The following is a 57,671-nucleotide window of genomic DNA, read 5'->3' on the forward strand; positions in this document are numbered from 1 at the left end:
ACCTAGAACCTAGAACCTAGAACCTAGCATCACGGCAAAGCGGACAATGCGTAGATTTTCCAGCGGCAGACAGTTTGGGTTTACCTTAGTCGAACTCGTGACCACTATTATCCTGATTGGGATACTATCGGTGACGGTATTGCCGCGCTTATTTAGCCAGTCATCCTATAGCGCCTATAGTCTGCGCAATGAATTTATGGCCGAGCTGCGCCAGGTTCAGCAAAAAGCCCTGAATAATACCGATAGATGTTACCGCGTTGTCGTGTCGGCGACGGGTTATCAAGTGAGTCAGTTTGCTAGTCGGGATAACATTGGTTGTACCGGCTCGCCACTGCCTCCTAACCCTTTATCCAGCCAAGCTTTTCAAGGTGGTGCTCAATTAGTGCTAGTAAGCCCTAACAGTACTAACAGCAGCAACTTCAGCCTCGATTTCGATATCGATGGTAGCACTTCGTTGGCTTGTAATGGGCCATGCATTAATGTGATTGCTAATGACACTGTGATGATTAACGTCTCTAGCGAGGGTTATATTTATGCGAATTAATCCTTTGCTGTTTTCAATAAAAAAATCAATAAAAGCATCCAAAAAAGCTAAACCACAGCAAGGTTTTACCCTTATCGAATTAGTCATTGGTATGTTGGTGATGGCCATTGCGATAGTGATGCTAACCAGCATGTTATTTCCCCAAGCAGATCGTGCGGCCAGTACCTTACATAGAGTACGTAGTGCTGAGCTTGCCCATTCGGTGATGAATGAAATCTGGGGCAAGCGTTACGATCAAAACACTAATGCCAATGGCGGTACGCCAGCTTGTGGTAGTCCGCTAGGAAGCAATTGTTCCACTTCCTTGGGGCCTGAGGTGGGTGAGAGTCGTAACAGCTTTAATGATGTAGATGATTACAACGGCTTAAATGAAACAGCGACTATGCTCAATTCAACCCAAACCTATGCCGATGCTTATCCTAACTATCAATTAAGTGTCACTGTCGCCTATGGGCCAGTGCCCAATACTAAGCTAGTGACCATTAATGTGACGACGCCGGACAATGAAGTGATCACTTACAATCTGGTGAGGAGCAATTACTAATGGGCTCTTTAACTGCAAAGCGTATGCAAGCATCCACACGGGGGTTTACCTTAGTCGAGATGGTCACAGTTATCTTGATTCTGGGAATTCTTGTGGTCGGGGTGAGTAGTTTTATTATTTTTGGTACGCGGATTTTTGTGGAGTCGAGCTCGGTCGATCAGGTACTCAGTCAGAGCCGTTTTGCCGTTGAGCGAATGACACGTGAGCTGCGTAGTGCTTTGCCTAATAGTGTGCGAGTTAATAGCGATTCGCTGACCTATCAATGTATCGAGTTTGTGCCTATCGAAGCCAGCACGACTTATCTCACTATGCCAATAATCCCCGCAGCTGCCGCGAGTACTGGGATAGTTATTCTAGATAATACCGCGAGTGCGATTCGCGTGAATCAATTTGCTTGGATCTACCCCTTGATTGACGCCGATGTGTATAGCAGCGCGAGACAAAAACGAGCACAGATTAAAACGCCTCCTCTGACCTTGGCTAATCAAGTGACACTGACTTTTACTGCGCCAACACGTTTTGCCGAAGCATCACCACGACAAAGGATCTATTTTGGTTCGAGTCCTGTGAGCTATTGCTTTGAAAAGGGTGCAAGCGGTAATGATTTACAAATAGTGCGTTATGCTGGTTATAACTTTAATGGTGTTCAGCCAAATCCTGCCAATATGGGCACGGGCGTGCTAATGGCGCAAAGTGTGGCGAATCGCCTCGATAATAGTAATGACTTGCCACTGATCTTAACACCGTCAAGCTTAGTCAATAATGCCATGGTGCACTTGCAGCCAAGATTTAATGTCAATGGTGAGACGTTCCAATATCGACATCAAGTGCAGGTGATCAATGTTCCTTAATTCACAGCGTCGCTCGGTAGGGCGTAACTCAGCATCCAGATCATCACTATCAAGATCAAAATCTTACGCTCTGCCTGTGCGCCAGCGTGGCAGTGCGTTAATCATTGGCGTGTTTGTGATTACCGTGATGTTTCTGCTGGCATCGGCACTGCTCAATATTGTGGAAGACGGTGATGTTGGGCTCACCCAAGAAGTATGGGGAACCCGTGCCTTTGCTGCGGCGAACAGTGGCGCCGATGCGTTGCTGGCTAAGCTGTTTCCATTGAATGGCAATGTTGGAACGTGTTTAGCATCAGATGTTTGGACACCGCCCGATGTAACTGGTTTTCATGCCTGTAGTGTGACGTTGACTTGTACAGCATATGCGGTAGACACAGTCACTCAATATCGAATCAGCAGTAAAGCGGTATGCGAAAGCGGCGAAACGCGCGTCAGCCGACAAGTTGAGGTAGAAGCCCGTGGGAATTAATCTTTTTCATCGTGCCATATTGGCAGTACTTATCTTGAGTTTCCCTTCTGCTGTGATGGCATTCGACCCTATTGACCAGAGTGTTATTTTTGCCAAGGTTGCTCAAGGGCATCATGGCGATAACTCTAACGTATGCCATCAGATATCATCGCCACAGCTGATGATAAACGGTAATGGCATTATTAATGGTACTGGTGGTGCTGCATTAGATTATTGTTCGAGTAACGATGGCAGCGGGCTTGCTAATAACAGTTGTGATAACGGTTCTGGTGGAGTGCGTAAATGTACTATCGATGGCAGTGATATTCGAGGGTTAAAATTAACTGGGAGCAATGCTTTTTTATCGAGTAGCGGCGCTGGTGGCGGTTATGGTTCTTGTAATAGTGGCGAGCAATTAACACTTGGTGCTAATGGGCAAAATCAGTTTAGCAATGTTTCGCTTTATTCTGCTTGTACTCTGACTCTATCGGCAACTCAAAATGAGTATCGATTTAACACTATCGCTATTGGGGGCGGGGCGACGCTCGTTTTATCCGAGGGGGACTATTGGGTAGATAGTTTTACCTTGAACCAAAATGCTAAGGTGATTTTGCAAGGTAATGTCCGCATTTTTACCAAACAAAAATTTGAGTTAAATGGCGGTAAATTTAATGAAAATAATACGGCTTCTGCACTTATTATCGGTTATAGCGATATTCAGCTAAATAGTGATGCTTTACTCAATGGGCGAGTTTATAGCGATGCAACATTAAGTTTAAATAATAACTCGATTATTAATGGTCGTGTCACGAGTCGTTATTTAGTCATGAGTGGTGGCAGTATTAATGAAGATTTGCCTGTTGCACCGCTACAATTACAGTTTGGTAAAGCGACCACTACTTCAGTGACGTTTGCCAATGCTTTCCCTGTTGGCGTGAAACCACTTATTTTCCTTATGCCGACAATATCAACGGCGAATACTAGCAACGATGGACCTGCATCAACCTTTGTATCATCTGTGACTAATACCGGATTTACTTGGGTGCAAAGTGAACCAACGAGTCCCTCAAACCGCTATATCGCTTCGAATAGTATGCCGGAAGTGCATTGGATTGCTGTGACGGCAGGTTCACATGTTTTATCCGATGGCAGTCAACTTGAAGCAGGTAGAATCTCTACCGTTAACGCATTGAACATGAGTAACTCTGCCTGGACGAATGTGCCGCTGAATACGTCTCTGAATGTCGTATTGAATCAGTTGCAGACGCGCAATAATTCTTCCTGCTGGCTGACAAGCGTGGCACAGTTAAATTCGAGTGGTATTCAACTCAATTTAGATACCTCTGAGGTCCGTTCTGGAACTCAATGTAAACCTGGTAATCTGCGAAGTTTACAATCAGAAACGATTGGTTATTTAGCGGTAAAATCCAGTGTTGGCACAGTCATACTGAATGGTGAGGATGTTCACTATCAATTCGGTACTGCACTTACCCACACAGGCGGGGGAAATACTAAAACGCTGGCTGAGCAATGTGCTTACAACACGAGTTTGACTGGATTTGTTAATCCTCCGACTTTAGTCGCGGGGAAAGATTCTCGTCGAGGTGGCGATGGTGGCTGGCTAAGACGCTGTAATTTGAGTGCAACTCAAGTCAGTATGGTGAACGACGAAGATACCTATGGCGATAGTGAGCGTAGTCATCTTGCTGAAGACTATGGCTTTGTTGCGCTGGAGAAAGTCGCGCCAGTTGAAGAGTGTTTTACTGATGACTTTTCCCGCAGCAGCTTAGGTAACGATTGGGCAACGAAAGTGCTGGGTTCTTCTACTCCGCCGGCTATCAACGGGGGGCGATTAAGAATCACGCCAGCATTGGGTAATCAGGCCACTGCAAGTACTTACCAGCGGTTATTTCCTGCTGAAGGCAATCTCGTCACGATAGAGTTTGATTATTATGCTTGGTCACCTACATCTGGAACGGGAGGTGATGGGGTTGCGGTTATTTTATCGGACGCTTCTGTTACACCGCAACCTGGCAGCTTTGGCGGTTCACTCGGATATGCACAACGTGATGATGGTACGCCGGGCTTTGCGGGAGGTTGGATTGGTGTCGGTTTAGATGAGTATGGTAATTTTTCCAATCCGAATGAGGGGAAGATCGGTGGCCCTGGATTTAGATCTCAATCGGTAACATTACGCGGTTCTGTGGCGGCAAATTATCAGTATTTGGCTGGTACCGCGGCGAATTTGAATCCTAGAATTGATGTTCGTAGTACGTCAACCGCAGCACCCAATCATAAATATCGGATTAAAGTTGATTCAACTATCACAGGTCAAGCTTGGGTATCGCTAGACAGAGATGTGCGTGATGGTAATGGATATCAGGTACTTGTCCCTCGATTTAATGCGAGAGCGATATCAGGTCAAGATTCTGTTCCTGCCGATTTTTATCTGTCATTTACGGGTTCTACTGGTGGCGCCAATAACAACCACGAAATCGATAATTTTAAAGTTTGTGCAATAAAATCCAAACCGATTGGCTTACAAGTACATCATTTTGAATTTGATTACTCATCATCACCGCTCACCTGTAAGGCAGAGCCTATGCAGATCAGAGCGTGTGCTGATGGAAATATTCCTTGTACCCTGTTTACTGATCCAGTTAGTGCGCAATTGTCACTGAATCCTGCTAGTAATGGCGGTTGGTACCAAAATGGCAGTAGTGTTAGTAATGTCGGTTTCATCAACGGAATCGCCTCTGTTGACTTACGTCATAATGTCACCACCCCAGTCACAATCGGAGTATCGAGTTCAAATCCTGCCACCGTCCCTGGTAGTAATACCTTGTGCCGCAGTGGCGCTGGCGCGTTATCAACCGCGGCTTGTACGCTGTCATTTGCAGATAGCGGCTTTTTAATTGATATGCCAGATAAATTGGCCAATAAAGCCCAAAATGCGACTATTTCTGCGGTCAGGAAGTCAAACGACAACCTAGAGTGCGTGCCGACGTTTGCTGGTCAAACAAAAAGGGTCGATTTATGGAGTCAATATATTTCGCCTGTCGCTGCATCTATGTTTACCCCAACAGCCGTTAGCGTTAACTCAACGCCTATCAGCGGTTCGAGTTCGTCACCTTCTCCCCTGAATTTATCCTTTGATGCCAGCGGTAAAGCAACAATAGCGGTTAATTATAGCGACGCTGGTAAAGTTGGGCTAAACGCCAAATATACTGGTGTCGCAGGCACTCCCGATGAAGGGCTGGTGATGATAGGTAGCGATCCCTTCGTCAGTTTTCCAGTTGGTCTGTGTGTTACGCCCAAAGACAGCGGTGCTTTGTGCCCTGCGGGAGACGTTAGCTGCGCTGTGTATAAAAAAGCCGGTGAGAGTTTTAATTTGCAGATTGCTGCTAAAGCCTGGGTTGCAGATAACGACAGTAATTATTGCGATAACCCAAGTACGCCTAATTACGTTCAATCCAGTATTGTATTGTCGAGTCAATTGGTGGCGCCAAGCTCTGGTGTTCAGGGGGGAGTAGGTATTGCCAGTTACGATCAAGTGGCTGCGACAAATAATCTTAATACAATTGTCCAAAGCATCAGTGAAGTCGGGGTGTTTACATTTAGCGCCGCACCTCCAGCGAGTTACTTGGGATCGAGTTTTTACTCATTACCCCTGGCAAAGAGTGCCAATATCGGCCGTTTTGTGCCTGACAGATTTTTAGTCAGTGACATATCTGTCATACCTGCCTGTGGCGGCTTTAACTATATGGATCAGCTGTTTCCTATGTCGATGAAGCTCAGTGCTTTAAATGTCGCGGGGGATATAACGAAAAACTATTTCCCGCCATTCTCCCTGGCTACTGCCAAATTAGTGGGAGAAAACAACAATAATGGTGTCGATTTACAGAGTCGCTTAAGTGCCTTACCTATAAAGACTGATAGTTGGGATCAAGGCGTGGCGATGGTCGATGCTTCTTACCTAGCTAACTTTAGTCGGGTGACCCCAAATGTGGCGACGAACTTGTATCAAGATGGTCCTTTCGAGCTGCTTGATATTGGCGTGCAATTGATGGATAACGATCCTCGGCCCAATGGGGTATATAGCTATGTCGCCTCACCCGATATGGATGCTGCAACGACGGGCAATTGCACTAACTGTAGTGCTAAGAAAATCAGCACTCAAATCTTGCGTCATGGCCGTGTGGTGATGGATAACACCTATGGTCCTGAGACAGAAATACTGCGTATGCCGACTCGGGCCGAATATTGGGATGGCAGTCGTTGGGTACTGAATACCAACGATAGCTGCACAACGGCTGTGTATGGTTTGGGTTCGCAGGTGGACAATGCTGGCCTTGGCTACAACTTTGATCCCGACTTAGTGGCGGGGCAAAGTGTTGTACGTTCTGGCGGGACTGCTACATTCCAAGCTGGCCAATTTGAGTTGCTCTGGCAAGCGGTCACCTCAAGTGGTGCGCCATACCGCGGTCAAGTGACGGCGCCCTTGGATGTGCCGCCATGGCTAGAATGGTACTGGAATTGGAATGGCGTATCACCAAGCATTCTCACAGAACCGCGGGCGAGCGCGTATTTTGGCCGTTATCGTGGCCATGACAAAATCATCTATTGGCGTGAGGTAAACTAATCTGAGTGATTTCAGCTATTGAATTAAACTGAGCCTTTCGTATGAAATGCGCATCAGTTTCATTTATTGAAGGTTGATGAAAACCCTAGTGACAGATTTTAAATGCAATTTCTGAGTTTGACATTTGTTGCTTATTTGTATGTTTCTTCGTTTTAAGTTGTCGATATTTTCGTCAATAAACAGTATTTTCCGCTTAAATACTGTTTTTTAGAGGACGATTTGAAAAAAAATCACTCCATTAGCGATTGTTAACCTCAACGGTCTTGTGGAATCAGGGTGGCATTGATAAAGTTAGCTGATTTTTCTTTTCTTCTGACTCCACAGAATACAGGCTAGTTACATGTTTAAGAAGCTACGCGGCATTTTTTCTAATGATCTATCGATCGATTTGGGTACAGCTAACACATTAATTTATGTTCGTGGCGAAGGCATAGTCCTCAATGAGCCTTCTGTTGTTGCTATACGTGGTGAGCGTAGTGGCTCCGGTCAGAAATCTGTTGCCGCGGTTGGCACAGAAGCTAAACAAATGCTAGGTAGAACGCCTGGCAATATCCAAGCTATCCGCCCAATGAAGGACGGTGTAATTGCAGACTTTTATGTGACTGAGAAAATGCTGCAGCACTTTATCAAACAAGTGCACAACAATAGTTTTTTTCGTCCAAGTCCACGGGTTCTAGTGTGTGTGCCGGTAGGTGCTACTCAAGTTGAACGCCGTGCGATCCGTGAATCAGCCATGGGTGCTGGTGCTCGCGAAGTGTATTTAATTGAAGAACCTATGGCTGCAGCTATTGGTGCGGGTTTACCTGTATCTGAAGCGACAGGTTCTATGGTGGTGGACATCGGTGGCGGTACCACTGAGGTCGCGATTATCTCGCTAAATGGCGTAGTGTATTCGTCTTCTGTGCGTATCGGTGGTGATAAGTTTGATGATGCCATTATCAATTATGTTCGCCGTAACTACGGTAGTTTGATTGGTGAAGCCACGGCCGAGCGTATCAAGCACACTATCGGTACCGCTTATCCTGGCGATGAAGTGCTAGAAATTGAAGTCCGCGGCCGTAACTTGGCGGAAGGTGTACCTCGTAGCTTTACACTGAATAGCAACGAAATTTTAGAAGCCTTACAAGAGCCATTATCAGGTATCGTAAGTGCTGTGATGGTGGCGTTAGAGCAATCTCCACCAGAATTAGCTTCAGATATTTCTGAGCGCGGTATGGTGTTAACCGGCGGTGGTGCGTTGTTGCGTGATTTAGACCGTTTATTAATGCAAGAAACCGGAATTCCGGTCATGGTGGCGGACGATCCATTGACCTGCGTAGCACGCGGCGGTGGTAAAGCCCTCGAAATGATTGATATGCACGGCGGCGATCTGTTCTCCGAAGAAACCTAATTTAACTTCGGTATAGGGCGGTTAATCACCGCCTTAGCTTTCCTATGAAGCCAATTTTTGTTCGTGGTATTTCAAACCAATTCCGTCTGACACTGGCAATTATTTTGTCGGTGGCCTTGCTTGTGGCTAATCATCGCCTCGATCCTGTTCGGCAAAACCTCTCCTCTGTCTTTAGTCCATTACAGTATTTAGCCAGTATGCCCGGTGCGGCGCTTGACTGGTCATCTGAAAGTTTTGCCACCCGTAATATGTTAGCACTGCAGAATAAAGAACTGCTCAGACAGCAACTGCTAATGAGTGAACGCTTACAGCGTTTCGAACATTTACGCCAAGAAAATGAGCGTTTGCGGGCATTGTTAGGCTCACCCGCCTATCTGGATTCGCGCAAGATGGTGGCCGAAGTGCTAGAGGTCGCCAGCGATCCTTTCCATCACTACGTGGTGTTGAATCACGGTTCTCGTAGCGGTGTATTTGTCGGTCAGCCAGTGGTGGATGCGCAAGGTGTTGTCGGCCAAGTGGTGCAGGTCAGTGAAATGACCAGCAGGGTGCTATTGCTCTCCGACGTATCACACGGTTTACCTGTGCGTATTACCCGTAATGATGTGCGCCTGGTCGCCAATGGTACGGGTGAGCTTGATGAGATAGAACTGCGCCATGTGGCCAAGAGTACAGACATTCGTGTCGGCGATTTATTGGTGACTTCAGGCTTAGGCAATCGCTTCCCCGAAGGTTATCCCGTCGCTCGGGTATTGGAAGTCTTGACTGAAGACGGCCAAAGCTATGCTCGAGTCACGGCCCAACCGTTAGCCGCTTTAGATCGTATTCGTTATGTGTTGTTGATTTGGCCGTCTCCCGATTCAGGTGTGACCTTGCCAAATCAGCCCACAGCTCCTGCTGCGGATCAATCGCTTAGCGAAGAGGCATCAAAAATCGGCAGTGCAAGCCCTGCTGAAGGCACATCTGCAGAGACGACACCCGCAGCCACTGTGGCCAAACCTGCAACGGAAACCACTTCTCCAGCGACAGAGGTGCATCGATGAGCTTTCAAGCTGCCAATGGGCGCTTTATTGTTTGGGTGACATTATTTATCGGCGTGATCAGCCAGATCATGCCTTTACCGAGTGCGGTCGATGCTTGGCGTCCCGACTGGTTGTTGATGATTGTGCTCTACTGGTCTATCGCATTACCCCATAGATACAACATCTTAACCGCTTGGATGTTAGGCCTAGTGTTAGATATTTTATTGGGCGCTACCTTAGGCGTGCGCTCTTTAGCGATGTCTTTGGTGATTTATGTCGCCATCTTGCATTGCCAGCGATTGCGAAATTTCCCTAAGTGGCAACAGTCGTTGGTGATCATGCTGCTCATTTGTATGTATCACTTAGTGATTTACTGGGTCGAGTTTGTCATGCAAGAGGCGGTGTTCGATACCGATCTATTCTTGCCTGCGATTTCGGGACTCGTGATCTGGCCTTGGATATTTTGGATTCTACGTCGGGTTCGACGTCATTATAAGGTTCGCTAACTGTGGATTTAGTTTTAGCTTCAACTTCGCCACGTCGCAAAGAATTATTGGCTCACATTGGACTCGGTCGTCCTGAGTTTTGTTTCACGCAAGTGGCGCCGGATATTGATGAAACCGTGCAGCAAGGTGAAGCGCCAAGGGATTATGTACGCCGTTTAGCCGTCGAAAAAGCCCATGCTGGACTGGCATTATGCGCAGATATGTCACAGCCTGCTGTATTAGGTTCTGATACTATCGTTGTGCTTGAAAACCAAATATTAGGCAAACCGCTGGATGTGGCCGATGCTAAGCGTACGCTCAGTGAATTATCTGGCCGAACGCATACAGTGATGACCGCTGTGGTGCTGACTTACCAAGCGGATGCAGATTTAAGCTTCAAAACCTCAGTGCGCTTAGTCGAAACACAAGTGCGTTTTTGCGCTTTATCGGCCGCCGATATTGACGCTTATGTCGCTTCACAAGAGCCAATGGATAAAGCCGGTAGTTACGGTATCCAAGGACTTGGCGGTTGCTTTGTGGCTGCGATTGAAGGCAGTTATTCTGGCGTCGTGGGTTTACCTTTGGTTGAAACACGTGAGTTGTTAGCCGAGGTTGGGCTGATTTAACGCCTTGTTACTGGTATTGCGGCTTGAGGTTAGAATGAACCTTGTGGAGGTTTTAGGCTCTTAATCGAGTATCTCCATGAAGTTACCCTTAGCCTTGTTCCTTTATTCGGTTTTCATGCTTAGATAGTGGGTAACTTCTAGTTTGTAACTTCGATTAATTAATCTAGTTTCCCGAATGGGGTGAGTCGTGAATACCAGTCGCTTAAATCCAAATAAAATACAGCGCAAGATGGGTTCAGAATTACTGATCAACGTAACCCCCTCTGAGGCGCGCGTAGCCTTAGTTGAGCATGGCGTGCTGCAAGAAGTACACATTGAACGCCGCATGAAACGGGGTTTAGTTGGCAATATTTACAAAGGTAAAATCAGCCGTGTATTGCCCGGTATGCAAGCCGCCTTTGTCGATATTGGCTTAGATAAAGCCGCTTTTCTACATGCGTCCGACATAGTGCCGCACACTGAATGCGTTGCCGATGTTGAGAAAGGTCATTTCGTTGTCCGTGATATCGCCGAATTAGTCCGTCAAGGACAAGACATTATGGTGCAAGTGGTTAAAGATCCGCTGGGCACTAAGGGCGCACGCCTGACTACCGATATCACGCTGCCTTCCCGTTATTTAGTCTTTATGCCTGGCTCTAGCCACGTTGGCGTTTCCCAGCGTATCGAGCTTGAAGAAGAACGCAGTCGCCTTAAACAAATCACTTTGCCCTATGTCGATGATGACGGTGGTTTTATTATCCGCACCGCCGCTGAAGGCGTGGGTGAAGACGAATTATCCCAAGATGCGGCGTTTTTAAGGCGTGTCTGGTCAAAGGTCAGTGAGCGACGTAAGCGCAGTGGCGTGTCGCTCTTATATCAAGATTTAGCCTTACCTGTGCGGATTGTGCGTGACTTTGTCGGCACTGAGCTTGACCGTATTCAGGTCGATTCTCGCCGCACTTTTGCCGAGTTGCAGTCCTTTGCCCAAGAGTTTATGCCTGAGATTGCCGAGAAGATTGAGCATTATTCAGGGCCTGCGCCAATTTTCGATCTCTACGATGTAGAAAACGAAATTCAACGCGCGCTTGGTCGTAAGGTTGAGCTCAAGTCTGGCGGCTATTTGATTATCGATCAGACCGAAGCCATGACGACTGTGGATATCAATACCGGCGCCTTTGTCGGACACAGAAATCTTGAAGAAACCATTTTTAATACCAATCTCGAAGCGACCCAAGCGATAGCGAGGCAGTTACGTCTGCGTAATCTCGGCGGCATCATTATTATCGATTTTATCGACATGATGACGGCGGATCATAAGGCTCGGGTGCTCAGCAGCTTAACCAGTGCTTTGTCTAAAGACAGAGTGAAAACCAATGTAAGTGGTTTCTCTGGCTTAGGTTTAGTTGAAATGACCCGTAAACGAACTCGTGAGAGCTTAGAGCACGTGGTTTGCGGCGAATGCCCCGCCTGCCATGGCACGGGCAGCATGAAGACGGTTGAGACCGTTTCCTATGAAGTGTTTCGCGAAATCATCCGCTTAAACCGTGCTTATGATGCAGATGAGTTCCTGTTGTACTGTTCGCCAGCCGTGTATCAAAGCTTGCATACCGATGAAAATCATCTGATTGCTGAACTTGAGGTTTACATAGGTAAGCGTATCCGTTTGCAAAATGAGCCTATGTACTCACAGCACAAATACGATGTGGTGATGATGTAGTGGCGGCACCTTTTACTGCAAAAAAACTAAGTCGTTTTTGTTGGCAATTTATCGCGCTAATCTTAGTGCTATTTGCGCTTGCAGTGAGTTTGATCCGTGGCTTATTGCCGCAGGTTGATGGGGTGCGCCAGCAACTGGTTGATTACGTAAAAAACGAATATAAGGTTGATGTGCAAGTGGGGGAATTATCCGCCCACTGGCAAGCGTTTGGTCCGGCAATTAACATAGATAATCTAGTTATCCCGCCGCAGGAACAACTGCCCGTCACTCTGATTATTAAGAATGTGCAAGTGAAGTTAGATTTTTGGCAATCGCTGCTGACCTTCACGCCGCGTATCGAAGATGTCAATTTTGATGGTGTCCATATCGCGTTAAACATGGACAAGCTGACCGAAAATAATCCCGCCGCAACCAATAAAGCGCCGCAAATTGATTGGCTCTATGCATTATTGCTCAAGCAACTCGACAGATTTTCGTTAACCCATGCCACAGTGCAACTGCTCAGCTTGCGCCAAGAGTTTCGCCCGATCCATATTCGCCAGCTAAATTGGCGCAATAATGGCGAGCGTCACCGCGGTGCAGGGGAACTGTATCTTGATGATAATGCCTCTGAGCATGAATCTCTGGGATTACAGTTAGATCTCAATGGCGATGGCGCGAATCCCGACAGCTTAACGGGGCAGATTTATCTGGCGGCTAACTCATTAGACTTAGGTGAGTGGGCATCGCGTCAGCCTAATCCCTATGATGCGAGCAAAAAATTACCCTTAGAAGGGGTCGTTAATCTTAAGGCTTGGCTTACGTTTGCCGATCGCAGCATCAGTTCTGCCATGGTGCATTTTGAGCCGAGCTGGTTGCAATGGACCTTAAAGGAAGTGCCACAACGATTTGAAATCCAAGCGGGTGATATCGTTTGGCAGCCAAAGGACTCTGGCTGGGAAGTACAGAGCTCAGGGCTCGACTTTGTCACTAACGGTGAGCATTGGCCGCAGTTAACGCTGGCGGCTAAGCGTCAACATGACGAATTCTTTGCCTATGTGAATCAAGTTAACACTCAAAACCTGTTACCCCTGTTACCGCTATTTCCCGGAGTCGATAAAGCCGTATTGCATCAATGGCATGCTTTATCGCCTGAAGCCAGTATTGGGCCCATTCGACTGTATCAAAAGGCCGATCAGCCTTTGCTCGCTACTTCTGAGGTGAAACAGTTACATTGGCAGAAGGTCGACGGTATCCCCAATACCCATCCTTTGGATCTGAACTTACATTGGCAAGACAAGACGCTGTCTTTCTCTTTGCCAGCACAAGTTTATAGCGTGGATTTTGGGGATGAATTTTCGGCGCCACTCGTCTTTAACGGTGCGGCAATTGATGGTCAGTTCAATACTGCAGAGTTGAGTTTAAACGTGCCGCAGTTGCAGCTTGAGAACGATGACATAGGCTTAGATGCTGCGCTTAAATTGGATTTCAGTGCTGCGGCGCATATGGCGCTGGCCGCTAATGTTCATATCAATAATGTCGCCAATGCCGACAAGTATTTCCCCAATAAGGCGATGGGCGAATCGCTGGCTGAATATTTGGATACAGGACTTAAAGCGGGTCAGACTCAAGATACACAGGTCGTTTGGCGTGGTCCGTTAAACGGTTTCCCCTTCGATGACAATAGCGGCGTGTTTCAAGCGGCATTTACTTTAACGGATGCCCAATTCCAGTTTCAACCCGATTGGCCTGCGGTCACAGACTTATCCCTTAATGCTTTGTTTGAAAATGCTCGTATGGATCTTTGGCTCAACCAAGGCAAGCTAATGAACGTGGATGCCACGGGTGCCCATGTATTTATTCCCGCGATTGGCGAGCACACGCTGCTGAGGATTGAAGCTGAACTTGCCACCCAAGGCAGTGCGGCAACTAAAGTATTACAAGCTTCACCTTTGGCGGGGTCAGTGGGTAAAACCTTAGATGTCGTGCAAGTACAAGGCGCTGTGACTGGCAATTTGGATATCAGTATTCCGCTGTATGACGGAGGCGCAGAAGATATTCGTGGTCAAATTAGTTTTGATAACACGCCTGTGTATATTGCCCAGCCCGGACTGCAGCTCAATGGCGTAACGGGTATCGTCGACTTTGCAAATGAGGTGGTGACAGGTAAAGGGATTAAAGCGCGTTTGTTCGAACAGCCGCTCAACTTAACCTTTGATACTCAGCCTAAAGGCAAAGATTTTAGCCTTAATCTTTCACTCAAAAGTCGTTGGGATCTGAATCGTCTCCCCGAAGCATTGCATAATCCTTTGAGTGATTTCTATCAGGGTAAAATCAGTTGGGACGGCGCTATGACTATGCTGTTTACTGAAAAAGGTTATCAAATTCAAGCCAAAGTAACTTCGGATATGGTTGGCACTCAACTGTCATTCCCGGGATATTTTGCCAAACCCGAAGATGAGCCGCGGCCTTTAGTCGCTGAGTTTATTGGCGATCAAAATGATGCGACCTTAGATGTCAAACTGGCGAGTCATGCCGAGTTTATCGGTGGGTTTGATGCTGAAAAAGGTGCTAATTTCAGTTATTTTGATTTGTTATTGGGGCGTTTATTCGATGAGGATGAAGCCCGAAATACTGAGAAAGGTCATATTCAAATTGACCTTGGTAAGGCGAAACTAGCCGACTGGTTACCTGTGATTAATGCCTTTGTTGGCCAAGAGAAATTACCTAAAACCGGCATCCTCGTCGACGATATCGCCCATGACAGTTTATTCCCTGCGGTGGCGAGTATCGATTCCCATATTGGCCGCCTCGACCTTTTAGGACAACAGCTGACCGAGCTTAGGCTCAATGCGAAACCCAATGAAACGGGCTGGCGTTTTAATACCGTTGCCAACGAATTTGACGGCTGGGTCGATTTCTATTCCAACTGGCGAACCCAAGGCCTCAAAGTTGTGGCGAGCAAATTCTATTTTTCACCCGAGGTTAAGTCGGATACCGATGCCGATTTTGCCAGTGATCAAGTGCTCACTAACCTGCCACCCGTGGCCGTGAATGTGGAAGATTTTCGTTTCTTCGATAAGCCTTTTGGCAAGCTAGTCTTGCAGGCGGGCCCACAAGCGGCAGGCTATAAAATCCAAACCCTGTCGTTGACTACGCCCAATGTGACCTTGCAGGGCAGTGGTATTTGGCAACAACAGGCAGGGCAGAATAAAACTGATTTGAGTGTCGAATTGAACGCCACTCAGTTTAATTACCTCTCGGCCCAATTGGGCATAGATCCCGGCGTCAATGAAGCGCCATTAAAGGTTAACGCGGATTTGTCTTGGCAAGGTGCGCCTTATGCTTTCTCCCTCGAAACCTTAAATGGCAAGGTGAAGTTCGACTTAGGCAAAGGGCATTTATCTCAGGTGAGTGATAAGGGCGCGCGCATTTTTTCCTTGTTCAGCTTAGATTCTTTGGTACGCAAACTGTCGCTGGATTTCACCGATGTCTTCGGTCAGGGCATGTATTTCAACTCCTTCAATGGCAATCTGCAAATTGATAACGGTGTAGTGAAAACCACTGATACCGAAATGGATGCGATTGCGGGCAATATGAAGGTCCGTGGCTATACGGATCTCACCACTGAAAGTTTGAATTACGATATCCGCTTTGTGCCGCAATTAGCCTCGAGTGTGCCGACTGTGGTATTGCTCAGTACCAGTGCGTGGACGCTCGGTCTGGGCGCATTTGCGCTGACAAAAGTGCTTGAGCCTGTGATTGAGGTGATTTCAGAAATTCGTTTTCGGGTGACCGGCACTATGGCTGAACCTGTGGTTGAAGAGCTGGAGCGTAAGAGTAAAGAAATTGAAATTCCTGAGGCCATTTTACCTGTTGTTGGAGTTGAGCGCCCAGCGGCGCCGACCGAAGCCGCAAGTCATAATACCGATATCACTCAGCCGGTAGAGACGAAATCTGAGCCACAACTTCAAGAAGCACAATCAGAAGCGCTTGAGCCAAAAGACGTTAAGCCTGAAGAGGCCAGAACTGAAGAATCAAAGTCAGAAGAGCCAAAGCCAGCCACAGATCAAATGAAAGCGCCCGATTTAAAGTTAGTGCAACCTCAAGCGACGCCTTCGCCTGAAGCGCCGAACACGCCTGCCACACCAGAGAATCAGCCAGCAGTAGAACCGATTAAGCAAATTCAGGGAGATAACAATGCACATCAGCCTGTTGCAATGTCAGAGCAGTCGCGACGTCAGCGCCAATCTGCTGTTTATCGAATCGCAGCTTAACGAACTCAAACGGGATGCCGATGTGTCCCATTTAGTCGTGTTGCCCGAATGCAGTTTACTGTTTGGTGGCCACGAAAGTCAGCAACTCGCCTATGCGGGTGATGCTCATCAGAGTCCGCTCAAGTCGGCGTTAAGTGCATTGGCAGCCAAATATCAGGTCTTTATGGTGGCTGGCACTATTCCGGCGTTGGCTGAGGATGGCCGCGTGTATAGCCGCAGTTATCTGTTTGATGATAAAGGTGATACTTTAGGGTATTACGATAAGCTGCATCTCTTTGATGTGGATGTTGCCGATGGTACAAAACAATATCGTGAGAGCGAAACCTTCTGCCCCGGTGATCACATTAGCGTTATCGATACACCTTTTGGCAAAATTGGTCTAGCCATCTGTTATGATTTACGCTTTCCCGACTTATTTAGGGCGATGCGTCTTGCGGGTGCCGAGATCATTACCTTGCCGTCGGCTTTTACCAAAGTGACCGGTGAAGCCCATTGGCAAGTATTGCTACAGGCCAGAGCCATTGAAACCCAATGCGTTATTCTCGCCGCCGCTCAGTGGGGACAGCATAACGAAGGCAGTCGTGAAACTTGGGGGCAGAGCATGATAGTCGGTCCTTGGGGCAACATTTTGGCTGAACGTAAAACGGGTACGGGTTGGGTGCAGGTTGAGGTCGATTTAACCGAACTGCACAGTATTCGCCGTAAAATGCCCGTGATGCAGCATAATCGTTTCCTTGAGCCAAGCTTGAAATAACCGCCCGCACTGGCGAGCGGCAATACCGAATTAGACAGCGATTTACGTACAGAATTAGTACAGCGAATTTACACTCAGAATATCAAGATCCCTTGGGGTCAAAGAGAGCATAGATGCCATTTTTAGCACAAGTAGAGCAAAGTTTATTGAAGAATGGGTTAGCGTTAGAGGGTCTACAAACCTATCTAAACACCATACATCAGCACAAAATCGATTATTCCGATCTCTATTTTCAAGGTAGTCGCCACGAGTCTTGGGTGCTGGAAGACGGCATCATTAAAGACGGTAGTTTCCATATTGAACGCGGTGTGGGCGTGCGTGCTATCAGCGGTGAGAAAACCGGTTTCGCCTATGCCGATGATATTACGCCAGCAGCCCTAAGCGCTGCCGCTCATGCCGCACGCGGCATTGCCAGTGCCGGTGAGCAAACTCAGGTTCAAGCCTTTAAACGTCAAAAAGCCTTGGCATTATACGACAGCTTAGATCCGATTGCGGCGATGGAAGAAGTCAAAAAAATCAATCTGCTGAAAGAAGCCGATGCCTTTATTCGCAGTTTAGATAGCCGCATTATTCAAGTCGTTGTTAGTCTTGCGGGCGTGCACGAAGAAATCCTTATCGCTGCTAGCGATGGCACTTTAGCGGCAGATATTCGCCCTTTAGTGCGCTTTAACTGTAGCGTGATCTTAGAAGAAAACGGTAAACGTGAACGTGGCGGCGCCGGTGGCGGTGGTCGTCATGACTACGGCGTATTAATGGCAAGCGATGACACTGGTTTACCTATGTGCTTCGCCTTTGCCCGTGAAGCCGTGCGTCAAGCACAGGTCAACCTTAACGCTATCGATGCGCCAGCGGGCGAAATGCCAGTGGTGTTAGGTAATGGCTGGCCGGGTGTATTGCTCCACGAAGCGGTTGGACATGGTTTAGAGGGCGACTTTAACCGTAAGGGCAGCAGTGCTTTCAGCGGTAAGATGGGTCAGTTAGTCGCCTCTAAGTTAGTGACTGTGGTCGATGATGGCACCTTGCCTAATCGTCGCGGTTCACTCAGCATCGACGATGAAGGTGTGCCGACCCAAAGAACCGTACTGATTGAAGACGGTATTTTAAAGGGTTACATCCAAGACAAACTCAATGCTCGTTTGATGGGCGTTGCGCCAACGGGTAATGGTCGTCGCGAATCTTACGCGCATTTACCTATGCCACGTATGACTAACACCTATATGACGGCGGGTGAGTCGGATCCAAGCGAGATCATCAAGTCAGTGAAGAAGGGCATTTACGCCCCGAACTTTGGCGGTGGCCAAGTGGATATCACTTCGGGTAAATTTGTGTTCTCCGCATCCGAGGCCTATTTGATTGAGAATGGTGAAGTCACACAAGCCATTAAAGGCGCCACTTTAATCGGTAACGGCCCTGAGGCTATGAGCCAGATTTCTATGGTCGGTAACGATATGGCTTTAGATCAAGGTGTTGGCGTTTGCGGTAAAGACGGTCAAAGTGTCCCCGTAGGCGTAGGCCAACCCACCTTGAAGTTAGATCGCTTAACAGTGGGTGGTACGGCTTAGTATTCGTTGAGCTTGTAGATGCGCGATGGCGATAAGCGTGGTAACTGGCAAGGCTTTGTTCGGCTTTAGGCTCATATTGAAATGTATGTTCATGCTTAAGCGCATGAGCATGTTGAGCGCCAAGGAGCAAAACTGAGATAAATCGCCTTAGTCGCTCGGTCGCAGAGTGCTAGGTCCGATCCTCTGTGGTCGTCCTTCTAGCCGCTTAGCATGATGGATGTTATCATTCGCAAAGGAAATTAGAGTAACTACTCTAGAGGTGTTAATGAAACTATCACGTGTGGCTTGGCTGTGTTTACTGCCCTTGCCTTGTTTATTGCCTTTGGCTGGTTATGCCCAGCCCACGAGCTTCACCGACGCTTGGCAACAAGTGCTCAAGGTGAGCGACAAGTTGCAAGCGCAATCCCAGGAAGTGAATCGCGCTAAAGGTGAAGAAGAGGCGGGCGAGAGCTTAAATCTGCCCTCCTTGAGCCTTAATGGCAGTTATACCCACCTCGAAAAACCGATTGAACTGGATCTTCGGGATCTCAATCCCTTAGCCTCCCTTGATCCCGCGACGTTACCACCCGCCCTTGGCGGTGCTCTGGCGAGCATTCCGGGGTCAATGTTTGTCACGCCTTTTACCGAGCAAGATATCTTCCGCGCGAGCTTACAAGCCATGTGGCCGATTTATACGGGCGGGCAGATCACCGCAGCCCAAGGTATACACGCGGCTATGGTGGCCGAGAAGCAACAAGAGTTACAGCTCGCCACCCGGGATTTATTTACCCTATTGGTCGACAGATACTATGCCGTTGATGTCACGCTGGCGCTGGTGAATACCCAAACCGATCTTGTTGGCTCTTTAACTAAGCATGTTGACCATGCGCTCGCGTTAGAGCGAGAAGGGCAAATCGCTAAGGTTGAGCGCCTCAATGCGCAGGTCGCGTTAGATAATGCCAAAGTCAATTTAGGCAGCGCTCGCCGTCAGCACGAAATGGCAGTTATCGCCCTGTCGCGCATGTTGCAGCAAAGCGATGTTGGTACTGAGTCACCTCTATTTGTCTTGCCGCATGCGCCGTCTTTAGGTCAGCTCACCCAAGTGACGCTGAGCCAACATCCAGCGCTTAAATTGCTCGAAGCCAAGGAAGCGCAGGCCAATGGCTTGGTTTCATTAGAACAGGGTAAGTATCACCCCACGGTTTTCCTTTTTGGTAATTATACACTTTACGAAGATGACAGCCTGTTTTCTCAGGTAGAGCCCGATTGGATGGTCGGCGTCGGTGTGAAAGTGCCTATTCTAAGCCGCGATGGTCGCAGTGGTAAGGTCGAAGCCGCCAAGAGTGCACTCTTGCAGGCCCGTTATACCAAGGCGCAAACACGGCAAGACTTGAGTCTGTTACTGGATCAAAGTTATCGCCAATTATTACAGGCCGAAGAAGAAGTGAAGGCGCTGGATACCTCACTCGAACTCGCCAGCGAAAACCTGCGCCTGCGGGAAATCGCCTTTAATCAAGGGCTTTCAACTTCTATCGACAGAGTCGATGCCGAGCTGAAACTCAGCGCAGTCAAGACTCAGCAACTGGCCGCCCGTTATCGTTATGTGCAAGCCTATGCCAGATTAATGGCCATCAGTGGTCAATTAGATGAATTTATCGGTCGTACCATAGTTCGAAACTCAGCTCAAACCACAGCCCCTACCCAAGTGCAGGAGACAAACAATGCGCGCTAACAGAATACTTGCCCTTGTGGCGTTGGTCGCATTAGGCCTTATCTTGGCCTATGGCCTCAAGCTGGCGTACAGTCCGCAGCCGAGCCTGTTGCAGGGCCAGATTGAAGCCCGCGAATACAATGTCTCCTCTAAGGTGCCAGGCCGTGTTGAGCAAGTGCTGGTGCGCCGTGGTGACAGTGTGGCCGAAGGGGATTTGTTGTTCGCCATCCACAGCCCTGAGTTAGATGCTAAGTTGATGCAGGCCGAAGGTGGCCGTGATGCCGCTAAAGCGATGCAGCTTGAAGCCAACAACGGCGCCCGTAGCCAAGAAGTGATGGCGGCCAAAGAGCAATGGCTCAAGGCACAGGCAGCGGCAACGCTGGCTAAAACCACTTATATCCGCGTTGAAAACCTCTTCAATGAAGGAGTGGCCGCGAGACAAAAACGCGATGAAGCCTTTACCCAATGGCAAGCGGCGAAATACACAGAGCAAGCGGCGTTAGCCATGTATCAAATGGCGCAGGAAGGCGCGCGGGTCGAAACCAAAGCCGCTGCCGCCGGTAACGCCCGTATGGCCGAAGGTGCGGTAAAAGAAGTCAACGCCATTATGCAAGATAGCCAAATGCGCGCGCCTAAATCGGGTGAAATCAGCGACGTGCTATTGCAGGCGGGTGAATTAGCGCCTAGCGGTTTTCCGATTGTGAGCCTGATTGACATGCAGGATTCATGGGCCGTGTTCCAAGTGCGCGAAGATCAACTTAAGCGCTTCAAGCAAGGCCAAAAAGTTCAGCTGAATATTCCTGCGCTCGGGCAAGATGTGGACTTTACTGTGTCCCATATCAGCGTGATGGGGGATTTTGCGACATGGCGCTCGACCGAGAGCGGCCACGATTTTGATATGCGCACCTTCGAAGTGGAATTGCGTCCAAGCCAGCCGATTGCCGATCTGCGTGTCGGTATGTCTGTGTTGCTGCGCAGTGAGTAACAGCCGTGACTGAACGCACGCCCAACGCCAATACGGTCGACAAGACTAAGGATGAATCACAGCCATCGAGCAGAAGCTTTATGGCCTTGCTCATCGCGTTAGTTCGCCGTGAGCTCAGTGCCCTGTGGCGCGATCCTTGGCAGTTGGCGCTGATCAGTTATATTCCGCTGATCGGGATTTTCTGCCTGTGGTGGCTATTCAGTGCAGGCTTACCAAGGCAACTGCCGGTGGCGATTGTCGATCAAGACCACAGTCAGTTGAGCCGTATGCTGACCCGTCAGCTGAAGGCTAATCCTGTGACAGAGCCACAAAACTTCACCGATTTAGCCGCGGCTGTGTCGGCGATGCAGCAGGCGAAAGTCTACGCTATCGTGGTCTTTCCCTATGATATGAAAAAAGATTTGCTCACTGGCCACAAGCCCACCATAGATGTGCGCTACAACAGTCAATTTTTGCTGGTGGGTAAGTTACTCTCAAGCCAAATTCAGTTGAGTCTGGGTGACGGTTTATTGCACGTCGCGGGTTTAAAACAGCTCGCCAACGGTACACCTAAATCCCAAGTGGCAGTCAATTTAAGCCCAGTCAAAAGCCAAACAACGGCGCTGTTTAACCGAAATAACAACTACATAGGCTTCTTAGTGCCGCCAGTGCTCGTTGCGCTGTGGCAGTTATTATCTATGTTGGTCATGGCCAACAGCTTAAATCGAGAGCTGCATTTAGCGCCCACGACTCAGATCAATGGTATATCGAATACCTTAACCGAGCATTTTTGGCCTAAGGTGCTGGCGAAATTAGTGTTGTTTACGCCGATATTGATGCTGCAGGGCGGCTTTATTTTAGCTTGGCTGTATTTGTATCTTGCTCTGCCGATGGCGGGGAGTTTAGCCCTATTATTGCTCGCGCAATTAGTTATGTTATTGGCAGTCTGGAGCTTAGTGTTATTAATATTTGTAGTGATGCGTGACAGTGCGCGGGTCATCAGCTTTTGTACCGCTTTATTTGCGCCAGCGTTTGCTTTTATGGGCATTACTTTTCCGACTCACGAAATGCCGCAATTAGCCCAGTGGTGGCGACTTATCATGCCATCGAGCCATTATATTGAGTCCCATGTGAGTGTCGTCAGTTATGGCGCCGATTGGCCTAATGTGGCGAGCCAGCTCAGCGGTTATTGGGGCTTTATCTGTTTGCTGCCTTTGATATATTTTCTATCGCGTAAATTACTGCCCATCACGATCACCGCCAATACTATCGTGACTGCATATGACTCGGACGCAGCCTTACCTGCGAAGGAGCAATAGGATGAATATGTGGCGACTGATATTAACTGAACTTAAGGCCATTATTAGCGATAAAGCGATCGCAGTGACCTTGTTTGGTGGTGTGCTGTTTTATTCGATTTTATATCCTTTACCTTATCTGAACCAAGTGCCGACCGAGCAACAACTGATCGTGGTAGATTTAGATCATTCCTCCCTAAGCCGCCAGTTGATCCGCCATGCTGACGCTAGTGCAAAAATCCAAGTCATAGGCCAAGTGGGTTCGATTACCGAGGCGAAGCGTTTTATTGAGACGCGCAAGGCCCACGGCTTACTGGTGATCCCAGAAGGTTTCCGCCGTGACTTAATGCTGGGTAAGGGAGTGACGTTAAGTTATGGCGGCGATGCCAGTTATTTCCTGATTTACTCCGCGGTTGTCGAAGGCTTAGTGAGCGCGGGTATGGACGCGGGCAAGCAAGTGCAATTGATTGGCATGTTGGCCCAAGGCACAAATCCTAAACAGGCTGAGCAGAGTGTCAACTCAATTCACCTCAATAGCGTGCCCGCCTTTAACCCAAGCCTAGGTTATACGCCCTATGTAGTACCTGGACTATTTTTGCTGATCTTGCATCAAACCTTGCTCATAGGCACAGGTATTTTAGGGGCAGGGCAATGGCGCCAGAAAGGCTATTGGCAGCAGGCCTCGCCCATACAACTTTTATGTGGGCGAATACTCGCCTTCATGTTGATTTATCTTTTCTTTACTAGTTTTTACGTCGGCTATTGTTATCACTGGTATCACGTCAGCATTCAGGCAAGTCTGGGTGTTGTCGCGTTATGGTTGTTACCTTTTTTATTGGCTACCGCCGCTGCTGGGGTCGCCATGAGCACCTTGTTTACCCGCCGCGATTTACCGACCCAAGTGCTACTGTTGATTTCAATGCCAATTCTATTCGTGTCAGGTTTTGTCTGGCCGATAGCGCTCATTCCTGAACCACTGGTTTTAGGTTCGCAGTTTATCCCTGCCGTTCCCGCAATTATGGGCATGTTAGAACTCAATCAAATGGGCGCAAGTTGGGCGAGTGTGATGCCCAAGTGGCTACAACTCTGGGGCTTATTTGCGGTTTTCTTCGGCTTAGCTTTCTTAGGTATTAAGCGCAGAGCGAGATTGTTGGCTGAAGCTAATCAGCTTTGATGGGACTCGCGGGACAGAGCATCTCGCGAGTGTTTACAGGTCTTGTACTTTACAGGGGCAGTTTAGGTACTTCTGGAATTAATCTTTAGAAGTAGAGACTTTCAACAATTTTACCATCCACGAGCATATCGCACTTATCGCCTGAGCTCGACTTAGTCGCTTGAATGACGCCGGCAATCGCGCCAAATGCGCCACCTTGGCTGCTGAGCACTGAGCCGAAATAGCATTGGCTAGAAATCTTGAAATCCTTGTATTTGCCGCTCAAATGTTGAGTCGGAGTATAAGGAGGGAAAGTGCCTTTCATAACAGAGTCGCCATTCACTGAGAGTGAAATATTTTTGCGTTCTGTATCAAAACTGCCACCAAAAACTAAGTTAATACCATCGATTTCAACGGTTTTTTCTTGAGCGATAATAGGTGGTTTTGCGGCGCAGGCGGCGAGAAAACAGCTGCCAATGGCCAGAGAGATTAAAGTAATTTTACGCATGTCATCTTCCTTTTGATGCGATAAAACAAATGAAGCAGTCGCTTCGCAAATTAAACGGCCCCTGTTTAGTTTTGCCGAACGATTATATCTATATCTGCTTCATTTCCAATAACAAATTTAATACAAATGAAAAATTATCCTGTCTTGAGCTTATCCCTGCTTATTCCGTTAAGTTAACTCTCATCGCGCAGATAGCCAGCAAAGTGCCCTTGTTGGGTTGTCTTCTTATTGGTTTTGGGGGAGAATGCGCGCCGAAAAAATGGCCGAGGTACTCAGTATCTCGGTTATTTTTATTTAGAGAGTATGCGTTTTAAAACAATTGAGGCCGGTAAACATCCGGAAATGATATGAGGTTCGACTGAACCTATTTTAATGAGGACAAATCAATGTGGCTGTTGTGCGCCGAATTTTCGGTCATTGTCGTAAATCAAGTTGTTGAGTTAGCCATTAAGCCTAAAGTGCTGATGGTGAGTCACATGCCAGAACCAATTGCAGATGCATGGTTAGCTGTTCACCCCTGTGCAATGGGGGCGTGCTCATGAGTCAACACAAACCGGGTTTGAAGCAGACCCTTAATTTATGGCAAGTGGTAGTGATGGGGCTCGCCTATCTCACGCCTATGGCTGTTTTTGACACCTTTGGTATTGTTTCCGAGATTACCTCTGGCCATGTGGCTACGTCTTATCTATTCGCGCTGGCGGGAATTTTGTTTACCGCGTTCAGTTATGGCCACTTAGTGCGTAAATATCCCTACGCGGGATCAGCCTACACCTACGCCCAGAAAACCTTTAGTCCGAATGTCGGCTTTATGGTGGGCTGGTCGTCACTGCTTGATTATATGTTTATGCCAATGATCAACATGTTGTTGGCAAAAATCTATTTAACCGCCATGTTCCCCACTGTCGAACCTTGGATCTTCATTTTCGCACTCGTGACCATAATGACCCTGCTCAATCTTAAAGGGATTGATTTGGTGGCTAACTTTAATGGTGTGATAGTGTTTGTGCAGATCGCCATTATCCTCGTGTTTATAGCATTAATGGCCTATAGCATTTCCCTTGGTGAAGGCGAAGGTGCGATTGCGAGCGTACGGCCTTTTTATACCGATAATATGGCGATAGTGCCGTTATTTACTGGCGCCACTATTTTGTGTTTTTCCTTCCTCGGCTTCGACGGTTTGAGCTCGCTGACTGAAGAAACGAAGGATGCGCAGCGTGTTATTCCTCGTGCTATCGTGTTGACTGCCTTGATTGGTGGGGTGATTTTTGTCGGCGTGTCTTATTTCCTTCAGCTTTATTTCCCCGATATTTCCCGCTTTCAACAGCTTGATGCAGTATTGCCCGAAATCGCACTCTACGTTGGAGGAAACCTATTTCAGTCCATCGTATTAGTGGCGACTACAGTAGCCGTGTTGGCATCCGGCATGGCTGCCCACGCTGGCGTTGCACGGATTTTGTATGTAATGGGGCGAGATAACATGCTGCCACGTAAAGGGTTTGCTTATATCCACCCTAAGTGGCGTACCCCTGCATTTAATGTCTTGTTGGTGGGAGCGCTGGCGCTGTCTGCGGTATCATTTGATTTGGAAATGGCCTTAGCCTTAGTGAATTTTGGCGCCTTAGTGGCGTTCACCTTCGTGAACTTAGCCGTCATAGTGCAGTTTTATGTGAGGGAGCGACGTAATCAATCCTTTAAAGATCACCTGCAATACTTAGTGCTGCCCCTGTGTGGCGCGGGTACTATTGGCGTGCTTTGGGCAAACTTAGAGCCACAGTCATTAGAATTGGGATTAATTTGGGCTGCCGTGGGAGCTTTATATCTAGCCCTGCGTAGCATACGTTTACGCCGAGCAGTAGAGTTACACAATTAGTTGCTGCATAGGATCATAGCGTCGCAGCTATTGCTAACAACTGACAAGGGTTTGATTGAGGCAGCATAGCCTTCTAATCAAACGTCCAATTGAAAAGACCCGCATTCGCGGGTCTTTTGCTTATGTGTTAATTAGCTATTATTGCAGCAGAATATTGAACTTAAGTAGGGTTTGGACACCACGAGGTGTGTTCACTGTTAGCACCACTTGGCTGCTAGCGGTTTCAGTATTTTTGAGGTAAAAGTCCGTCATACTTGCATTCGCATCATTCGTTTTAGGCACAGTATAAGGCGATGACAGTAATTCACCTTTATCTGCATCTACATTAAGCGTTGTACTAGAGGGCATAATTTGATCGGCACTATCGTAGAGTTTTACGATAAATTTGGATGTTTGCCCAGCTGGTATGGCCGTTAACGAATCAAGATTGTTAAGAATATTTTGACCTTGGTGATCTTCATATACTTTGACACCATCTTGCCACAGTGTGAAATACGCTTTCGAGCCAGACATTATCATCACGACAGCTTTGCGGACGTAAGTTTTATTGGCTTGTCCTGTCCCACAGAGCGCGCCTTGACATTGAGGACCGTTAAACTTGCCATCGGCACCTTTGTAGGTGTCGCTAGCGAGGTTATCGAAATAACGTTCACCGCTATCATAGGCGAAGTTTTCGTTATCATCGCGAAAGGCTGTCGGCAAATCGCTAAAACCTGAGCTGTGGAATGTTTCTACATCTAGGCCGTTACCACGACAGGAAACGGGGGCGCCATTCATTATGCAGGCTTTTAGAATTGCACCGCCATCGGCTGAATCAAACTGGTTGTTACCATTAGTATCGAAAAAAGTTTCATGGCCTAACGCATAAGCTAGCACAGTTATACGGTGGTCCTGAGGCCTAGGATCGCTCGAGGTCCAAGTGACGCTACAGGCTCCATTTTGGGTTAAGCAGCTTGGCTCTATTTGGCCGCCTTCACTGGTAAAGTTAACTGTTGTGTCATTTGGCGCTGGGTTGCCAAAACTATCGGACAGTCTTGCTGTCACTGTGACTTTTTCACCATCTACATTACCCGCTTCAGGATTGGCATTCGTAGTCGCTAGACTAAACCCAAGCTGTTGCGGTAGACCAGTATTTACAGTTAATTGTTCAGATTGGCTAGTGATGACTTCTTTAGTATCAGTATCAACGGCGGTAGCGACCACGCGCACAGGTGTGGGGACAGTGCCGGATAATACGCGCACACTGGCGATACCTTGGGAGTTAGTCAGGCTTTGCGCATTCGCAGTGCCATTAGCAAAACTTAAACCACCAACCACAGTGTCTAAGGTAAAGCTGACTTCTTGCTGCGCTGCGGGTTGGCCATTGGCGCTGGTGACTTTGAAGCTGACTAAAGAGGATTCGCTTGCACCTGTGCCGCCCGCACCTTTAATGCGAATTTGTGCTGGCTCTGCTGACTCAAAACTTAAGCTGGCAAGCGTTTGGCGTTGTAGTGTGAACGGGAAATTTGCCGTTAGCGTCTGATTGCCTGCTACTGTCGTGGCGATGATTTGGTCGCTACGTTCACTGTTGCCACTGCAACTTGTGTCTTGGAAGGTTGAGCTCGCATTACCCGATAAGGTCGTAACTGGGGTATCGAGTGTCGCACTATTACTGCTGGTGCAATCTGAGCTAAAGCTGATGGAAGAGGGTGTTTGCACTCGGGTAATAGTACCGTCATTGGCCTCTAAGACTAAACTTGCGGTCACCCCAAAGCTGCCGCCTGCGCTGATCTTATATGCGCCATTGGCATCGGCGGTTAAGGTGCTCACCAGTTTACCTTCAGTAAAGACAGCGCCATTGAATGAGCCGAGTTTCAGCGTACCTTCTTGATTGACGGCATCTTTACTCAAAACTTCATACAGACTGCTGGTTTGCAACGATTGACCTTGATAGTCCACTGTTACTGTGAGGGAGTTTGCCCCTAATTCAGTTGCACTTGGCGTATAGGGCACCTGCGCAATACCTTGGGTGTTGGTCAGCGCACTTGCAGGATTCAGCGCTGCAGAACCTGCGGCGAACGTCACTTTCGCGCCTTCGATGCCGTTGCTTTCGCTATCGAGCAATATGGCTTGCAGTTGTACCGACTCATCGACTTTGAAGCGAGTCACTAAGGCTGAGCTATTTAAAATACTGGCGCTGAGTTTAGGAACGGCAGGAGAGGTACCATCGCTAACAACTAAAAACTCAAAATTGCGGGTAGCTGTTAGCGCCGTTGTGGAATCATTTGGGGTTGTCGTTGCAGTAATTATCCCTGCATTGACAAGTAAATCAGGATTACTAACGATAATAATGGCTTCACCGTTATTGTCTGTTAGTTTGCTATTAGGTGTTAATACACCAAGGTCTGTCGTAAAGTCGACTTTCTGCTTGCTTACTGTAGCTGAGCCTTTCTTTAACTTCGCGACTGCGCAAAAGCCTGTGTCTTTAGGGAAACTTTGGAGTGAAGTAACACTGCCGCATTCAGAACCCGATAAGGTTTTAAAGTCGATAGACAGTTTATAGATACCGTCAGTGGCATCTGTGCCACCGTTATCTTCGTCCGCAGGGCCGTTACAGGCCCCGAGTCCAAATAGTCCAATAAAAAGCAAAGCTAGGCTACATAACGTTTTGCTAAGTCGCATAAGCAACATCCTTGTGGGGCTGAAGTTAATTAGTCTTGGATTTCGCTGCGTAGATATTTAAACAGCTCTTTAGATGATTTTGATTCTGGACCTTTGGCCAGTTCTTTGGTCGCTTGACGCACCAAAGTACGCAGTTTTTGTCTGTCTAATTGCGGATAATGCTCAACTAAGGTTTGAATTTCAGCATCACCTTGGGTGAGTAAGCGTTCACGCATTTTTTCGAACATCTGCAACTTCGCAGTTTCGTTGTTGTTTTTATTCAACACGATAGCGAGTGAAGCCTTAATAGGCTCGATATCAAAATTACGCATCAATTTGCCGATATACTGCATGTGGCGACGATACGCCTCAGTATTAACCTTGATTTTGCGTGTTTGCAGGATAGCGTCGTACAAAAACTCATCCAGCTCGATTTTATCTAGCTGAGTCTTGCTCAGTGAAACAAGCTCCATACCGACTTTTTGCACGGCTTCACTATCACGCTTGTCCGTTGTTTTACTGCTGACATAATCTTCATCTATGTCGTAGGGCTGTTTAAAATGTTCTGAATCACCAACAATCTTCATATCGATAAAACCTCAAGTAAATAACTGGCTAATAATAACATCTCCAGCCAAAAATCGCCTAGGTGAATGTGCTTAGGATACGCGCTCAAGCCTAAGTCGGCGGTGAATAATTAATGTGAATGGGATTTGTGTTTGTTATGCTAGCGTCATTGCCGACAACGAAAGAGTAGCTTTGTGTCTTTGAACAGAATCGATAGTGAATTGGGCGCGCTGAAAGATGCGGTGGCCGTGGCGCTGGAATATGCCAACAAATTAGGAACGAACGCTGCCGAAGTGGCGATCAGTAAACAACAAGGTTTGTCGGTTTCTACCCGTTTAAAAGAAGTTGAAACCGTTGAATTTAATAAAGATGGTGCCTTAGGGATTACGGTTTACCGCGATGGTTGCAAGGGCAGTTCATCGACGTCGGATTTAAGTCCAGAGGCCATAGCCTTAGCGGTGAAAGCGGCTGACGATATTGCCCGTTACACTTCGCCCGATCCCTTCAGTGGTCTTGCCGATAAAGCCTTGATGGCAACTCAGATCCGCGATCTTCAGCTGTATTATCCACAAGATATTTCCCCCGATGAGTTAGCCCAACTGGCGATCCGCGCCGAAACTGCGGCGCTTGATGCCGATCCGCGCATTAATAATTCCGACGGCGCCAGTGCCAATGCTCACACTGCGGTTAAAGTGTATGGCAACAGCCACGGTTTCTTAAACGGTTATTGCAGCTCGCGTTATAGTTTAAGTTGCAGCGTGATCGGTGAAGATAGCGAAGGCAATATGCAACGGGATTACGATTACACTATCGCCCGTGAATTCAGCGAGATGCTTGCACCTGAAACGGTCGGTTTAAAGACCGCCGAGAAGACAGTAAGTCGCCTCGGTGCGCGTAAGATTGCGACAACGCGTTTACCTATTTTATTGGCGCCAGATATCGCCACAGGGTTAATCGGCCACTTCATCGGTGCGATCAGCGGTGGCAGTTTATACCGTAAATCCAGTTTCTTATTGGATTCGATCAACACTCAAATCTTCCCCGATTGGTTCAATATCGAAGAACAGCCGCATTTACTGGGCGCACTGGCGAGCGCGAACTACGACAGCGAAGGCGTGTCGACCCAAGATAGACGGATTATTGACCGCGGCATGTTAGAAACCTATTTGCTGACCAGCTACTCGGCGCGCAAGTTAGGCTTAACCAACACGGGTCACGCGGGTGGTATTTATAACTGGACGCTCGGCCACACAGGCCAAACCTTCGACGAATTGGTAAAAGACATGGGCACAGGTTTGATTGTGACCGAAGTTATGGGCCAAGGCGTGAACATGGTTACGGGCGATTATTCCCGTGGTGCGGCAGGCTTCTACGTTGAAAACGGTGAGATCCAATATCCAGTGGAAGAAATCACTATCGCGGGTAACTTGAAAGAGATGTTCCGTGGTGTGCAAGCCGTGAGTAAGGATTTTGATCTGCGCTCATCGATTCGTACCGGCGGCATCTTGTTATCTGAAATGAAGATTGCGGGTAACTAATCCATAGTTTTACTCTTTGTGCATAGTGCTTAAGTCGTCTTAGAGCTTTAGTGCCTGTACTCTAGTGTCAGTGGCATGAATGTGGTTTGAGCATAAAAAAGGGCAAGCGATTAATCACTTAATCTGCTTGCCCTTTTTGTTTAACGTTTGGATTAGAGTTATTCGCCCTAAAAAACCGTGTCGTTAAAAAGCCATGTGGTTAAAAACGATGTTATTAAAAACAGTGTCTTTAAAATCGGTCGTTAAAACGCATAGCTTGCGCTGAGTTCGAACGAGCGGCCTGCGCCGGCAATCTGGTTAAAGCCATTGGTATTATCGGCCTTAAATTCCGCCACACTCACGCCGCCCAACGGCAGCTCATAGTAACTGTCGAACAGGTTATTCACGGCGAAGGTAACAGTCAGAGCCTGCCATTTCATGCTGCTGTTTAAGTTAAGCAAGGAGTAGCTATCGGTTTCATTTTCAAGGCGGCGGTCATCCACGCGATCTTTGGTCGCAACCCATTGCCATGAAAGGCTGTTTTCCCAGTTACCGAGCTGATGTTGCAGTGCCAGCTCAGTTTGCAGCGGCTTGATTTGATATAAAGGCTCATTGCCTTCATCTCGCTCACCACGGGTCACATTCACTTTGCCTAACACTTGCCATTTACCTGTGCTGGTTTCAGCAAACTGATAGAGCGCATTAAAGCGTGCACCATAGAGATTGGCATCTAAGTTAGTGAATTGAAGAATATTGCGTTTGCCATCAGCTGAACTAGTGCGATTAAAACTGCCAATCACTTCGGCATCGATATAGTCAGTCACCGCTGTGTACCAAGCTGTGGTCGAGACTTGCCAGCTATCACCGTTATATTTGTAGGCCGCGCTCAGGGTATGGGCAGTTTCTGGCTTAAGATCTGGATTACCTACATAACCATTACCATCGCCATACCAACCTATCATAGTGGTTGCCATAGTGCCGCGGCCCCAGCTGTAACGCTCGTACAGATTGGGGGCTCGATTCTTGCGGGCAAGGCCAAACTCAAGTTGTTGATTGGCCGATAACTGATAGCGAGCCAGTAAGGTGGCGTCGATCAGATTATCATCACGTTTTCTGTCCATCTCGTTAAAGGCCTGCGCCGCAGCGGCATCCATATTCGGCATGCCCATCATTGGCATGTCACTATAAGCTTGGACTTCACCGGTATTGGTGGTGACATACTCAAAGCGAACACCCGCCGATAACCACCAGCTAGGGCTTAAATCTTGCTGCCATTCGCCATAAACGGCGGCGCGGCGACGTTCGCCATCGTTGATGTTGATGTAATCATTCGGCGCCATCATAGTGCCTGGCACCGCAGGCCACACATCGTCGAGCTGGTAGCTATAGAATTCTTGGCCGACCAGTAAGGTGCTGTCATCGCCCATTGGCAAGCGCCAGTGCAGTTGATAGCTGTAGTCATCACCTTCAGTGTTCATCGGCATCTTGCCGGTTTTTTCTGGGGTGAAAAAGCCCATCTCGTGCTTCACGCCGTGCCAATTGAATTGGGCGCTGAACTCGCCGTCATCGTCGAGTTTAAGTTGATAATGGGCGAGGGCACCGTAACTCTTGTTATCCGTCATATCCATGTATTGGTTAGCAAAACCTTGAAATGGAATATTCTGATGGGTCAGTTTGATGGCGACTTGTTGAGTCTCATCGCGCCATGCGGCGGTCAATGCATGGTTTTGTGCGCGGTACAGGGTATCGATGACTTTATCGCCATTGCCATCTTTATAGCTGTTGGCATCTTCATAGGCGCCTTGATAGCTTAGGCTGATATTTTTGCCGGCAACTGTGGCATTGGTGCCCAGTAGCAAGGTATCACTCACGCTGCGGTATCCCGTTGAGATATCGCCGTTATTCCACTTGATGCTATCGCTTTCGCCAAATTTAGGATTAAGGCTGCTGACTTTGATCACACCCGCGATATTGTCGCCACCCGCGCTGACTGGCGATACACCCGCAATCACTTCGGCTGTGGTGACTTGATTGGCGGAAATATAGGACAGCGGTGGATTCATTTGATTGGCGCAGGAGGCTGTAATGTCCGCACCATCAACTAACACTTTAATGCGATCGCCCATCATGCCATTGAGAATAGGCAGAGCTGATACGCCACCCGCTTCGGAGAAATCTACTCCTTGTCCTTTCAGCAGGTTTTCAGCCGAACCTAGCGTGTTGCGGTTTTCGGTCTGTTGGCCGTGGACTTCTAAGCGTTCAATATTGGCTAACTCGCTGTCATCGGCCATTGCCTGCGGTGCTAACGATAAGCCCATGGCGATTGCGAGGGATGAGGAAATTACTGAAGTGTTAAACGGGTGAGATAAATACGCAGAATTTGCAGCCATCTTATTGTCTTCCATTCACTTGGATTAATTGCGCTGCATTATAAAGAGCATCTAAGAGTGACAGGTGCGGCATATTGTCGCAGAGGGCAACAAAGCGGGTTAAAAACAGAATTGAGCTTGAGCAGAAGGTAAATTCCTCGCACTTGAATCACTTAGGCCATGATTTTCTTTGACTCTTTAAACATTGTGCTCATCAATCATCAATCATCAATCATCAATCATCAATCATCAATCATCAATCATCAATCATCAATCATCAATCATCAATCATCAATCATCAATCATCGATAAGCGTATCAATGGAACCTGCGTTATCGGCCGTCAAAGGTGGGATGAGTTTTTAAGATGCGAGCTAACCAAAATACTTGCTATACAGCCGCTGAGTTTCGCCTTGGGAATCCATGGCGGCGAGTGCTTTGGCAAACTGGAAAGCTTTAGAATCAGGCGCTAACACTGTGGGGCTATTGTCTGGGCTGATGGGGTTATCGGCGCGATAGTTTGGGTTGTGCCTACCGCGGTAGTGACGGCTTTTTTTCGAGAAGCCGAGGTACATTTCCTGCGCTGATTGGCAGCAGTTATAGTGGAGTTTGAACTGAGTGGGGTCGCGATCGTTAAGGTAATAATGCAGCGTGGTTTGATCGTAGATGAAAAAATCCCCTTGGTTTGAAAGCAAATAATCCAAGGCTTTAGACACATTGAGTTCAGGCGGTTTACGTACTTGTATTTTGTCCGGCAGGCCGCCAAAGTCGTAACTGCCGGGGGCGATTAAGAGGGTCATCTTGTTGTTGACCAACTGCTCAATCGAGCGAATATCGGCGGCGCCCGCACGGCTAATGCCTATGGCGCGTTCCGAAAGTCCATTAGGGATAAAGTGCGCGTATTTAGCCCGATCTTCGGTGAAGTTAAGCCCGGGATAAAAGTCGATATTGCCGAGCTTGAGATCCCGCAGTATGCGTAATTTAGGTGCGCGCACCACATTGAGTTTGCAGCCAATCTTGTCCGCCGCCGCTTGGTAAAGGTCGTGATAAAATCCCGTGTTATTGGGCTCATCTCCAATAAAAGGTAAGCGTTCGCTGGTGCGATACCCCATGGTAATCACACAGGCGTCTGAACTGGAAAAGGCATTGGCGAGCGGAGCTTGAAGTGTCATCAGCAAAAGCAGTGCGCCGAGCCAAGGTTGAGCGACTAACGTGGATTTCAAATTGATCTCCTTATCTGTCGATTACAAAGTGTAACCTGAGTGCCAATAAAGGTTATGGCAAAATCCGTAAACTAAATCTTAAAATTTATTAACTAAATCTTATTGATTATTAAGCTAATATATTATTTTTGTTTGAATAATCTATCATACTTTCCTACTAGTCAAAGCCATTTTTTATGTTGGAGTGCACAAACTCTGTACATCTGATTTGATTGCGTTATAGTTTGCGCTGTTAGGCCATGGGCTTAACTTTCATTAAGCAGTGAGGTATAAAATGACTAAACAAAAACCGCAAAATATGACCTTAGAACACGAAAGTGGCCGAGGCACCATTACCGACAACGCACTTAAAGCGTTAGTGACGAGTCCCTTGTTTAGGACCCGCACCGAGAAAGCCAAAAAGGGCAAAGGGTCATATGACCGTAAGGCACAAAACCGAAAGGGGCATCAGCATAAGGGCGATGCCCCTTTTGACTTTCTAGGTCTGTGCTTTTGTTAATCTGCTTTTTACTGTTTTAGTCTGCTGTGTTAGTGCCTCGCTAATCCTGCCAATTCACGCTCTTCCGCCTGCCTTTACGCCAATCTTTACGTTTAAATCAGCCTTATCATTGATACTCCTTGTTGGAGGTTAATTGTACTTTCGCCCTGAGCGAGTATGGTGAAGGCTTAGAGGGTTTTAGCGAAGGAGATGCGCATGGAACAGCAATATCGAATCGAACACGACACTATGGGTGAGGTACAAGTCGCCGCAGACTGTTATTGGGGCGCGCAAACCGAGCGTTCGCGGCAGCACTTTCGTATCGGTGTCGAAGCGTCAATGCCGATTGAAGTGATCCACGCATTTGGCTATCTCAAAAAGGCCGCCGCCATTACCAATCAACAACTTGGCGCTTTGACTCAAGCTAAAGCCCAACTGATTGCCCAAGTGTGCGATGAGCTGATCGCAGGTGAACTCGATACGCAATTTCCCTTGGTTATTTGGCAAACAGGCTCGGGCACGCAAACCAATATGAACGTCAATGAAGTGATTGCCTATCGCGGCCATGTGCTCTCGGGTGGGCAACTCACCGATACGGTTAAATGTTTGCACCCCAATGACGATGTTAACCGCTCGCAATCTTCCAACGATACCTTTCCCACCGCCATGCACATTGCTGCTTATCGTCAAGCCGTTGAGCTGGTTTTGCCCTGCATGAAGTCACTACAGCAGAGCTTGCAGCACAAGGCCGAGGAGTTTGCGCACCTAGTTAAAATCGGCCGCACGCATTTTATGGATGCGACACCGTTAACCTTAGGCCAAGAGTTTTCGGGTTACGCCGCGCAATTAAGTCATGGCATCGAAGGCATTGAGCACAGTCTCAAGCGGGTGGCCGAGTTAGCCTTAGGTGCGACCGCAGTGGGCACTGGGCTGAATACACACAAGGATTACGCCGTTAAGGTGGCGGACAATATCGCAAAACTCACAGGCTTGCCCTTAGTGACGGCGCCGAATAAGTTTGCCGCCCTTGCTGCCCACGATGAATTAGTCGCCCTGTCGGCGGCCTATAAAGTGGCGGCGGTCAGTTTAATGAAGATCGCAAATGATATTAGGATGTTAGGTTCTGGCCCGCGCTGCGGCATCGCTGAGTTATTACTGCCTGAAAATGAACCTGGTTCCTCCATCATGCCGGGCAAAGTCAACCCGACTCAGGTTGAGGCTATGACTATGGTGTGCGCGCAAATCATGGGTAATGATGTCGCCGTTGGAATTGGAGGCAGCAATGGTCAGTTTGAGCTCAATGTGTTTAAGCCGATGATCATCGCCAATGTGCTGCAATCGGGGCGCTTATTGGGGGATGCTTGTCAGTCGTTTAATGACCATTGTGTGGTTGGCATAGTGGCAAATGAACCTCAGATTGCTAAGCATGTGGAAAACTCACTCATGCTAGTGACAGCGCTGAATCAACATATCGGTTATGAAAAGGCCGCTAAGATCGCCAAAAAAGCCCATAGCGAACACAAGACGCTGCGCCAAGCGGCATTAGAACTGGAGTTGGTGACAGCAGAAGAGTTCGAGCTTTGGGTTGATGCCAATAAGATGTTAGGGCCAGATGCTTAATATCTATTGCTTAATACATAATGTCTCAGCCTAGCTGCTGATAAATCAGCGGAAGTTAGGCTGGCAATGAATCAAGATCGTGAGCCGAGATAATGAAAAGAAATAGTGTGATGAGATAGCGAGAAGAAATAGTGTGATGAGTTAGTGAGGCGAAGCAGTGGAGTAAGGATGGTGAAGCATTCGCAGTGTTAATGCTTACGAAATGATAAAAAACAAAAAGCGAACCAGAGGTTCGCTTTTTGAGTCATAGCCTGTCCTGTATCAGAACAGCTTAGTCTTGGGTGTCAGCGTCTACTACTTCAGCCCACAGATCGTGTTCATCTGAATGGGTGATGCGGGCACGAACCAACATACCAGGTTCCAGCTCAGTTTCACCATTGATAAACACCATGCCGTCGATTTCAGGTGCATCGGCGAAGCTGCGGCCAATGGCGCCTTCTTCGTCTACATCATCAATCAGAATATCTAAGGTACGGCCAACGAAACGGGCTAAACGCTCGGCGCTGATCTCGGCTTGGACTTCCATAAATCTGTGGTATCTGTCTTCTTTAACGTCTTCGCTGATTAGCTCGGCGATGGTGTTGGCGACAGCGCCATCCACTTCTGAATACTTAAAGCAACCGACGCGATCAAGACGTGCTTCTTTTAAGAAATCGAGCAGGATTTGGAAATCCTCTTCGGTTTCACCAGGGAAGCCGACGATAAAGGTCGAGCGGATCACTAGATCTGGGCAGATTTCACGCCAGCGTTGAATCGCTTCTAACTGACGGTCAACACGGCCTGGGCGTTTCATCATCTTCAGGATACGTGGGCTTGCATGCTGCATTGGAATATCTAAATACGGCAGGATCAAACCTTCTGCCATTAGCGGGATTAAATCGTCAACCCATGGGTAGGGATAGATGTAATGCAGACGCACCCAAGCGCCCATTTTACCCAGTTGGCGCGCTAGGCTAGTAATGTCTTGCTTGACTGGCATACCGTTCCAAAAATCGGTACGACCGCCTTTGTCTTTGCCGTAGGCCGAGGTGTCTTGGCTCACAACTAGAATTTCTTGTACGCCTGATTCCACTAAACGCTTAGCTTCATCTAAGATGCTGCCCGCTGGGCGGCTGTCGAGGTCGCCACGTAGCGAAGGAATAATGCAGAAAGTACAACGGTTGTCGCAACCTTCTGAAATCTTTAAATAAGCGTAATGCTTAGGCGTTAACTTAACCCCAGTTTGTGGGATTAGTGAGGTGAAAGGGTTGTGCTCTGGCTTAGGCACGTACTTGTGAACATGCTTCAACACGGCTTCGTAGCTGTGTGGGCCAGTGATTTCTAACACATCTGGGTGCACTTCGCGGATTTGGTTTTCTTTGGCGCCAAGGCAGCCAGTGACGATCACTTTGCCGTTTTCTTCTAAGGCTTCACGCACAGCATCCAGAGATTCTTCCACCGCAGCATCGATAAAGCCGCAGGTATTGACGATAACTAAGTCGGCATTGTCGTAGCTGTTAGTGACTTCGTAGCCGTCGATGCGTAACTGAGTCAGAATACGCTCTGAATCCACGAGGTTTTTTGGGCAGCCCAAAGACACGAAACCGATGCGATTCCCAGTGGTAACAGCATTAGTGCTTGCTGCTTCTAATGTTTTGACTGGGATATCAAGCGTGGTCGTTTGCTTGGGTTTAAAAGTTTCAACTGTCATGGTTTCTCGCTGAGGTATAAGCCGCCTTAAAAAAGTTGGCGGATTATACCTGAAGTGATTAAAAGGTACAGTAGCTTTGGCTGAAAAGTGTACAATTGGGGCGCTGAATATGCCAGTTAACCCTAAGGCCTATTTTGGGTGTGGATATAGGAAGATAAGCCAAAGATCCAAGGTCGAACTCATCTGGATAAAAAGCGCTGAACATTTTTTCAGAAAAATTAACCCTTTTTAAAATTGGTCGCGTTTATAGGGGCAAGAGACAATTTCTTGATGCTGTTACATATTGGCACAAGTATTGGCACTTTTTACTGATAGCCTAAGCGCTAAATAAGCGACACAGTCGTTTTAGCCGTCTCGTTTTGAATATGCGTTCTATTTGAAGTGGTTTAGGTATAAGCACATTATTTTGGAGTAAGTTATGAAAAATTCTCTTTTAGCGGTATTGGTGGCGGGTGGTCTTTTTTCTAGTGCGTTTATGGCGCCAGCGGTACTCGCTGCTGAGGTCGATTTCCCGCATATTGAAACTATGGGTGTGAGCCAAATCCAAGTCGAACCCGATATGGCGGATGTGAATGTGGAAGTGGCCGTGACCGAAAAAACCGCTAAAGCCGCCAAAGATAATTCCGATGCCGCCGTGGCTAAGTTTATCGCCCGTCTCACCGCCGCGGGTGTGACTAAAGATCAGATCCAGAGCGCGAATTTAAATCTTCAACCGCAATATGTGTATGTGCAGGATAAGGCACCTGAGCTGACGGGTTACACCGCCAGTCGCCAAATTACCGTGACGGTAACAGACTTAAGCCGCTTGAACGCTATTTTAGATTCAGCCTTAGAAGAGGGCATGAATCGGGTGAATAACATCGCCCTTAAGTCGAGTAAAGAAGCTGAATACGTCGCCAAGGCACGTCAAGCTGCGATTGTGGATGCCAAACAAAAAGCCGAATCTTTGGCTAAAGGCTTTGGTGAAAATCTCGGTAAGATCTGGCAGATCCGTTATTACGATCAACGCCCTGTGCAACCTGTCATGTTACGCATGAGCGCTAAAGCCGATGCCATGGGCGCCGCCGAGAGCTATCAGTACGGCCAAGTGAGCATAGAAGATAGAGTTGAAGTGATTTATAAACTGAAGTAAATCAGTCAGAGGCATATAGTGATGGATGAAGCTCCTATTGGGATTCATCCATTTTTTTATGCCGTTTACAATCGTTTTATATTTTTGGAAATAGCATTCTTCACTCTATATGTGATGGATTTTATTAGGATGATGAACAGTAAAAACTGGCAAATTTAACCATTTATCCTCACACTAGTAAGGTGATGTTAAGGAGGCCGTTTATGGATTTCCCCGCTCGAATAAAGCAGCAAACATGCATGGATTGCTTAAGTGGTAAGTCATTAGGATTTGAAATTCGCATGGCATTTCAACCTATCATTCATTGGCCTAGCCGTGAGAATAGCGGTTATGAAGCCCTTGTTAGAGGTCCCGAAGGTGAAGGGGCTGCGTGGGTATTTGCACGAATTAACGATAGCAACAAATACTATTTTGATCAGGCTTGCCGGGTTAAAGCGATAGAAACCGCTTCAAAGCTGGGACTCGATAAGATGCTCAGTATCAACTTTTTACCTAACGCCGTATATAACCCTGAGACCTGTATCCGCGCGACGATTGAAGCCGCCGACATGTATGGGTTTGATATTCACAAAATCATGTTCGAAGTGACAGAGGGTGAGCAAATTGTCGATCGGGCGAAATTAGTCCGCATCTTCGAGAGTTATGCTAAGCGTGGTTTTATCACCGCAATCGATGATTTTGGCAGTGGTTTTGCTGATTTAAGTTGGTTGGATGCCCTGCGCCCTCAAGTATTAAAACTCGATATGACCTTGATCCGTGATATCGATGTCGATAAAGAAAAACAGCTGGCGGTGGATGAAATACTGCGTATTTGCCTAGAACTTAATACAAGAGTCTTGGCCGAAGGCGTTGAGAGCGAAGCCGAACTGAATTATCTCGCTGGAATCGGGATTGAGTATTTTCAGGGTTATTACTTTGCTAAACCTAAGCTCGAACATTTAAGCACCTACGAAGAGCTGAACTTTCATGCACCATAGCCGCGCTCGTTCAACATCTTAAACTACTTGGTTATTCTTCTGCTTTGTGCGTTTACCATCGAATCTAAAATGGCGATATCGACACATCTGACTAAGCTTACTCTGACTCAAACAAAGGAGGTGTTATGAAACAATTTACAGCTTTAACCCTATTAGTATCTTGTTCCTTACTGCTAGCTAGCCCAGTATTTGCCCACGGTGAAATCGGTGAACCCTCGGATGGCGCCAAGGGAATGGCGGGTGCCATGGGCACCATAGAATTTAAACCCTCAGATTGGCAAGAGAATAAACAGAGCTGGTGGAAGGACAGTGATGGTGTTGCGCCCGGTGTTGCCGGTTGTCATGTCGGCACCGATGCACAAGGTGTGCCTAATGGCAGAATGTTTGGCGAGGCGTGTTTGCCCGATGGCTTGTTAGTCGAATCCAATCCCGGTAAAGATGTGATACACGGTCACAGTGACGACTTAGGTCATCCTGATACCTTTGACTGTAATGCTTGGTGTGTTGGCGAAGGCAAAACTGCGGGTATGTGTGAAGTGGCCGCTGCGCCACCTTGCGAGCAATCCGCGAGATGTGCCTGCAAGTAGTTAATTGTGAGTGTGAGCTCGATGTGTGTTGTGAGTTCACTGCGATTTCTTTTCTTTAGCTAACATATTCTTCTGCTGGTGATTATCGCGCTTAGCGCCTCTCCTACCCAACATACTTATTTGAATCCTTGAGTGCACAATTGGCCGCTTTAGCTTTAGCCGTACTGAGCTGCGGGGCAATTGTTTGTTTCTGATATCGGCTAACTGATATATCATGCGCCACCTAAAATTGCCCTTGTTACCTATTCGCTACTATGTCTTCCAACGCGCTCTATACCGATTTATCCGGCTATTACGATTTAATGTGTTCTGATATTAACTACCAGCAACAGAGTGCGAGCATCCATCGTCTGCATCAGTTCCTTGGCAATAACGGTAAACAACACCTTGATTTAGCTTGTGGTACGGGTCCGCATGTGCGGCATTTTATCGATCTTGGTTATCAATGCAGTGGCCTTGATATCAATCAGCCGATGCTCGACATGGCCATGCGCCGTTGTCCCGAAGCCCAGTTTAACCTGCAAGATATGACAGCTTTTTATTTAGAAGAGCGCGTCGACTTGATCACCTGTTTTTTATATTCCATTCATTACAGTGCTTGTATCGAACGGCTTAAAAGTTGTATCGCCAGTGTGCACAGTGCGCTCAATGACGGCGGACTGTTTTGTTTTAATACTGTCGATAAACACAGAATCGATAACACTGCCTCGGTTAAGCATTTTGCCGAGTTTGATGGTAGCCATTTCGCCTTTGAATCCGGCTGGCATTACAGTGGTCAAGGCGAGAAACAATCATTAAAGTTGAGTATTGCCAAAAGCAGTCTGCCGTTTACTGAGGTGTCAGCTTCGCCTTTACCAGTCTCTGACATGAAAGATTTAGGCTCGCTGGAAGAGGGGTTACACGCTGCAGGTTTGCAGGAGGTTGGCTTACAAGAACTACACAGTATTGAGCAATGGCAAGACCAACATGCCATGGTCGCGACCAGCTTCACAGAACTACAGGAACTGTTAGCACCCTATTTTGAAGTGCATGTTTTCGAACATGATTATGAAAGAATCGTCCCGTGGGATTTAGCATCCGGCAACGCGCTGTTTGTCTGTGTGAAGATTTGACCTTCTGTTGAAGGTTCGGCAATTAGGCAATCGTCTTCGAACTTCGTTTGAACTTTCATTCTTTTAACAAGAAAGTCAAAGTCGTTGGGCTCCATCCGTGATTATTCATTAAGCGCAGACCAAAAGGGGAGAAGTACCTGTTCTCCTTTTGGCTTATTTGTAAAATATGGCCAGCATTCTCAACGGATTTGAAAGCCTCTTTTACTCATGGCCAAAGGGGCTATGGCTTTCGAAGTCCTCGCTTTACATCCATGTAAAATACTCCTGTTCGGCAATCCTCGTCTCGCTCACAAGCCAGAAAAACACCGATTTTTATTTATCTTGTGGCAACTCTGAGGGAAGGTGTATTTCTGGGTGATAAGTACTGATGTTTAAATATGTTAGATATAAAAGCCTTACTTGCCCGATCATTTTGTCCCCTTCAGCAAACCGCATTTAAACTAGCCAAAAGCGGGATTGGATCACGAAATCAAACCATCGCCAATGAAAGGGACAAAAGTCCGTTTCTTAGCCTTGATTATTGAGTATTTTTATTATCTCGATGTTTAACGGATAAAAAGGATCGCTATATGGACATTATTTCATGGTTTAGTATCAATAATACCTTTGTTAATATTCCTCTGGGCAGTGGCTATGCCATGTCATGGATTGAAATGGTTGGCACTGTATTTGGTTTATTGTGTATTTGGTGTGCAAGCAAAGAGAAAACGATTAACTATTTTTTTGGTTTAATTAATGTGACTTTGTTTGCAATCATCTTTTACCAAATCCAACTATATGGATTATTAATTCTGCAATTATTCTTTTTTGTCGCCAATATCTACGGTTGGTATGCGTGGACTCGTCCCAATACTATTGATGGCGAATCACTACAAGTGCGTTGGCTATCTAAACAAAAACTGCTCATTACTGGCGTAGTGAGTATTGTCGCTATTTGTTTGATGACTATCTTCATTGACCCTTTCTTTGCAGCGTTAGCTAAAATCGCCACTAACACACTCAACGCCTTCGGAAATGATATCGTCCTTAAACCTTTAGATCCTGATGCCTTCCCGTTTTGGGATGCCACAATGACTGTATTGTCAGTGGTCGCGCAAATTCTCATGACCCGCAAGTATGTTGAAAACTGGATTCTGTGGGTTGTGATAAACGTGATTAGTGTTGGTGTGTATGCTGCGCAAGGGGTTTACGCCATGTCTATCGAATACGCAATTCTGTTGTTCATCGCATTGAATGGCACGCGAGTATGGATGGCAACTGCAAAGTCTAACCAAGCCAAATCCTCAAAGCAGGCGGTGCTATGAACCTACAACCACACATTGCCGTCAGTGCTGACGATATAGCTTCTAGAGTGATTGTGTGTGGTGATCCTGCTCGTGCAGCGCGTATCGCGGGTTGGTGTGAAAACGGCAAACAAGTTGCCAGTAATCGTGAGTTTCAGTTATTTAATGCACGATTTAACGGTATAGATGTCACGATTTGTAGTACAGGCATAGGCGCTGCTTCAATGCTGATTGCATTAGAGGAGCTTAAACAGTGCGGAGTTACTACCATCATTCGTGTTGGATCTGCAGGAGCGTTGCAACACAATATTGGCCTAGGAGAATTGATTATTGCCGAAGGGGCAGTTCGTGACGAAGGGGGCTCCTTGAGCTATCTTCCTGCATCCTATCCTGCTGTAGCCGATCATGCCTTAGTTGCGGCCTTACTTAGTGCAGCTAAGCAACTTCAAAGTAAGTATTACTTAGGCTTAGTGCGTTCCCATGACAGTTTTTATACCGACCAAGAGACGGAAATTTGTGAGTTTTGGCACCAGCGTGGTGTACTTGCTGCTGACATGGAAACCTCTGCACTGTTAACGGTTGGGCGTTTCCGTGGTTTGCAGGTTGCATCCATTCTTAACAACGTTGTTCTATTTGAGCAGGAAGTTAAAGAAGGGATTGGTCAGTTTAAACAAGTTAACGGCAGTATGATTGAGGGGGAAAAGCGTTCAGCAATGATTGCGTTGCAAGCGCTAACAAGCCATAGGAGTTAACTTCAACAATCGTAGTCAATGGCGCGCTACTCTATCGATGGATTCTATTTTATGTGCCTCGAATGAGTGGACGCGTTATTGCTGCGGCATGTAAAGTGATGCCATCACAATGATTGGTCACAACAAATGCAGATCGAGCCAAACCCTAATACTCGCTTTTATCCATTCCTTAAAGCACACAGTGAGCAATTTCGGCAGAAATTAATGCACTGTGCAGTCGCTACTCGTCACCTCATCAAAGGTTCTGCTCTGCTAACCCAAGGGCAAGTTGTAGACCATTTATACCTAGTGCCTCACGGCCGAGTCTCTATGAATATTACTGTCGCTAGTGGTAAGCGTTTTCAGCTTGGTGAGGTGCAGTGTACTGAACAAATCTTTGGTGAAATGGAGTTTTTAAATCAAAATCTTTGTCAGTGGAGTGTAGTCGCTGAACAGGATATTGATGTAACGGCTATTTCCGTGGCAAAACTGACGAGATCTTTACAGGCTCATCCTGAAATGGCGATGTTTTTTGCCAGTGCTTTAGCGGATGATTATCAAGACTCCATGGATATCTATACCCAACGATTATTACGCCCCATAGTGTATAACATTGCCTATGATCTATGGATACGAGATAGCAATACTGTTGTCCTTGGTGGTTTTGCTAAAATCGACCCTGAAGCTGAACGTTTTGGTACTATTAGCCGCGTTTATCGACGAGCAGTGAAAGAGTTAGTTGTTCGTGGCTTAGTCCGGAAACAAGGGGCACATTTGGAAATTTTAGATCGCCAAGGTTTAAAAGCATTTCTTGATGACAGTAGCCATAATGATTTGTAGTCAGATTATATGTGCCTGTGAGTGTGGTAAAACGAATTTATATTAGTAAATAAGTTAGACATTAATTTTGATAACGTTACTTCGCGATAATTATTCCCATAATAGAAAATGCTTAATTTTTCTAAGTTAAGTTAGGCTAAGTTAATTTTAGCCGTATCGTTTAAGTCCTATTTATAAAGGAAAATGTATTTTCCTTTAGCCTGTTTCATCATCCATGATATCTCAATGGCATTCTTATTCGAGCACTTCGACTACTTCGCAGGGGAAGATGCATTGCTTGAATTTAGGTGTTATTAGCCCTTAAAAACAAAATGAGTCTTGGGTGCTCTGTCTTTTCAATTCTCTTTTCATACTTTTGTGATGATGGCTGGCGGCTGATTTCGTGCTTCAATGTACGGTAAAGCGAAAGCTATTATTGATGGAATGATTGGCAGCATGGAGAGTTGATATGAAGCAACTAGCAGAAAACCTGTGGATTTTTGATGGTGAGGCCGTACCATTTTTTACCTTGCCCTATACCACACGGATGACAGTGATCCGTTTGAATAATGGCGCTTTGTGGGTACATAGCCCAATTAAACTCACCCCTGAACTTCAAGCACTGGTCGAGGCGTTAGGCGAAGTTCATTATCTTATTGCACCAAATCACCTGCACCACCTTTTTTTAAAGGACTGGCAGCAACGTTATCCGCAGGCCCAAAGCTTTGGCACTGCGGAAGTTCAAACAAAGCGGCCAGATCTCCATTTTGATGGGCTGTTTACCGCTGAATTTCAAGCCATGTGGGCGACTGATATTGACCAAGTATTATTTACGGGCTCTCATTTTATGCAGGAATGTGTGTTCTTTCATAAAGCATCACGTACTTTGATTGTGACGGATCTTATCGAGAACTTTTCACCCGAATCTTTTAATGCCTTACAGCGATTATTGGCTCGCGGAGCGGGAATACTCGCTCCAAACGGTAAAATGCCCTTAGATTGGCGCTTAAGTTTTATGTTTGCTAAGGCACAAGCGCGCAGTCATATTGATAAAATATTAGCTTGGGAGCCCAAGGCCATCATCATGGCCCATGGTCTTATTATCGAGAATGATGCAACGGCATTTTTGGAAAAATCATTTTCTTGGGTAAATAGGGAAGGGTAATTTTATTATATTTTTCCAATGTCATTTTAGCGTTTAAACCGCTATACATTATCAGCGAATAAAAGGCGGACAACTTTATAGTTGAATTCGGGAGTCAACTATCTGCAATATTATTTAAAATTAACCCATGTGACATGAATGATGACTAATTTGTGAGATGTTGTAGGTTGATGGGATGTAGCGGGTTTGTGAATATATTCCTTATCTATGAAATAGTTACAATGCAATAGGCAATAAATACATTCGCCAGAGTGAGTGCAACTTACAGCTATTAATATATAAGTGATTTTAGCTGTTATTTTAGACGGTTTTTCTTCATTTTAAATTATCTTGATTAAGCTATAGCATTGATAGTAATGTTTTTTATTAACTTTCTTAAATCTATTTAGCTTGAGTTCGGTAAGTCTGGCATTACTTTTGTAATGTACTTAGCGTATTTAAATAATTAACTAGGAGTACATTATGAAAAATACCATTCTTACTTTGGCCGCCATTATTTCTTTAGCCTCTGTTAGTGTTTACTCTCATGCGGAGAATATGAAAAATAATGATGTCGCAGAAAATGGCATTTATGTTGGTGCTAACTATGGTTATTTAAAAGTTGATGGTAAAGATGACTTCGATGACAATAGCGATGTTATTCAAGGGCTTGTTGGTTATCGCTTTAACCAATATTTAGCTATCGAGGGCGGATACGTTAACTTCGGTGATTATGGTAATAGCTTATCTAATGCAGAAACAGATGGTTATACCGCTGCGCTAAAAGTCTCTTATCCCATTGTTGATCGCGTTGAGTTGTACGCTAAAGGTGGGCAACTATGGTATTCCACTGATTATGATGTGTTAGGTTTTTCTGGAAATAAAGATGATGAAGGTGTGTTCGCCGGTGCCGGTGTCGCATTTAAAGTCACAGATCGATTCTTAATTAATGCCGAGTACACTTGGTATGATGCAGGAATTACCGTTGAGAATGTTAGCAACGGTGCAGATACAGACACAGACTTTAAACAAGCCAGTTTAGGTGTTGAATATCGATTCTAATTATTCATTTTTGATATTTATAATTTAATAATTAATTATCTAGGTGTGACACGCTAAGTGTCACACCTTTTTTATATGATTAATAAGCCCCTCCGAGTTTTTATTTTTTTAAATCAAAGTCAAAATCAAGGTCAACGTCGTGGGGCTTCATCCCACACCCGACCAAGAGGGGATCAACAGCAATTCCCTCTTGGATCTCCCTTGCCGCTCCCTAACGGAGTTGAAAGCCCCTTGGGCAATTAGCGCCCTTATGCTATCGCGTCAGACGCTCGTCCCTGATTCGACTGACGCTATCTCGGCATCCATGCCTCGATCACGCAACGAACGCTAATGCCCTGCGGCAACTCCGAGGGGAGGTGAACTTCTGTCACCACGGTGTTGGCCGCAACCCCATGAGAGTTATGGATGTCCCATCTTTGTCTGTCAGATTAAATAGATGTTCTTACGTTAACAAGGCTGGCAAGACTATATTGCGGTTTGCTTATCACACCAGCTTGTTGAGCTTGCTGTAGGAATTGCAATTGTTCATTCAATTTTTGATTATTTTTCTTTTCTTGAATCATCAGTTCTTCTAGCTTTTTAGATAATTTTTTCATGTTATGTTCCTTAAGATACTCCATATTTTGAACATACTAGGACTACTCGTCCCATTTTATGTATGTAATCGCTGCAAAAGTCATGCAGCATATTTATCGATTCTCTTAGTGAATTGTTTTGAGTATAGTCGTCAATTTCCAACTTCAGTTCGCGCTGTAGCGTTTTAATACCTATCATCCTACCATGGCTATGCCACCTATTGTTATCACTTAACATTTTGGCGATCTCAGAAGCTCGTTCTTCTTTTTCTGCAACTGTAACAGGCTGCTCTTTTTTGGGACCATCAGAACGATGGATTCTCCAATCTTTGAACTTGAAGTCAACAAGCCATTTTTTAAGCAATGATACTGACAAATCTCGCGCTTGTTCATAATTACGCAAAGATGCCAAATCCAAGCTATTTAACATCACTAACTCAGCGTTACAGAGAGGTGTACCGCTGGCACTTTTTTGTATGAGTTCATTACACTTATCTAAGTATCCGAGAGCTGGTACCCATTTTTTTTCATTGTTTAAAACTTGTGGGTCAATAGGCCCTAACGATGAAGAATAATCCATGTATATTTTGTCACCAGACATACACCAAATAGTACCAGCAGACATAGCTACATCAGGAACAAGGAAGTTAACTTGTTGGTAAAAATGTCTAGACATTTCTACCATTTTTTCGACGGTTTCAGCTGAACCTCCACCTGTTTGTAAGATGATGAGAAGTTTTTCTTTTTGTTCATTAGCTGCACAGGCCTCAAGTTGTCTACGAAATAGATCTTTTGACCAAAATTCAATGGGCCCATAGTAAACAATCACATCACTATCAGGGAAATGTTCATTTTGTAGGGATTCTAATCTGAATCTTAGAAATGAATCTACTGAACCGTTAACTATGCTCATCTACTTCCCTATTGCTATAAAACCTGAGGGTAACCTACAAGATTGAAGGCTATTTGTACAACTTGTTTTGCATAATATATGAGCACTTTAAAAATTTATCTATAAGCCTAAGGCTTATTTCTGATGTATGTAACTTTGTTTGGGGCAAGAAGGGCAATAGGGACTTTAACAAGCCACCATTGTTAAATTTTTTAAAAGAGATGGTAGACATCATTCGAGTTGCTTTAGATGACATGCTGACAGCACCAAAGCCTCAGAAGTACACCTTTCCCTGCGAAGTTGCTGAAGGGCGTTGAAGGAAATAGCGTGATGCAGACAGGACGTCTGCGTAGCTTTCGGGGGGAAGGGACGCCCCATCGGAAGCGTTAGCTATTTTCGAATAAGCACGAAGCTAGTATCTAATGCATGTAACTTCGCTAGGAGCGTCTTGGAGCATCCAAGGAGGATAGGACGAGCAGTCCTCCTTGGTCGGGTGTGGGGTGAAGCCCCACGACTTTGATCCAAACGAAGTTTGGAAAAGCTGCTTTTGTAAAGCAAACAAAAAGGCGCCTAAGCGCCTTTCTGCTCTTTGGGAAAGGGAAAACTCCTCATCCCACTATGATTTGCTTAAACAATCAGATCATACTCTTCCCGTAGGATCTTGATGATATCTGCCTTTGGATTCGCTGGCAGCGGGATTGGAGCGCCAGTCACTTTCTCGGCAACGCCGGTGTAAGTGCGTGACACTTGCATCATGGCCTCAAGTGGCAGGTCATTATCGCGGGCTAGGGCTTCACGCTCTGGCATTCTGTCTTTGTTGAGCAGCACATCTGGATCGGGGAAATGATTTAACAGGAACTGGCGGAAGCCTTCCTTAGAGTTTTCAAGGATTTTGCCATCGCGGTAGGCGGCGCCGTCCCAAATACGTGATGAGTCTGGAGTGCCAACTTCATCCATGTAAATCAGTTTTGAATTACCGTTTTTGTCGGTGACATAACCGAACTCAAATTTAGTGTCGACAAACACTTGATCAATGTCGGCCAGCGCTTTTGATATCACTTTAAAGCCATCCTTTAACAGCTTCTCGTACAGGTCGATATCTTCTAACTTTTCAAAGCCAAAGGCTTGGTAGTTGGCTTCGATATCGGCTCGACTGATGTTCACGTCGTCCTGCGCGGGCACACCCGGAATACCGGTTAAAATGCCCTTAGTCGATGGGGTGATTAACAGCTCAGGGAGCTTTTGATCTTTCTCTAAGCCTTCTGGCAATGTGATGCCACAGAATACTCGCTCGCCCTTAGAGTAAGCGCGCCACATTGAGCCTGTGATGTACTGGCGGCAAATGGCTTCGACTTTAATGGGGCGGGCTTTTTGGACTATCCATACGAACGGGTGCGGGATATCCAAAATATGGCTGTCGGCTAAACCGTTTTCGGCAAATAGCTTAAACCAATGATTAGAAATGGCATTTAATGCCGCGCCTTTACCGGGAATGCCTTTGAGGCCGCCTTCACCGTGGAAGATACAGTCGAAGGCCGAGATACGGTCGCTGATCACCATGATGGCAAGCGGGGTATCTTCGGGGACGTTATAACCCTTGGTTTTGATTAAACGGCGGCTGTCGGCATCGGTTAGCCAGTAAACGCTGCGAACCTTGCCGCTGTGGACTGGGCTGTCGGTGCGGATTGGCAAATCGTTATTCACGGCTAATACGGAATCAGCAAGACTCATGACGAGTATTCCTTAGGATAGAGAGTGTAGGGATAAGGTTTTTATAAGTGTCGGTTTGCAGAAGGATTATGGCGTTAGCAACAGCCAGATTCATTGCAACCGCTTTATTATTCGCGCGTGGCTTAGGGCGTAAAGCGCTCAGCCAGTTTGCGGGATTTGATGTTAAATCTTGAACAGCAAAAGGGGTATTTTCGGGCGGTGTTTGAATTGTGTCAGCAGGAGATAATGCAAGGGATGGAACAAACGCAGGGCAAGGTTGGCACCACAGTGAAAGTGGTCTGTTAAAGCGGGCTGGGCCCGTGCCATTTTGCTCGAAAATGCTAACCATTAATCCGAGAGAACCTTGTGCTAGACTGCCGCGAAAAAGTGGCGACATTCTACCTTTTTTGACAAAATTTGCCACGGCTATTTGCATCGCTCTTTGCACAGATCTTTACACAGCCCTTTACACTGCTCTTTATATAGTTCTGTGGCTTGAATCTAGCGGGCGTAAGGATTTGCAAGGGAATCACGCGCTAACACTCAGTGCTGAGCATGATGGAGTGCTGGTGTTCTGCGGACGAGCTAATGTTGAAGGGCTGTATTTTAGCGCGCTGATGTGCGAGCTTATGACGTAGCTGCAGCCCACAAGACCATCAATCCAAATATCCAATGGAGGGAAGTACACTGCGCGGGTGCTGTATTGGAATAGCGAAGAGAGGCAGAATCATGAGGATATGGGGTTTCATCCGGGTTGGTCTAAGGCGACCGATCAGCTTGAGGAACTCGTCGCGACTCTCTAGCAGGCGCCCCTATCAGAAAGTCAACATTAGGTCGTACCTAGCCAAATTACCCTGCATTATCATATTGTTGGGGATTTGGCAGGATTAGAGGTGTTATGTCATCACAGAAAGAAGTGCCACAGCTTACACAATCGCAGCTTGCATCATCACAGCTCGCGCCATCGCAATTAGCCTCAAGTGCGGCTTTGCAGGGCAATAGTTTTTTATCAAAACAGTTCAATGGTTTGTCGGAATTAGCCCAAGAGCTACAGGGCATCGAGTTCGAGGATTGCTGCTTTCAAGACTGTCATTTTAGCGAGAGCGTTTTTCGTAAATGTAAGTTTATCGATTGTCGCTTTGTACGCTGCAACTTGAGCTTAGTGAAAGTGCCCCAGTGCCAGTTCAGCGGGGTCGAGTTTGAAGAGTGTAAGTTAGTCGGTATCGATTGGACCCGCGCCGCATGGTCGCGTTTATCCTTTGCCGCGCCCTTTTCCTTTAAGCAATGCATTCTAAATGACTGCTCATTTTTAGGCTTGTCCCTCGATGAAATCATCATCGAAGAGTGTAAGGCCCACGATGTGGATTTTCGCGAGGGCAATTTTAATCAAGCCAATTTCACCTACACGGATTTTAGTCATAGTCTGTTTGGCCGAACTCAATTATTGGAGGCGGATTTCAGCGAGGCCACTAATTACGATATCGACATTTTTAACAATAAAATCAAAAGGGCTAAGTTTAGCCGCGACGAAGCGATTCGGCTGCTCAACTGCCTCGATATAGAATTAATGGATTAAGGATTGTGGTAGGTTTTTACTCAGCTTTTCACTCAGCATAGTGATGCTCATCCCACGAGTGTTATCGCAATTTACTGAAATATCTGTTTGTTTTTGAAGCCGCCATTTGTCCCATCTGGCGGCTTTTTCTGTCCGTTTTTTAAGACCTATTGATCTTATTCACGTATTTCAAGGTCAGTCTTAGGTTTTAGTTGCGGTAGATCACACCGAGCTTCCCCATGTGGTTTACCACAATACCCACCTACCTCTTTCGGGATAACAATCTCTGTGGATGAGCAGTGTATTCAGCGTATGCCGTGTATTTTGAAGATATGGTGGCGCTGTTTTTACGCTTTTATAACTAAAAAAGTAATCAAATCAGTGAGCAAACCTCTGCTCGATGGCGTCCAATGTGGCGACTGACGGGTGGGATGAGCGTGATGGAGGTAACCATGATTGAGCTTAATAGGCGAACCTTTTTAAAGGGAGCAGGAGCGAGCAGCGCCACGTGTGCGCTGGCCAGTCTGCTGCCGGGCAGCTTAGCGGCATTAGAGAATAAGCAGCTAAAGGGCATGGGCAAAGACATTGCCAGTATTTGTGAAATGTGTTCGACTCGCTGCCCAATTTCGGCGCGGGTGATTGAGGGCAAAAACGTGTTCATTAGTGGCAACAAGGCCGCTAAATCCTTTGGCGGTAAAGTGTGTGCCCGTGGCGGCGCAGGCCATAGTTTATTGTACGATCCACAGCGTATCGTTAAACCGTTAAAGCGGGTCGGTGAGCGCGGTGAAGGCAAATGGGCTGAGATCAGTTGGGATGAGGCTTATAAATTAATCGCTGAAAACCTCAATAAAATCAAAAAAGAACATGGCCCAGAAGCCGTGGCATTCTCGTCAAAATCTGGCTCACAGGAAAAGCATTTGTTTCACCTTGCGACCGCCTTTGGTAGTCCAAATACCTTTACCCACGCGTCGACTTGCCCTGGTGGTTATGAAATTGCCGCTAAGGCTATTTTTGGCACTAAGGTTAAACGTGATTTAGGCAATTCAAAATACATCATTAACTTCGGTCATAACCTGTACGAAGGCATCAATATGTCCGAAACCCGCGGCATGATGGCGGCGCAAATGGACAAAGGTGCCAAGCTGGTGGTGTTCGAGCCAAGATTCTCCATTGTGGCCGACAAGGCCGATGAATGGTACGCCATTCGCCCCGGAACAGACGTGGCCGTCGCCTTGGCGTTATGCCATGTATTGATTGAAGATAATCTTTACGACAAGGCATTTGTCGCGCGCTATGTGGAAGGCTTCGAAGCCTTTGCCGCCGAAGTGAAAGCCTATACCCCTGAATGGGCCGAAACCATCTCCGATGTGCCTGCCAAAGACATTCGTCGTATCGCCCACGAATATGCCGCTAAAGCGCCCCATGCTGTGGTCGATTTTGGTCACAGAGCCACCTTTACCACCGAAGAGTTTGAGATGCGCCGCGCCCTTTACGCCGCTAACGTCTTGATTGGTAACATCGAGCGTAAGGGCGGGATTTATATCGGCCAGAAACCCGGTGATTACAACAAGCTTGCCGGTGAAGCGGTTGCGCCCGTATTGGCAAAACCTGGCGTGAAAGACATGCCAAAACCAGCAGCGAAACGTATCGATCAGGTGGAAGAACAGTACGCCATGATGTGGACATCGGGCGGCGTTTACCAAACCATTCTCGATGCCACGTTAAGCGCTGTTCCTTACCAGTTACACGGCTGGGTGATGTCACGCACTAACCCAATGCAAACCATGACAGACAGGGCGCGCGTTGTTGAAGCGATGAAAAAGCTCGACTTTATCGCCGTGTGTGATGTGTATATCAGCGAAACCGCCGCCTATGCGGACGTGATTTTACCTGAGTCAACTTATCTTGAACGTGATGAAGAAATTGCTGATAAGTCAGGTAAAAATCCGGCCTATTATGTGCGCCAACGGGTCGTTGAAACCTTAGGTGATACTAAGCCTTCTTGGCAGATCTTTAAGGATGTGGGTGTGGCTATGGGCCTTGGCGAGTTCTATCCATGGGAAAACATGGAAACCCTGCAAATGCTGCAGGTGAACCGCGACACTGACCTGCTGCGCCGTATCAAAGACGAAGGTTTCGTGAGCTTCGGTAAGCCAATTATGTTGTGCGAGCCTAAGATGGTTGCCGAGTTTATTAAGGCATACCCCAATGCGCGGCCAGCCGATGAAGACGGCACTTACGCCAGTGCACTGACCTTTAAAACCCCTAGTGGCAAGATTGAACTCACTTCCGCGAAAGTAGAAGCCATGGCACCAGGCCGTGGGGTGATCAAGTTCCGCGAAGTGAATCTTAAAAAAGCAGATGAGCTGTACTTTATCCAAGGCAAAGTGGCGGTGCACACCAATGGCGCCACCCACAATGTACCTATGCTCGCTAACCTAATGTCGGATAACGCTGTGTGGGTTCACCCCGTCACTGCGGGCAAATTAGGCATCAGCAATGGCGACCCAATCCGCCTCACCAGCAGTGTTGGCTCGGAAGAAGGCCATGCCTTAGTCACGCCGGGTATTCGCCAAGATACTGTGTTTGCTTACATGGGCTTTGGTTCTAAAAACAAAGAGTTGGTCAGAGCAACGGGCAAAGGTATCCACTGCGGTAACTTACTGCCGCACGTTACTGCTCCTGTGTGTGGCATGACAGTGCACACCACGGGCGTCACGCTGGCAAAGCGCTAATCGGAGGCTTAAATGAATAAACGATATGTAATGGTGCACGACGAGAACAAGTGCATCGGCTGCCAAGCCTGTAATGTGGCGTGTCGCAGTGAAAATGGCGTACCCGAAGGCGTAACTCGTCTGCAAGTGCGTGTGGAAGGCCCCTTTGGTGAGATGCCCAATCTGCATTTCAAATATCACAGGGTATCTTGCCAACAATGTGAAGATGCACCCTGCGTTAAGGTGTGCCCAACGGGCGCTGCCTATGTGGGTGAAGACGGCATTATCTCTATCCATACCGAGAAGTGTGTCGGCTGTATGTACTGCGTGGCAGCGTGCCCTTATAAAGTGCGCTTTATGAACCCAGAAACCAAGGCGGCGGATAAGTGTAACTTCTGTAAAGACACGCGTTTGGCGCGGGGCGAAGAGCCTGCTTGTGTGACTGTGTGTCCAACCGATGCCTTAGTGTTTGGTGATGCTAATGATCCGCAGAGTGAAGTAGCCATCATGCTCAACACTAAAATCACATACCAAGATAAAACCCATTTAGGCACTAAACCTAGGGTATATCGCGTTCCTACCAAAAGAGGGGGGATTTGATTATGAACAATACTTGGGGCGACATGGCGCAATATGATCCTGTCACTTGGCACTGGGTCATTGCCGTTTACCTGTTTATGGCGGGGTTATCTGCGGGCAGTTTACTGATTGGCATTGGTTTGCGCTGGGCGAATAAGGAACTCAGCACCGAAGCCGAAAGCAGCATTCTTAAGGCTGCGGCCATTATTGGGCCTGTGGCGATTAGCTTAGGTCTAGCTTGCTTAGTGTTTGATTTAACTAAACCATTCCACTTCTGGCTGATTTTAATTCACTATAACTTCCAGTCTGTGATGGCAATCGGGGTGCTGGCGCTGCTGGCGTATTCTCCCTTAGCTTTTGCCTACGCCATTATTGTGCTGCGGGATGACTTACCGAAATGGGGTTTAGGTTTCCTAGCGCCTATCGCTAAGTTACTTATGCCTTTTCGAAAGCTGATTGAAGTATTGTTGTTTGTCCTCGCCATTGGCGTAGGGGCTTACACTGGCTTCTTAATTTCGGCGATGAATGCTTACCCTATGCTCAACACTGCGGTACTGCCTGCGCTGTTTTTAGTGTCGGGTTTATCGGCGGGCGCTGCGGCAAATGCGGTACTGGCACTCTTGTTGTTTAAGACCGATAGCCATGATAAGACTTTGGCTAAGATGCACGGGTTAGAATTGCCTGTGATGGCGATTGAAATCCTGTTCCTGTTCATGTTGTTCTGCGCCTTGTACTTCAAGGGCGGCGCAGCGGCTGCGGCTTTAGCGTCGTTAACCTCAGGGCTATGGGCAAGTGTGTTCTGGATTGGCGTCGTCGGGATTGGCTTTGGTATTCCATTGCTGTTCATGTTGTTACCTGCCGCGACTCGCCACACTAAGGGCGCAATGATTATGGTGGCTTGCGCTAGCTTAACCGGCGTACTCGCGCTAAGACACTTTATTGTGTATGCAGGGCAAAGCTATTTAAGCTGAGTGTAAGTTGACTTTACATATTGATAGATAAAGAAAAGCACTGACAATGTCAGTGCTTTTTTATTGTTTGAATTTTGAGAAGGTTTGCCAGTACAAGCAGGACGCTTATTGGGGTAAGAGTTCGATAACCGACTTCACCGTTAGCACTAAGGCGCTGATACTGCACAGGACTAAGGTCGCCATTTTAGTCTTCTCTTTATCGACACGGCCTACCAATCGCCCGGCGACTAAATACCCTAAAAGCACAGAAGGTAACAGTAGTAACGACAGCCACAGGTGCTTCAATTCTAATAAACCAGTGATCGCCAGAATGACCATAGCTATGGTGGAGCTAAAAATGAAGAAGGCCGACAGGGCGGCGCGAAACTGCGAAGCGTCTTTGCCTGACAATAGAATCGCCATCGGCGGACCACCAATAGCGGCAATATTACCGAAAATCCCCGAGACGACACCCGCGCCGAAGAGGGTTTTCTTATTCACGGGTAGGCTGAATTTATACAGGCTAAGGATAACCGCGACCGCTACAATGGCGGCGATGGATAACCCGAGTATGGGCTGAGGCGCAAACAGCAACAGACTCGCGCCGATAAAACCACCGGGCACGCGACCTAGGAGCGCATATTGCAAGCCATTGAATTCTAAATGACCACGTTCCCGGAATAAGGTCAGTAGCGAGATGGTAAATCCCATGGCAATAACGGGACCCGGTACGAGCTGCGGATCGACGATATACAGCAAAGGACTGGCGACAACCGCTAGGCCAAACCCAATCAGGCTCTGGGTTAAGGCGCCAAGAAATACAATCAGCGAGGCCAAGGCAAGAGTCTGTGGATCTATCATAGAAAACATAGGATTCCATATAAACAAAAAGGGATCGTTAACGATCCCTATTGATGAGCACTGTGATGTAACTTTGCCAGCGACAAGTCGCTATTCCATGTCTTCCCACTCGATCCCCATCTCGTCCATCAGCAACTTGGCTTCGGCGGGAATGCTGTCTGGGCTATCTTTTGACAGATCTTCATCGTTAGGCAATGGCTGGCCAGTGTAGGCGTGCAAAAATGCCTCACACAACAGCTCGCTGTTGGTGGCGTGACGCAAATTATTGACCTGACGACGAGTTCGTTCGTCCGTAAGGACCTTAAGCACTTTGAGCGGAATAGACACAGTAATTTTTTTTACTTGTTCATTCTTCTTGCCATGTTCAGCATAGGGGCTGATGTATTCCCCATTCCATTCAGTCATTGACTCACCTGTTATAACGCTAAATTCGGGGCAGATTTTAAACCCTTACAAAGAACAGTCAAATTATTGCTACTATTTCTTTGTGATTGCAAACAGATTTCTTTATGTTCAGACGTCTAAACGTCTTCACGCCTATTGACGATGACGTTGGGCTTAGGTACATTTAGACGTCCAGACATC

General features: G+C 46.9%; 47 protein-coding genes. 35 read left to right on the forward strand and 12 right to left on the reverse strand.

The genetic code is table 11. From position 1 onward, the window contains the following. The first annotated feature begins 46 nt into the window (after positions 1 to 46). The 17 genes from Q4Q50_RS17975 to Q4Q50_RS18055 all read left to right on the forward strand — a co-directional run bounded on the left by Q4Q50_RS17975 (position 47) and on the right by Q4Q50_RS18055 (position 23,943). Positions 47 to 544, forward strand: a complete 498-nt coding sequence (locus Q4Q50_RS17975) for a type II secretion system protein (protein ID WP_311900477.1) — start codon at positions 47 to 49, stop codon at positions 542 to 544. Beyond that, a complete protein-coding gene (locus Q4Q50_RS17980; protein WP_311900478.1) occupies positions 534 to 1,088 on the forward strand; it encodes a prepilin-type N-terminal cleavage/methylation domain-containing protein in 555 nt (184 codons plus the stop codon). Before Q4Q50_RS17975 ends, Q4Q50_RS17980 begins: the two co-directional genes overlap by 11 nt. Then, positions 1,088 to 1,939, forward strand: coding sequence for a PilW family protein (locus Q4Q50_RS17985; RefSeq protein ID WP_311900480.1), 852 nt, complete (start codon positions 1,088 to 1,090; stop codon positions 1,937 to 1,939). Before Q4Q50_RS17980 ends, Q4Q50_RS17985 begins: the two co-directional genes overlap by 1 nt. Then, a complete protein-coding gene (locus tag Q4Q50_RS17990) occupies positions 1,929 to 2,408 on the forward strand; it encodes an MSHA biogenesis protein MshP (RefSeq protein ID WP_311900481.1) in 480 nt (159 codons plus the stop codon). Before Q4Q50_RS17985 ends, Q4Q50_RS17990 begins: the two co-directional genes overlap by 11 nt. Next, complete coding sequence (locus tag Q4Q50_RS17995) at positions 2,398 to 7,029, forward strand: DUF6701 domain-containing protein (protein WP_311900483.1); 4,632 nt, start codon at positions 2,398 to 2,400, stop codon at positions 7,027 to 7,029. Before Q4Q50_RS17990 ends, Q4Q50_RS17995 begins: the two co-directional genes overlap by 11 nt. Positions 7,030 to 7,369: 340 nt before the next feature. Next, complete coding sequence (locus Q4Q50_RS18000) at positions 7,370 to 8,419, forward strand: rod shape-determining protein (RefSeq protein WP_105251284.1); 1,050 nt, start codon at positions 7,370 to 7,372, stop codon at positions 8,417 to 8,419. A 44-nt stretch (positions 8,420 to 8,463) separates the two neighbouring features. After that, positions 8,464 to 9,459 (forward strand): rod shape-determining protein MreC, encoded by a 996-nt coding sequence (mreC, locus tag Q4Q50_RS18005; RefSeq protein WP_311900484.1) that lies wholly within the window; start codon positions 8,464 to 8,466, stop codon positions 9,457 to 9,459. Continuing rightward, positions 9,456 to 9,944 carry a rod shape-determining protein MreD gene (mreD, locus tag Q4Q50_RS18010; protein ID WP_106649300.1) on the forward strand — a complete coding sequence of 163 codons (489 nt, stop codon included), beginning with the start codon at positions 9,456 to 9,458 and terminating at the stop codon, positions 9,942 to 9,944. Before mreC ends, mreD begins: the two co-directional genes overlap by 4 nt. Before the next feature lie 2 nt (positions 9,945 to 9,946). After that, the gene (locus Q4Q50_RS18015; protein ID WP_311900486.1) at positions 9,947 to 10,549 is read left to right on the forward strand and encodes a Maf family protein; all 603 of its coding nucleotides are present in this window, start codon (positions 9,947 to 9,949) and stop codon (positions 10,547 to 10,549) included. A 229-nt stretch (positions 10,550 to 10,778) separates the two neighbouring features. Further along, the gene (rng, locus tag Q4Q50_RS18020) at positions 10,779 to 12,245 is read left to right on the forward strand and encodes a ribonuclease G (protein ID WP_006087039.1); all 1,467 of its coding nucleotides are present in this window, start codon (positions 10,779 to 10,781) and stop codon (positions 12,243 to 12,245) included. Continuing rightward, complete coding sequence (locus tag Q4Q50_RS18025) at positions 12,245 to 16,501, forward strand: YhdP family protein (protein ID WP_311900487.1); 4,257 nt, start codon at positions 12,245 to 12,247, stop codon at positions 16,499 to 16,501. The genes rng and Q4Q50_RS18025 overlap by 1 nt, the downstream gene beginning before the upstream one ends. Continuing rightward, positions 16,425 to 17,255 (forward strand): carbon-nitrogen hydrolase family protein, encoded by an 831-nt coding sequence (locus tag Q4Q50_RS18030; RefSeq protein ID WP_311900488.1) that lies wholly within the window; start codon positions 16,425 to 16,427, stop codon positions 17,253 to 17,255. The genes Q4Q50_RS18025 and Q4Q50_RS18030 overlap by 77 nt, the downstream gene beginning before the upstream one ends. Before the next feature lie 113 nt (positions 17,256 to 17,368). Continuing rightward, entirely contained in the window at positions 17,369 to 18,817 is a 1,449-nt protein-coding gene (gene tldD, locus Q4Q50_RS18035; protein WP_011847928.1) for a metalloprotease TldD, read from the forward strand. A 265-nt stretch (positions 18,818 to 19,082) separates the two neighbouring features. Then, positions 19,083 to 20,528 carry a TolC family protein gene (locus tag Q4Q50_RS18040; RefSeq protein ID WP_311900489.1) on the forward strand — a complete coding sequence of 482 codons (1,446 nt, stop codon included), beginning with the start codon at positions 19,083 to 19,085 and terminating at the stop codon, positions 20,526 to 20,528. After that, positions 20,518 to 21,492: an HlyD family secretion protein gene (locus Q4Q50_RS18045; protein WP_311900490.1), complete on the forward strand. Its 975-nt coding sequence runs from the start codon at positions 20,518 to 20,520 to the stop codon at positions 21,490 to 21,492. Before Q4Q50_RS18040 ends, Q4Q50_RS18045 begins: the two co-directional genes overlap by 11 nt. A gap of 80 nt (positions 21,493 to 21,572) precedes the next feature. Continuing rightward, complete coding sequence (locus Q4Q50_RS18050) at positions 21,573 to 22,790, forward strand: ABC transporter permease (protein ID WP_311900529.1); 1,218 nt, start codon at positions 21,573 to 21,575, stop codon at positions 22,788 to 22,790. A 1-nt stretch (position 22,791) separates the two neighbouring features. After that, positions 22,792 to 23,943, forward strand: coding sequence for an ABC transporter permease (locus tag Q4Q50_RS18055; protein ID WP_311900491.1), 1,152 nt, complete (start codon positions 22,792 to 22,794; stop codon positions 23,941 to 23,943). Between the two features lie 85 nt (positions 23,944 to 24,028). On the opposite strand, the gene Q4Q50_RS18060 is transcribed toward Q4Q50_RS18055, so the two are convergent. After that, positions 24,029 to 24,430 carry a hypothetical protein gene (locus Q4Q50_RS18060; RefSeq protein ID WP_006083244.1) on the reverse strand — a complete coding sequence of 134 codons (402 nt, stop codon included), beginning with the start codon at positions 24,428 to 24,430 and terminating at the stop codon, positions 24,029 to 24,031. Between the two features lie 538 nt (positions 24,431 to 24,968). On the opposite strand from Q4Q50_RS18060, the gene Q4Q50_RS18065 reads away from it, so the two are divergent. Next, positions 24,969 to 26,300, forward strand: coding sequence for an APC family permease (locus tag Q4Q50_RS18065; protein WP_300478437.1), 1,332 nt, complete (start codon positions 24,969 to 24,971; stop codon positions 26,298 to 26,300). 138 nt (positions 26,301 to 26,438) lie between these two features. Here Q4Q50_RS18065 and Q4Q50_RS18070 read toward each other — a convergent pair whose 3' ends face one another. Further along, on the reverse strand, positions 26,439 to 28,961 hold the full coding sequence (locus Q4Q50_RS18070) for an Ig-like domain-containing protein (RefSeq protein ID WP_311900493.1): 2,523 nt from the start codon (positions 28,959 to 28,961) through the stop codon (positions 26,439 to 26,441). 29 nt (positions 28,962 to 28,990) lie between these two features. Further along, positions 28,991 to 29,527, reverse strand: a complete 537-nt coding sequence (yjgA, locus tag Q4Q50_RS18075; RefSeq protein ID WP_006087030.1) for a ribosome biogenesis factor YjgA — start codon at positions 29,525 to 29,527, stop codon at positions 28,991 to 28,993. 174 nt (positions 29,528 to 29,701) lie between these two features. On the opposite strand from yjgA, the gene pmbA reads away from it, so the two are divergent. Beyond that, positions 29,702 to 31,045: a metalloprotease PmbA gene (gene pmbA, locus Q4Q50_RS18080; RefSeq protein ID WP_311900495.1), complete on the forward strand. Its 1,344-nt coding sequence runs from the start codon at positions 29,702 to 29,704 to the stop codon at positions 31,043 to 31,045. 242 nt (positions 31,046 to 31,287) lie between these two features. Here pmbA and Q4Q50_RS18085 read toward each other — a convergent pair whose 3' ends face one another. Both Q4Q50_RS18085 and Q4Q50_RS18090 read right to left on the reverse strand, forming a co-directional pair. Continuing rightward, the gene (locus tag Q4Q50_RS18085; RefSeq protein WP_311900497.1) at positions 31,288 to 33,414 is read right to left on the reverse strand and encodes a TonB-dependent receptor; all 2,127 of its coding nucleotides are present in this window, start codon (positions 33,412 to 33,414) and stop codon (positions 31,288 to 31,290) included. 352 nt (positions 33,415 to 33,766) lie between these two features. Next, entirely contained in the window at positions 33,767 to 34,615 is an 849-nt protein-coding gene (locus Q4Q50_RS18090) for a substrate-binding periplasmic protein (protein ID WP_311900499.1), read from the reverse strand. A 274-nt stretch (positions 34,616 to 34,889) separates the two neighbouring features. Between Q4Q50_RS18090 and Q4Q50_RS18095 the strand changes: the two genes are divergently transcribed. Together Q4Q50_RS18095 and fumC are read left to right on the forward strand one after the other, a co-directional pair. Continuing rightward, on the forward strand, positions 34,890 to 35,114 hold the full coding sequence (locus tag Q4Q50_RS18095; protein WP_311900501.1) for a ribosome alternative rescue factor ArfA: 225 nt from the start codon (positions 34,890 to 34,892) through the stop codon (positions 35,112 to 35,114). Positions 35,115 to 35,309: 195 nt separating this feature from the next. Continuing rightward, on the forward strand, positions 35,310 to 36,713 hold the full coding sequence (gene fumC / locus Q4Q50_RS18100; RefSeq protein ID WP_311900502.1) for a class II fumarate hydratase: 1,404 nt from the start codon (positions 35,310 to 35,312) through the stop codon (positions 36,711 to 36,713). A gap of 271 nt (positions 36,714 to 36,984) precedes the next feature. Here the strand turns inward: fumC and rimO are convergent, their stop codons facing one another. After that, positions 36,985 to 38,403 carry a 30S ribosomal protein S12 methylthiotransferase RimO gene (gene rimO / locus Q4Q50_RS18105; RefSeq protein ID WP_012088137.1) on the reverse strand — a complete coding sequence of 473 codons (1,419 nt, stop codon included), beginning with the start codon at positions 38,401 to 38,403 and terminating at the stop codon, positions 36,985 to 36,987. 418 nt (positions 38,404 to 38,821) lie between these two features. Here rimO and Q4Q50_RS18110 point away from each other — a divergent pair, with 418 nt between their 5' ends. The 9 genes from Q4Q50_RS18110 to Q4Q50_RS18150 all read left to right on the forward strand — a co-directional run bounded on the left by Q4Q50_RS18110 (position 38,822) and on the right by Q4Q50_RS18150 (position 47,250). After that, positions 38,822 to 39,535, forward strand: a complete 714-nt coding sequence (locus Q4Q50_RS18110) for an oxidative stress defense protein (RefSeq protein ID WP_006083233.1) — start codon at positions 38,822 to 38,824, stop codon at positions 39,533 to 39,535. 203 nt (positions 39,536 to 39,738) lie between these two features. After that, positions 39,739 to 40,512: an EAL domain-containing protein gene (locus Q4Q50_RS18115; protein WP_311900505.1), complete on the forward strand. Its 774-nt coding sequence runs from the start codon at positions 39,739 to 39,741 to the stop codon at positions 40,510 to 40,512. Between the two features lie 125 nt (positions 40,513 to 40,637). Beyond that, positions 40,638 to 41,099, forward strand: a complete 462-nt coding sequence (locus Q4Q50_RS18120; protein WP_006087020.1) for a hypothetical protein — start codon at positions 40,638 to 40,640, stop codon at positions 41,097 to 41,099. Positions 41,100 to 41,353: 254 nt separating this feature from the next. After that, the gene (locus tag Q4Q50_RS18125) at positions 41,354 to 42,211 is read left to right on the forward strand and encodes a class I SAM-dependent DNA methyltransferase (RefSeq protein WP_311900508.1); all 858 of its coding nucleotides are present in this window, start codon (positions 41,354 to 41,356) and stop codon (positions 42,209 to 42,211) included. 569 nt (positions 42,212 to 42,780) lie between these two features. Further along, a complete protein-coding gene (gene pnuC / locus Q4Q50_RS18130) occupies positions 42,781 to 43,515 on the forward strand; it encodes a nicotinamide riboside transporter PnuC (RefSeq protein WP_006083229.1) in 735 nt (244 codons plus the stop codon). After that, positions 43,512 to 44,246 (forward strand): nucleoside phosphorylase, encoded by a 735-nt coding sequence (locus Q4Q50_RS18135; protein WP_006083228.1) that lies wholly within the window; start codon positions 43,512 to 43,514, stop codon positions 44,244 to 44,246. Before pnuC ends, Q4Q50_RS18135 begins: the two co-directional genes overlap by 4 nt. A 126-nt stretch (positions 44,247 to 44,372) precedes the next feature. Further along, positions 44,373 to 45,065: a Crp/Fnr family transcriptional regulator gene (locus Q4Q50_RS18140; protein ID WP_006083227.1), complete on the forward strand. Its 693-nt coding sequence runs from the start codon at positions 44,373 to 44,375 to the stop codon at positions 45,063 to 45,065. A 448-nt stretch (positions 45,066 to 45,513) separates the two neighbouring features. Beyond that, the gene (locus Q4Q50_RS18145; protein WP_311900511.1) at positions 45,514 to 46,209 is read left to right on the forward strand and encodes a DUF4336 domain-containing protein; all 696 of its coding nucleotides are present in this window, start codon (positions 45,514 to 45,516) and stop codon (positions 46,207 to 46,209) included. A gap of 462 nt (positions 46,210 to 46,671) precedes the next feature. Further along, positions 46,672 to 47,250, forward strand: a complete 579-nt coding sequence (locus Q4Q50_RS18150) for a porin family protein (RefSeq protein WP_012088141.1) — start codon at positions 46,672 to 46,674, stop codon at positions 47,248 to 47,250. A gap of 428 nt (positions 47,251 to 47,678) precedes the next feature. Here Q4Q50_RS18150 and Q4Q50_RS18155 read toward each other — a convergent pair whose 3' ends face one another. The 4 genes from Q4Q50_RS18155 to Q4Q50_RS18170 form a co-directional block, all read right to left on the reverse strand. Next, positions 47,679 to 47,846, reverse strand: a complete 168-nt coding sequence (locus tag Q4Q50_RS18155; RefSeq protein ID WP_311900513.1) for a hypothetical protein — start codon at positions 47,844 to 47,846, stop codon at positions 47,679 to 47,681. Positions 47,847 to 47,856: 10 nt separating this feature from the next. Next, positions 47,857 to 48,738 (reverse strand): SDH family Clp fold serine proteinase, encoded by an 882-nt coding sequence (locus tag Q4Q50_RS18160; protein ID WP_311900514.1) that lies wholly within the window; start codon positions 48,736 to 48,738, stop codon positions 47,857 to 47,859. A gap of 606 nt (positions 48,739 to 49,344) precedes the next feature. Next, the gene (locus Q4Q50_RS18165; RefSeq protein WP_311900515.1) at positions 49,345 to 50,448 is read right to left on the reverse strand and encodes a phosphoribosylaminoimidazolesuccinocarboxamide synthase; all 1,104 of its coding nucleotides are present in this window, start codon (positions 50,446 to 50,448) and stop codon (positions 49,345 to 49,347) included. Then, on the reverse strand, positions 50,435 to 50,863 hold the full coding sequence (locus Q4Q50_RS18170) for a hypothetical protein (RefSeq protein ID WP_311900517.1): 429 nt from the start codon (positions 50,861 to 50,863) through the stop codon (positions 50,435 to 50,437). Before Q4Q50_RS18170 ends, Q4Q50_RS18165 begins: the two co-directional genes overlap by 14 nt. A gap of 229 nt (positions 50,864 to 51,092) precedes the next feature. Between Q4Q50_RS18170 and Q4Q50_RS18175 the strand changes: the two genes are divergently transcribed. From Q4Q50_RS18175 to nrfD, 5 genes are all read left to right on the forward strand, one after another. Then, positions 51,093 to 51,230 (forward strand): SRPBCC domain-containing protein, encoded by a 138-nt coding sequence (locus tag Q4Q50_RS18175; protein WP_311900531.1) that lies wholly within the window; start codon positions 51,093 to 51,095, stop codon positions 51,228 to 51,230. Positions 51,231 to 51,325: 95 nt separating this feature from the next. Further along, positions 51,326 to 52,003 carry a pentapeptide repeat-containing protein gene (locus Q4Q50_RS18180; RefSeq protein WP_311900519.1) on the forward strand — a complete coding sequence of 226 codons (678 nt, stop codon included), beginning with the start codon at positions 51,326 to 51,328 and terminating at the stop codon, positions 52,001 to 52,003. Between the two features lie 431 nt (positions 52,004 to 52,434). Next, complete coding sequence (gene phsA / locus Q4Q50_RS18185; protein WP_311900520.1) at positions 52,435 to 54,717, forward strand: thiosulfate reductase PhsA; 2,283 nt, start codon at positions 52,435 to 52,437, stop codon at positions 54,715 to 54,717. Between the two features lie 12 nt (positions 54,718 to 54,729). Continuing rightward, on the forward strand, positions 54,730 to 55,296 hold the full coding sequence (locus Q4Q50_RS18190) for a 4Fe-4S dicluster domain-containing protein (RefSeq protein ID WP_219234513.1): 567 nt from the start codon (positions 54,730 to 54,732) through the stop codon (positions 55,294 to 55,296). 2 nt (positions 55,297 to 55,298) lie between these two features. Then, positions 55,299 to 56,246: an NrfD/PsrC family molybdoenzyme membrane anchor subunit gene (gene nrfD, locus Q4Q50_RS18195; RefSeq protein WP_311900522.1), complete on the forward strand. Its 948-nt coding sequence runs from the start codon at positions 55,299 to 55,301 to the stop codon at positions 56,244 to 56,246. Positions 56,247 to 56,351: 105 nt separating this feature from the next. On the opposite strand, the gene Q4Q50_RS18200 is transcribed toward nrfD, so the two are convergent. Further along, positions 56,352 to 57,095, reverse strand: coding sequence for a sulfite exporter TauE/SafE family protein (locus tag Q4Q50_RS18200; RefSeq protein WP_311900523.1), 744 nt, complete (start codon positions 57,093 to 57,095; stop codon positions 56,352 to 56,354). 81 nt (positions 57,096 to 57,176) lie between these two features. Beyond that, positions 57,177 to 57,491, reverse strand: a complete 315-nt coding sequence (gene metJ / locus Q4Q50_RS18205) for a met regulon transcriptional regulator MetJ (protein WP_006083215.1) — start codon at positions 57,489 to 57,491, stop codon at positions 57,177 to 57,179. Between the last annotated feature and the right edge of the window lie 180 nt (positions 57,492 to 57,671).

Source organism: Shewanella scandinavica (assembly GCF_031932065.1).
Taxonomy (GTDB): domain Bacteria; phylum Pseudomonadota; class Gammaproteobacteria; order Enterobacterales; family Shewanellaceae; genus Shewanella; species Shewanella baltica.

Coding starts and splice junctions, on each gene's coding strand:
- Q4Q50_RS17975 (WP_311900477.1), top strand. CDS start 47: ATGCGTAGATTTTCCAGCGGCAGACAGTTTGGGTTTACCTTAGTCGAA.
- Q4Q50_RS17980 (WP_311900478.1), top strand. CDS start 534: ATGCGAATTAATCCTTTGCTGTTTTCAATAAAAAAATCAATAAAAGCA.
- Q4Q50_RS17985 (WP_311900480.1), top strand. CDS start 1,088: ATGGGCTCTTTAACTGCAAAGCGTATGCAAGCATCCACACGGGGGTTT.
- Q4Q50_RS17990 (WP_311900481.1), top strand. CDS start 1,929: ATGTTCCTTAATTCACAGCGTCGCTCGGTAGGGCGTAACTCAGCATCC.
- Q4Q50_RS18000 (WP_105251284.1), top strand. CDS start 7,370: ATGTTTAAGAAGCTACGCGGCATTTTTTCTAATGATCTATCGATCGAT.
- mreC (WP_311900484.1), top strand. CDS start 8,464: ATGAAGCCAATTTTTGTTCGTGGTATTTCAAACCAATTCCGTCTGACA.
- mreD (WP_106649300.1), top strand. CDS start 9,456: ATGAGCTTTCAAGCTGCCAATGGGCGCTTTATTGTTTGGGTGACATTA.
- rng (WP_006087039.1), top strand. CDS start 10,779: ATGGGTTCAGAATTACTGATCAACGTAACCCCCTCTGAGGCGCGCGTA.
- Q4Q50_RS18030 (WP_311900488.1), top strand. CDS start 16,425: ATGCACATCAGCCTGTTGCAATGTCAGAGCAGTCGCGACGTCAGCGCC.
- tldD (WP_011847928.1), top strand. CDS start 17,369: ATGCCATTTTTAGCACAAGTAGAGCAAAGTTTATTGAAGAATGGGTTA.
- Q4Q50_RS18040 (WP_311900489.1), top strand. CDS start 19,083: ATGAAACTATCACGTGTGGCTTGGCTGTGTTTACTGCCCTTGCCTTGT.
- Q4Q50_RS18045 (WP_311900490.1), top strand. CDS start 20,518: ATGCGCGCTAACAGAATACTTGCCCTTGTGGCGTTGGTCGCATTAGGC.
- Q4Q50_RS18050 (WP_311900529.1), top strand. CDS start 21,573: ATGGCCTTGCTCATCGCGTTAGTTCGCCGTGAGCTCAGTGCCCTGTGG.
- Q4Q50_RS18055 (WP_311900491.1), top strand. CDS start 22,792: ATGAATATGTGGCGACTGATATTAACTGAACTTAAGGCCATTATTAGC.
- Q4Q50_RS18060 (WP_006083244.1), bottom strand. CDS start 24,430: ATGCGTAAAATTACTTTAATCTCTCTGGCCATTGGCAGCTGTTTTCTC.
- Q4Q50_RS18065 (WP_300478437.1), top strand. CDS start 24,969: ATGAGTCAACACAAACCGGGTTTGAAGCAGACCCTTAATTTATGGCAA.
- Q4Q50_RS18070 (WP_311900493.1), bottom strand. CDS start 28,961: ATGCGACTTAGCAAAACGTTATGTAGCCTAGCTTTGCTTTTTATTGGA.
- yjgA (WP_006087030.1), bottom strand. CDS start 29,527: ATGAAGATTGTTGGTGATTCAGAACATTTTAAACAGCCCTACGACATA.
- Q4Q50_RS18085 (WP_311900497.1), bottom strand. CDS start 33,414: ATGGCTGCAAATTCTGCGTATTTATCTCACCCGTTTAACACTTCAGTA.
- Q4Q50_RS18095 (WP_311900501.1), top strand. CDS start 34,890: ATGACTAAACAAAAACCGCAAAATATGACCTTAGAACACGAAAGTGGC.
- fumC (WP_311900502.1), top strand. CDS start 35,310: ATGGAACAGCAATATCGAATCGAACACGACACTATGGGTGAGGTACAA.
- rimO (WP_012088137.1), bottom strand. CDS start 38,403: ATGACAGTTGAAACTTTTAAACCCAAGCAAACGACCACGCTTGATATC.
- Q4Q50_RS18110 (WP_006083233.1), top strand. CDS start 38,822: ATGAAAAATTCTCTTTTAGCGGTATTGGTGGCGGGTGGTCTTTTTTCT.
- Q4Q50_RS18115 (WP_311900505.1), top strand. CDS start 39,739: ATGGATTTCCCCGCTCGAATAAAGCAGCAAACATGCATGGATTGCTTA.
- Q4Q50_RS18120 (WP_006087020.1), top strand. CDS start 40,638: ATGAAACAATTTACAGCTTTAACCCTATTAGTATCTTGTTCCTTACTG.
- Q4Q50_RS18125 (WP_311900508.1), top strand. CDS start 41,354: ATGTCTTCCAACGCGCTCTATACCGATTTATCCGGCTATTACGATTTA.
- pnuC (WP_006083229.1), top strand. CDS start 42,781: ATGGACATTATTTCATGGTTTAGTATCAATAATACCTTTGTTAATATT.
- Q4Q50_RS18135 (WP_006083228.1), top strand. CDS start 43,512: ATGAACCTACAACCACACATTGCCGTCAGTGCTGACGATATAGCTTCT.
- Q4Q50_RS18140 (WP_006083227.1), top strand. CDS start 44,373: ATGCAGATCGAGCCAAACCCTAATACTCGCTTTTATCCATTCCTTAAA.
- Q4Q50_RS18145 (WP_311900511.1), top strand. CDS start 45,514: ATGAAGCAACTAGCAGAAAACCTGTGGATTTTTGATGGTGAGGCCGTA.
- Q4Q50_RS18150 (WP_012088141.1), top strand. CDS start 46,672: ATGAAAAATACCATTCTTACTTTGGCCGCCATTATTTCTTTAGCCTCT.
- Q4Q50_RS18155 (WP_311900513.1), bottom strand. CDS start 47,846: ATGAAAAAATTATCTAAAAAGCTAGAAGAACTGATGATTCAAGAAAAG.
- Q4Q50_RS18160 (WP_311900514.1), bottom strand. CDS start 48,738: ATGAGCATAGTTAACGGTTCAGTAGATTCATTTCTAAGATTCAGATTA.
- Q4Q50_RS18165 (WP_311900515.1), bottom strand. CDS start 50,448: ATGAGTCTTGCTGATTCCGTATTAGCCGTGAATAACGATTTGCCAATC.
- Q4Q50_RS18170 (WP_311900517.1), bottom strand. CDS start 50,863: ATGCAAATAGCCGTGGCAAATTTTGTCAAAAAAGGTAGAATGTCGCCA.
- Q4Q50_RS18180 (WP_311900519.1), top strand. CDS start 51,326: ATGTCATCACAGAAAGAAGTGCCACAGCTTACACAATCGCAGCTTGCA.
- phsA (WP_311900520.1), top strand. CDS start 52,435: ATGATTGAGCTTAATAGGCGAACCTTTTTAAAGGGAGCAGGAGCGAGC.
- Q4Q50_RS18190 (WP_219234513.1), top strand. CDS start 54,730: ATGAATAAACGATATGTAATGGTGCACGACGAGAACAAGTGCATCGGC.
- nrfD (WP_311900522.1), top strand. CDS start 55,299: ATGAACAATACTTGGGGCGACATGGCGCAATATGATCCTGTCACTTGG.
- Q4Q50_RS18200 (WP_311900523.1), bottom strand. CDS start 57,095: ATGTTTTCTATGATAGATCCACAGACTCTTGCCTTGGCCTCGCTGATT.
- metJ (WP_006083215.1), bottom strand. CDS start 57,491: ATGACTGAATGGAATGGGGAATACATCAGCCCCTATGCTGAACATGGC.